Source organism: Inquilinus limosus (assembly GCF_051487185.1).
In the GTDB taxonomy this organism is placed as follows: Bacteria; Pseudomonadota; Alphaproteobacteria; order DSM-16000; family Inquilinaceae; genus Inquilinus; species Inquilinus limosus_F.
On sequence record NZ_JAHVDK010000013.1, the window covers coordinates 56131 to 111138 of the forward strand.

Annotated in this window: 56 protein-coding genes and 1 other annotated feature (2 of these 57 cut by a window edge); of the genes, 30 read left to right on the forward strand and 26 right to left on the reverse strand. The window is 67.1% G+C overall.

Annotated features, from left to right (window positions below; genetic code table 11):
- On the forward strand, nt 1-691 hold the end of the coding sequence (locus KXR53_RS16340; protein ID WP_437376289.1) for a beta strand repeat-containing protein. Its footprint begins 1343 nt before the window's first position; only the last 691 of its 2034 coding nucleotides appear in the window; its start codon lies off the left edge, out of view; its stop codon occupies nt 689-691.
- 47 nt (nt 692-738) lie between these two features.
- On the opposite strand, the gene KXR53_RS16345 is transcribed toward KXR53_RS16340, so the two are convergent.
- The 3 genes from KXR53_RS16345 to KXR53_RS16355 are packed head-to-tail and all read right to left on the reverse strand — an operon-like array spanning nt 739 to nt 4076.
- Nucleotides 739-2184, reverse strand: a complete 1446-nt coding sequence (locus KXR53_RS16345) for a xylulokinase (protein WP_437376290.1) — start codon at nt 2182-2184, stop codon at nt 739-741.
- Entirely contained in the window at nt 2181-3131 is a 951-nt protein-coding gene (locus KXR53_RS16350; protein ID WP_437376291.1) for an ABC transporter permease, read from the reverse strand. Before KXR53_RS16350 ends, KXR53_RS16345 begins: the two co-directional genes overlap by 4 nt.
- Before the next feature lie 18 nt (nt 3132-3149).
- Nucleotides 3150-4076, reverse strand: a complete 927-nt coding sequence (locus KXR53_RS16355) for a substrate-binding domain-containing protein (protein WP_437376293.1) — start codon at nt 4074-4076, stop codon at nt 3150-3152.
- A 157-nt stretch (nt 4077-4233) separates the two neighbouring features.
- On the opposite strand from KXR53_RS16355, the gene KXR53_RS16360 reads away from it, so the two are divergent.
- Nucleotides 4234-4557 carry a cupin domain-containing protein gene (locus tag KXR53_RS16360; RefSeq protein WP_437376295.1) on the forward strand — a complete coding sequence of 108 codons (324 nt, stop codon included), beginning with the start codon at nt 4234-4236 and terminating at the stop codon, nt 4555-4557.
- A 10-nt stretch (nt 4558-4567) separates the two neighbouring features.
- Complete coding sequence (gene pseG / locus KXR53_RS16365; protein WP_437376296.1) at nt 4568-5596, forward strand: UDP-2,4-diacetamido-2,4,6-trideoxy-beta-L-altropyranose hydrolase; 1029 nt, start codon at nt 4568-4570, stop codon at nt 5594-5596.
- Nucleotides 5597-5605: 9 nt separating this feature from the next.
- On the opposite strand, the gene KXR53_RS16370 is transcribed toward pseG, so the two are convergent.
- Complete coding sequence (locus tag KXR53_RS16370; RefSeq protein ID WP_437376297.1) at nt 5606-5896, reverse strand: dodecin; 291 nt, start codon at nt 5894-5896, stop codon at nt 5606-5608.
- A 60-nt stretch (nt 5897-5956) separates the two neighbouring features.
- On the reverse strand, nt 5957-6559 hold the full coding sequence (locus tag KXR53_RS16375; RefSeq protein WP_437376298.1) for a UdgX family uracil-DNA binding protein: 603 nt from the start codon (nt 6557-6559) through the stop codon (nt 5957-5959).
- Nucleotides 6560-7020: 461 nt separating this feature from the next.
- On the opposite strand from KXR53_RS16375, the gene KXR53_RS16380 reads away from it, so the two are divergent.
- Nucleotides 7021-7230 carry a cold-shock protein gene (locus tag KXR53_RS16380; RefSeq protein WP_026872308.1) on the forward strand — a complete coding sequence of 70 codons (210 nt, stop codon included), beginning with the start codon at nt 7021-7023 and terminating at the stop codon, nt 7228-7230.
- 7 nt (nt 7231-7237) lie between these two features.
- On the opposite strand, the gene KXR53_RS16385 is transcribed toward KXR53_RS16380, so the two are convergent.
- Entirely contained in the window at nt 7238-8062 is an 825-nt protein-coding gene (locus tag KXR53_RS16385) for an IclR family transcriptional regulator (protein ID WP_437376299.1), read from the reverse strand.
- Between the two features lie 176 nt (nt 8063-8238).
- Between KXR53_RS16385 and KXR53_RS16390 the strand changes: the two genes are divergently transcribed.
- From KXR53_RS16390 to KXR53_RS16415, 6 genes are all read left to right on the forward strand, one after another.
- Nucleotides 8239-10422 carry a malate synthase G gene (locus tag KXR53_RS16390; protein ID WP_437376300.1) on the forward strand — a complete coding sequence of 728 codons (2184 nt, stop codon included), beginning with the start codon at nt 8239-8241 and terminating at the stop codon, nt 10420-10422.
- Between the two features lie 320 nt (nt 10423-10742).
- Nucleotides 10743-10798, forward strand: a sequence feature (sul1 is cis-regulatory element that is thought to sense ions involved in sulfur or methionine metabolism; They are found in Alphaproteobacteria).
- Nucleotides 10799-11122: 324 nt separating this feature from the next.
- Entirely contained in the window at nt 11123-12367 is a 1245-nt protein-coding gene (locus KXR53_RS16395) for a class I SAM-dependent methyltransferase (protein ID WP_437376301.1), read from the forward strand.
- Nucleotides 12368-12429: 62 nt separating this feature from the next.
- Nucleotides 12430-13665, forward strand: a complete 1236-nt coding sequence (locus KXR53_RS16400; protein ID WP_437376302.1) for an ROK family transcriptional regulator — start codon at nt 12430-12432, stop codon at nt 13663-13665.
- The gene (locus KXR53_RS16405) at nt 13662-14447 is read left to right on the forward strand and encodes an ATP-binding cassette domain-containing protein (RefSeq protein ID WP_437376303.1); all 786 of its coding nucleotides are present in this window, start codon (nt 13662-13664) and stop codon (nt 14445-14447) included. Before KXR53_RS16400 ends, KXR53_RS16405 begins: the two co-directional genes overlap by 4 nt.
- A 27-nt stretch (nt 14448-14474) precedes the next feature.
- Nucleotides 14475-15518: a sugar ABC transporter substrate-binding protein gene (locus KXR53_RS16410; RefSeq protein ID WP_437376304.1), complete on the forward strand. Its 1044-nt coding sequence runs from the start codon at nt 14475-14477 to the stop codon at nt 15516-15518.
- A 154-nt stretch (nt 15519-15672) separates the two neighbouring features.
- A complete protein-coding gene (locus KXR53_RS16415) occupies nt 15673-16704 on the forward strand; it encodes an ABC transporter permease (RefSeq protein ID WP_437376305.1) in 1032 nt (343 codons plus the stop codon).
- A 3-nt stretch (nt 16705-16707) separates the two neighbouring features.
- Here the strand turns inward: KXR53_RS16415 and otsA are convergent, their stop codons facing one another.
- The 8 genes from otsA to KXR53_RS16455 all read right to left on the reverse strand — a co-directional run bounded on the left by otsA (nt 16708) and on the right by KXR53_RS16455 (nt 21895).
- A complete protein-coding gene (gene otsA, locus KXR53_RS16420; protein ID WP_437376306.1) occupies nt 16708-18078 on the reverse strand; it encodes an alpha,alpha-trehalose-phosphate synthase (UDP-forming) in 1371 nt (456 codons plus the stop codon).
- A gap of 15 nt (nt 18079-18093) precedes the next feature.
- Nucleotides 18094-18852, reverse strand: a complete 759-nt coding sequence (otsB, locus tag KXR53_RS16425; protein WP_437376307.1) for a trehalose-phosphatase — start codon at nt 18850-18852, stop codon at nt 18094-18096.
- Between the two features lie 336 nt (nt 18853-19188).
- Nucleotides 19189-19845, reverse strand: coding sequence for a hypothetical protein (locus KXR53_RS16430; RefSeq protein WP_437376308.1), 657 nt, complete (start codon nt 19843-19845; stop codon nt 19189-19191).
- A gap of 45 nt (nt 19846-19890) precedes the next feature.
- On the reverse strand, nt 19891-20256 hold the full coding sequence (locus KXR53_RS16435; protein WP_437376309.1) for a DUF4870 family protein: 366 nt from the start codon (nt 20254-20256) through the stop codon (nt 19891-19893).
- Nucleotides 20257-20352: 96 nt separating this feature from the next.
- Entirely contained in the window at nt 20353-20754 is a 402-nt protein-coding gene (gene pspC, locus KXR53_RS16440; RefSeq protein WP_437376310.1) for an envelope stress response membrane protein PspC, read from the reverse strand.
- Nucleotides 20751-20984: an envelope stress response membrane protein PspB gene (gene pspB / locus KXR53_RS16445; protein WP_437376311.1), complete on the reverse strand. Its 234-nt coding sequence runs from the start codon at nt 20982-20984 to the stop codon at nt 20751-20753. Before pspB ends, pspC begins: the two co-directional genes overlap by 4 nt.
- A 57-nt stretch (nt 20985-21041) precedes the next feature.
- Nucleotides 21042-21710, reverse strand: a complete 669-nt coding sequence (pspA, locus tag KXR53_RS16450) for a phage shock protein PspA (protein ID WP_437376312.1) — start codon at nt 21708-21710, stop codon at nt 21042-21044.
- 20 nt (nt 21711-21730) lie between these two features.
- Complete coding sequence (locus KXR53_RS16455) at nt 21731-21895, reverse strand: hypothetical protein (protein WP_437376313.1); 165 nt, start codon at nt 21893-21895, stop codon at nt 21731-21733.
- 157 nt (nt 21896-22052) lie between these two features.
- Between KXR53_RS16455 and pspF the strand changes: the two genes are divergently transcribed.
- From pspF to KXR53_RS16475, 4 genes are all read left to right on the forward strand, one after another.
- A complete protein-coding gene (gene pspF, locus KXR53_RS16460; RefSeq protein WP_437376314.1) occupies nt 22053-23069 on the forward strand; it encodes a phage shock protein operon transcriptional activator in 1017 nt (338 codons plus the stop codon).
- Complete coding sequence (locus KXR53_RS16465) at nt 23066-23902, forward strand: SDR family NAD(P)-dependent oxidoreductase (protein ID WP_437376315.1); 837 nt, start codon at nt 23066-23068, stop codon at nt 23900-23902. The genes pspF and KXR53_RS16465 overlap by 4 nt, the downstream gene beginning before the upstream one ends.
- A 235-nt stretch (nt 23903-24137) precedes the next feature.
- Complete coding sequence (locus KXR53_RS16470) at nt 24138-25022, forward strand: MBL fold metallo-hydrolase (RefSeq protein ID WP_437376316.1); 885 nt, start codon at nt 24138-24140, stop codon at nt 25020-25022.
- 97 nt (nt 25023-25119) lie between these two features.
- Nucleotides 25120-25731, forward strand: a complete 612-nt coding sequence (locus tag KXR53_RS16475; RefSeq protein WP_437376317.1) for a helix-turn-helix domain-containing protein — start codon at nt 25120-25122, stop codon at nt 25729-25731.
- A gap of 148 nt (nt 25732-25879) precedes the next feature.
- On the opposite strand, the gene KXR53_RS16480 is transcribed toward KXR53_RS16475, so the two are convergent.
- Entirely contained in the window at nt 25880-26086 is a 207-nt protein-coding gene (locus tag KXR53_RS16480; protein WP_437376318.1) for a hypothetical protein, read from the reverse strand.
- 141 nt (nt 26087-26227) lie between these two features.
- On the opposite strand from KXR53_RS16480, the gene KXR53_RS16485 reads away from it, so the two are divergent.
- The 6 genes from KXR53_RS16485 (at nt 26228) to KXR53_RS16510 (ending at nt 31518) form a co-directional block, all read left to right on the forward strand.
- The gene (locus tag KXR53_RS16485; protein WP_437376319.1) at nt 26228-27436 is read left to right on the forward strand and encodes an ABC transporter substrate-binding protein; all 1209 of its coding nucleotides are present in this window, start codon (nt 26228-26230) and stop codon (nt 27434-27436) included.
- 7 nt (nt 27437-27443) lie between these two features.
- Nucleotides 27444-28202, forward strand: coding sequence for an ABC transporter ATP-binding protein (locus KXR53_RS16490; protein ID WP_437376320.1), 759 nt, complete (start codon nt 27444-27446; stop codon nt 28200-28202).
- Entirely contained in the window at nt 28195-28905 is a 711-nt protein-coding gene (locus KXR53_RS16495) for an ABC transporter ATP-binding protein (protein ID WP_437376321.1), read from the forward strand. The genes KXR53_RS16490 and KXR53_RS16495 overlap by 8 nt, the downstream gene beginning before the upstream one ends.
- 15 nt (nt 28906-28920) lie before the next feature.
- The gene (locus KXR53_RS16500; RefSeq protein WP_437376322.1) at nt 28921-29808 is read left to right on the forward strand and encodes a branched-chain amino acid ABC transporter permease; all 888 of its coding nucleotides are present in this window, start codon (nt 28921-28923) and stop codon (nt 29806-29808) included.
- Between the two features lies 1 nt (nt 29809).
- The gene (locus tag KXR53_RS16505; protein WP_437376323.1) at nt 29810-30766 is read left to right on the forward strand and encodes a branched-chain amino acid ABC transporter permease; all 957 of its coding nucleotides are present in this window, start codon (nt 29810-29812) and stop codon (nt 30764-30766) included.
- 152 nt (nt 30767-30918) lie between these two features.
- A complete protein-coding gene (locus KXR53_RS16510) occupies nt 30919-31518 on the forward strand; it encodes an intradiol ring-cleavage dioxygenase (protein ID WP_437376324.1) in 600 nt (199 codons plus the stop codon).
- A 104-nt stretch (nt 31519-31622) separates the two neighbouring features.
- On the opposite strand, the gene KXR53_RS16515 is transcribed toward KXR53_RS16510, so the two are convergent.
- The 3 genes from KXR53_RS16515 to KXR53_RS16525 all read right to left on the reverse strand — a co-directional run bounded on the left by KXR53_RS16515 (nt 31623) and on the right by KXR53_RS16525 (nt 35503).
- Nucleotides 31623-32180 carry a hypothetical protein gene (locus KXR53_RS16515; RefSeq protein WP_437376325.1) on the reverse strand — a complete coding sequence of 186 codons (558 nt, stop codon included), beginning with the start codon at nt 32178-32180 and terminating at the stop codon, nt 31623-31625.
- A 174-nt stretch (nt 32181-32354) separates the two neighbouring features.
- Nucleotides 32355-33356, reverse strand: coding sequence for an SDR family oxidoreductase (locus KXR53_RS16520; RefSeq protein ID WP_437376326.1), 1002 nt, complete (start codon nt 33354-33356; stop codon nt 32355-32357).
- Between the two features lie 452 nt (nt 33357-33808).
- A complete protein-coding gene (locus KXR53_RS16525; protein WP_437376327.1) occupies nt 33809-35503 on the reverse strand; it encodes a calcium-binding protein in 1695 nt (564 codons plus the stop codon).
- 608 nt (nt 35504-36111) lie between these two features.
- Between KXR53_RS16525 and KXR53_RS16530 the strand changes: the two genes are divergently transcribed.
- Complete coding sequence (locus KXR53_RS16530; protein ID WP_437376328.1) at nt 36112-36414, forward strand: RebB family R body protein; 303 nt, start codon at nt 36112-36114, stop codon at nt 36412-36414.
- A 136-nt stretch (nt 36415-36550) separates the two neighbouring features.
- On the opposite strand, the gene KXR53_RS16535 is transcribed toward KXR53_RS16530, so the two are convergent.
- Nucleotides 36551-36907, reverse strand: a complete 357-nt coding sequence (locus KXR53_RS16535) for a hypothetical protein (RefSeq protein WP_437376329.1) — start codon at nt 36905-36907, stop codon at nt 36551-36553.
- 282 nt (nt 36908-37189) lie between these two features.
- Nucleotides 37190-37612, reverse strand: a complete 423-nt coding sequence (locus tag KXR53_RS16540; RefSeq protein ID WP_437376330.1) for a CBS domain-containing protein — start codon at nt 37610-37612, stop codon at nt 37190-37192.
- Nucleotides 37613-37943: 331 nt separating this feature from the next.
- On the opposite strand from KXR53_RS16540, the gene KXR53_RS16545 reads away from it, so the two are divergent.
- The gene (locus tag KXR53_RS16545; RefSeq protein WP_437376331.1) at nt 37944-38123 is read left to right on the forward strand and encodes a hypothetical protein; all 180 of its coding nucleotides are present in this window, start codon (nt 37944-37946) and stop codon (nt 38121-38123) included.
- 488 nt (nt 38124-38611) lie between these two features.
- Here the strand turns inward: KXR53_RS16545 and KXR53_RS16550 are convergent, their stop codons facing one another.
- The gene (locus KXR53_RS16550; protein ID WP_437376332.1) at nt 38612-39781 is read right to left on the reverse strand and encodes a calcium-binding protein; all 1170 of its coding nucleotides are present in this window, start codon (nt 39779-39781) and stop codon (nt 38612-38614) included.
- Between the two features lie 1151 nt (nt 39782-40932).
- On the opposite strand from KXR53_RS16550, the gene KXR53_RS16555 reads away from it, so the two are divergent.
- Complete coding sequence (locus KXR53_RS16555) at nt 40933-41199, forward strand: hypothetical protein (protein ID WP_437376333.1); 267 nt, start codon at nt 40933-40935, stop codon at nt 41197-41199.
- 513 nt (nt 41200-41712) lie between these two features.
- Here KXR53_RS16555 and KXR53_RS16560 read toward each other — a convergent pair.
- Nucleotides 41713-43356 carry a PBSX family phage terminase large subunit gene (locus KXR53_RS16560; protein ID WP_437376334.1) on the reverse strand — a complete coding sequence of 548 codons (1644 nt, stop codon included), beginning with the start codon at nt 43354-43356 and terminating at the stop codon, nt 41713-41715.
- A 487-nt stretch (nt 43357-43843) separates the two neighbouring features.
- Here KXR53_RS16560 and KXR53_RS16565 point away from each other — a divergent pair, with 487 nt between their 5' ends.
- The 5 genes from KXR53_RS16565 to KXR53_RS16585 all read left to right on the forward strand — a co-directional run bounded on the left by KXR53_RS16565 (nt 43844) and on the right by KXR53_RS16585 (nt 48907).
- Nucleotides 43844-44665, forward strand: a complete 822-nt coding sequence (locus KXR53_RS16565) for a hypothetical protein (RefSeq protein ID WP_437376335.1) — start codon at nt 43844-43846, stop codon at nt 44663-44665.
- Nucleotides 44666-44720: 55 nt separating this feature from the next.
- Nucleotides 44721-45017 carry a hypothetical protein gene (locus KXR53_RS16570; protein ID WP_437376336.1) on the forward strand — a complete coding sequence of 99 codons (297 nt, stop codon included), beginning with the start codon at nt 44721-44723 and terminating at the stop codon, nt 45015-45017.
- A gap of 481 nt (nt 45018-45498) precedes the next feature.
- On the forward strand, nt 45499-46203 hold the full coding sequence (locus KXR53_RS16575) for a hypothetical protein (RefSeq protein ID WP_437376337.1): 705 nt from the start codon (nt 45499-45501) through the stop codon (nt 46201-46203).
- A gap of 966 nt (nt 46204-47169) precedes the next feature.
- Nucleotides 47170-48462: an AAA family ATPase gene (locus tag KXR53_RS16580; protein ID WP_437376338.1), complete on the forward strand. Its 1293-nt coding sequence runs from the start codon at nt 47170-47172 to the stop codon at nt 48460-48462.
- Nucleotides 48446-48907, forward strand: coding sequence for a hypothetical protein (locus KXR53_RS16585; RefSeq protein ID WP_437376339.1), 462 nt, complete (start codon nt 48446-48448; stop codon nt 48905-48907). The genes KXR53_RS16580 and KXR53_RS16585 overlap by 17 nt, the downstream gene beginning before the upstream one ends.
- Before the next feature lie 44 nt (nt 48908-48951).
- On the opposite strand, the gene mutT is transcribed toward KXR53_RS16585, so the two are convergent.
- From mutT to KXR53_RS16605, 4 genes are all read right to left on the reverse strand, one after another.
- On the reverse strand, nt 48952-49344 hold the full coding sequence (gene mutT, locus KXR53_RS16590; RefSeq protein ID WP_437376340.1) for an 8-oxo-dGTP diphosphatase MutT: 393 nt from the start codon (nt 49342-49344) through the stop codon (nt 48952-48954).
- 40 nt (nt 49345-49384) lie between these two features.
- Nucleotides 49385-49945: a GNAT family N-acetyltransferase gene (locus tag KXR53_RS16595; protein ID WP_437376341.1), complete on the reverse strand. Its 561-nt coding sequence runs from the start codon at nt 49943-49945 to the stop codon at nt 49385-49387.
- A 190-nt stretch (nt 49946-50135) separates the two neighbouring features.
- The gene (gene argJ, locus KXR53_RS16600; protein ID WP_437376342.1) at nt 50136-51365 is read right to left on the reverse strand and encodes a bifunctional glutamate N-acetyltransferase/amino-acid acetyltransferase ArgJ; all 1230 of its coding nucleotides are present in this window, start codon (nt 51363-51365) and stop codon (nt 50136-50138) included.
- A gap of 27 nt (nt 51366-51392) precedes the next feature.
- Complete coding sequence (locus KXR53_RS16605; RefSeq protein ID WP_437376343.1) at nt 51393-52352, reverse strand: peptidylprolyl isomerase; 960 nt, start codon at nt 52350-52352, stop codon at nt 51393-51395.
- 341 nt (nt 52353-52693) lie between these two features.
- Between KXR53_RS16605 and KXR53_RS16610 the strand changes: the two genes are divergently transcribed.
- Together KXR53_RS16610 and secA are read left to right on the forward strand one after the other, a co-directional pair.
- A complete protein-coding gene (locus tag KXR53_RS16610; protein ID WP_437376344.1) occupies nt 52694-54001 on the forward strand; it encodes an esterase-like activity of phytase family protein in 1308 nt (435 codons plus the stop codon).
- 221 nt (nt 54002-54222) lie between these two features.
- A protein-coding gene (gene secA, locus KXR53_RS16615; protein WP_437376345.1) for a preprotein translocase subunit SecA crosses the window boundary here: on the forward strand, nt 54223-55008 show its beginning. Its footprint extends 1941 nt past the window's final position; 786 of the gene's 2727 nt are visible here — the first part of the coding sequence; it begins with the start codon at nt 54223-54225; its stop codon lies off the right edge, out of view.

Below are 55008 nucleotides of genomic sequence, written 5' to 3' on the forward strand. Positions count from 1 at the left end.
CTTCGACGACACCCTGACCGGCAACGACGGCTTCAACGACCTGCGCGGCAACGCCGGCAACGACGTGCTCAGTGGCGGCGGCGGCGCGGACGACCTGCGCGGCGGCGCCGGGGCCGACACCATCAATGGCGGCGCCGGGCAGGACACGGCCTATTACTTCGAGAGCAATGCCGGGGTGACGGTGAACCTCACCACCGGCCAGGGCCTCGGCGGCCATGCCCAGGGCGACCTGCTGATCGATGTCGAGAATGTGGGCGGCTCACAGTTCAACGACTCGCTGGTCGGCACTGCCACGAAGAACATCCTCCGCGGCTACGGCGGTGACGATGTGCTGCGCGGCGGCGGCGGCGTCGACGAGCTGATCGGCGATGCCGGGGCGGACACCTTCGTGTTCGGCTCGACGGCCGACAGCAACAGCGTCACCGGCGTCGACCTGATCCATGATTTCGGTTCGAATCAGGGCGACAAGGTCCATCTGTCGACGATCGACGCCAACACCAGCGTCGCCGGCGACCAGGCCTTCACCTTCATCGGCACGTCGGACTTCACCGGTGTGGCGGGTGAGCTGCGCTACTTCACCACCGCCGCGGGCACCATCGTCTGGGGCGACACCAACGGCGACAAGGCCGCGGATCTCATCATCAGCTTCGAGGGTTCGCTGACCCTCGCCGCGACCGACTTCGTGCTGTAAGCGAAGCCGTAGACGTGATCAGGGCCGCCCTTCGGGGCGGCCCTTTTTTATTCCGCTCTTTCGGCCGCCCGTCGCCGCGCTTCCTCGGTGGCCTGGCGAAACCGGACCAGACGATGGCCGGCCCGTGACATCCGGTCCGGCCGCGGATCATGGACCGCGCCGACCGTATCCGGCGGTGCCGGCCATCCCAGCGCCGCCGCGGCGATGCGGTAGCCGCCCATCGCCGTGGTCGCCGTCGGCAGGTCGGCGCACTCCACCGTCCGGCCGGTCGCATCGGCGATGAGCTGCGGCCAAATCCGGCTGGCGCCGCCACCGCCGGTCAGCCGGATCGGCCCTGGCGCCGCCGCCATCGCGTCGAGATTGTTGCGCAGCGCCAGCGCCACCCCTTCCAGCACCGCATAGTGCAGCGCGCCCCGCCCGTGGCTGATGTCGAGATCGAGCAGCGCGCCGCGCAGCGCCAGGTCGACGAAGGGCGAGCGCTCGCCTTTGAGATAGGGTAGGAACAGCGTTTCCGGCGGTGCCGCGTCGATCGCGGCCGCCTCGGCGTCGAGCGCAGCGAGCTCGGCCCGGGCGATCCGGCCGAACCAGCCCGCGGCGTCGCCGGCGGTGAGCAGCGGCGCGATCTCGATCGCCCAGCCGGCCCTCGGATGCGCCAGCGTGGTGAAGGGGCGCGGCAAAGCCGCAGGGTCGAGCGGCCGGCTGCGCGCGACCCAGCCGCTGGTGCCGAGATAGACGTGGAGCTGGCCATCGCCGGCGGCACCGACGGTGGAGGCCGCGGCGTCGCCGCAGCCATTCACCACCGGACAGCCGGAGGGCAGGCCGAGCGCCTGCGCCGCCGCCGGCCGCAGCGCCCCGACCACCGCGTCGGCCGGCAGGATCGGCGGCAGCAGCGCGGGGTCGAGGCCGACGGCTTCGACCAGCGGCGCCGACCAGTCGCGCCGGGCCAGGTCCATCAGCCCGACCGTGGTGCCCGCGGCAGGGTCGGTGGCGATCCGGCCGGTCAGCCGCAACGCCAGATAGTCCTTGGCGCCCGGCAGGATGGTCGCGACCCGCCGCGCCGCCTCCGGCTCGGCCTGCTGCAGCCAGCGAAACTTGCATAGCGTGTTCAACGGCCCGGGCGCGTTGCCAAGCAGGGCCGGCGCGTCCGCCGCCAGCAGCCGGTCGCGGACCGCCGGGAACACCGAGCCGCTGCGGCCGTCGCTGTACAGGAGCGCCGGCCGGACCGGGCGCCCGTCGGGGTCGAGCGGCACCAGATTCTCCATCGTGCCGACGAGGGCCACCGCACGCACCGATTCGCGCATCACCGCCGGCAGCGCGGCGCAGGCGGTCACGGCCGCCGTCCACCAATCCTCCGGATCCTGCTCCTGCCCGCCGCCGGGCGTCGACCGGGTCGGGTAGCGGGCCTCGACCTGCCGCGCCGGATGGCCATCCTCGCCGAAGGCGACGAGCTTGAGCGCCGTGGTGCCGAGATCGAAGACCAGGAGGATGCTCATCGCGATGCCGCCATGCCGAAGCGGCGCAACATCACCGCGGCGATGATGATCGCGCCGGTCACCATCTTCTGGAAGAAGGGATCGACGTTGAGGATGGTCAGCCCGTTCGCCAGCACCGCGATGATGGCGACGCCGACCGCGGTGCCGAGCATGTTCGGCCGGCCGCCGCGGAAGGCGGTCATGCCGAGGAAGACGGCGGCGTAGGCCGGCAGCAGCAGGCTCTCGCCCATGGTGTGCTGGACGCTGCCGAGCCGCGCCGCCAGCAGCGTCCCGGCCAGGCCGGACAGCGCTGCGGAGATCGCGAAGACGGCGATCACCGGCCGGCCGATCGGCACCCCCGAGAGGCGCGCCGCCTCGCGGTTGCTGCCGATCGCGATCAGCCGCCGGCCGAACACGGTCAGGGCCAGGGTGCCGCCGGCCGCAAGCAGCACCGCCAGCATCCACAGCGTCAGCACCGGCACCGGCCCGGCCAGGGCGCGGGCCAGCGCGGTGAAGCCCGGCGGAATGCCCTGGAACAGGCTGGCGCCGCCCGACAGCCAGTAGGCCAGGCCGGAGGCGATGGTGCCGAGCGCCAGGGTGGCGATGAAGGAGGGCGCCCTGAGGCCGTGCACCACCAGCCCGTTGAGCGCGCCGACCAGGGCACAGGCGAGCAGGGTCAGCAGGATCGCCGGGGCCGGACCGGCGCCGGCGGCGAGCAGCTTGACCACCAGGATGCCGGCGAGCGACGCGACGAAGCCGACCGACAGGTCGAACTCGCCGATCACCATGACGAAGGTCGCGGCGGTTGCGACGATCGCCAGGATCGCCATCTGCTGGGTGACGTTGAGCAGGTTGGCGGCGGTGGCGAAGGCGTCCGGCCGTGCCAGGCCGAAGCCCAGCACGATCGCGGCCAGCGCCGCCGGCGTGCCGAAGCGCTCGACCAGCCGCGCCGGCGCTTCAGCCGCCATGGTGTTTCCCTTGGAGACTCACGGGCAGGCCACGCCCAGGCTCTCGCGCGTGATCAGCGTGCCGGGGGCGTAGAGCTCGGCCGCATCGGGCTTGCCGCCGGCGAAGACCTTGGCCATCTGCTCGGCCGTGATCCGCGCCATGTCGGCGAAGTTCTGCCGGACCGTGGCAATGAAGGGCGTGCATTGCCGGATCAGCTCCACCGCCTGCGGATTGCCGTCGATGCCGGCGATGACGATGTCGCCGCGCCCGGCCGCCTGCAGCGCCAGCAGCGCGCCGATGCCGGGCTCGTCCCAGGCCGCCCAGACGGCATTGATCGCGCCCGGCGCCGGGTTGGCGGCGAGCATCGCCTCCATGGCGTTGCGGCTGTCGTCGATCTGGCCCGGCACCTGGACATAGTGGTCGGCCACCTGGCGGATCCCCGGCGCCGCCTGCAGCGCCTCGTCGAGCGCGATCTCGCGCTGGCGCACGCCGGGATGGGCCGAATGGAAGAAGCGGACGATCGCCCCCTTGCCGCCCAGCCGGCCGAATAGGTGGTCGGTCATGGTGCGGCCGAGGGCATGGTTGTCCGAGGTCACGTTCAGCGTCACCCCCGGGGCCGTCGCGCCGTCGATGGCGAACACCGGGATGCCGGCGGCCGCGGCCTTGCCGACCTGGTCCTGGATCTGTGCCGGGTTGATCGAGACCAGCACGATGGCGCCGGTGCGCGCGTTGATCACATCCTCGACCCGGCTGGCCAGTGCCCCGAAGTCCCCGGCGGTGTCGACCACCGACACGGTCCAGCCGCGCGCTGCGGCATCGGCCTTGAAGGTCTCGACCATCTCGCTGGTGGCGACGGCGGAGAGATAGGGGGTCAGCACCGACACCGTCTCGGCCGCCGCCGAAGCCGCCGCCCCTGCCGTGACCGCCGTCGCCGCCACCGCGACCGCCCGCATCCATCCCCGCATCGTCCGCTTCTCCCCCGCGCTTTCGTCCTGTCTAGCCCCTGCGACGGGGGCTGACAACGACCTGCCATGGCGCTTCCACATCCGCTTGCCCCCGGCCCCCCGAGCCCGCACTGTGTGCGCCGTGCGGACATACGCCGTCCGCCGGAACAGGAGAGCCATGGCCTTCGAGAACGCGCCGCGTGCGACGCCGACCGTGCAGCAGGACGACGACACCGTCCGGATCACGCGCTGGGACTTCGAGCCCGGCGCCGCGACCGGATGGCATCAGCACGGCTTCCCCTATTTCGTCATCATGCTGCGGGCCGGAACGCTGCGGATCCACAACGGCGAGACCGAAACGGCGGTGCCGCTGGCCGAGGGCCAGTCCTACATGCGCCCCGCCGGCATCCGGCATGACGTCATGAACGGCTCGCCGCACCCGATCGCATTCGTCGAGATCGAGCTCAAGCGGCCGGCTGCTCTCGACGGCTGGACCGTCTGAGACCGCTGCCGTGCCACGCATCGCTTTCCGGCTGGAGGCGTCGGCCGCGATCGGCGGCGGCCACGCCATGCGCTGCCTGTCCCTGGCCCGGGCCCTGGCCGACCGCGGCGCGGAGTGCCTGTTCCTGGTGAATGAAGAGGCCGAGGCGGTGGTGCCGGCCCTGGCCGCCGTCGCCCGCCGGACCGTCGGGCCGGAGCCGGAGGCCGCGGTGGCGGCGGTTCGCGCGGCCTGGCCGGACGGGGCCGATGCGGCGGTCTGCGACCTCTATCGGTGGACGGCGCCGCAGGAATGCGCTTTCGCCGCCGCGGCGCGCCGCCTGCTGGTGATCGACGACCTGATCGCGGCGCCGCATCACTGCGACTGGCTCCTGAACCAGAATTTCGGCGCCGATGTGGCCGGCTACGACGGATTGCTGCCGCCCGGGTGCCGGCGGCTGATCGGCCTCGACTACGCCCTGCTGCGCCCGGACTTCGCGGCGCTGCGGCCGACGGCGCTGCAGCGCCGTGGCGCGGGGCGGCCGCGGACGATCCTGGTGTCGCTCGGCCTCACCGATGTCGGCGGCATCACCGGCCGGGTCTGCGCCGCCCTGGCGACGATCCCGGACTTCGCCCGCGCCGAGGTGGTGCTGGGCCCGGCTGCGCCCAGCATCGCCCGGGTGCAGGCGATCGCCGCGACCGATCCGCGCTTCCGCTGCCATGTCGGGCTCGAGGACATGGCGCGGGCGATGCTGGAGGCGGATGCGGCGATCGGAGCCATGGGTAGCAGCAGCTGGGAACGCTGCTGTCTCGGCCTGCCGACCCTCGCCGTCACCCTGGCCGACAATCAGCGGCCGACGGCCCAGGCCCTGGCGGCGGCCGGCATCGTCGCCCTGGCGGGGGATGCCGCGGCGCTGGACGACGCCGCGCTGCGGACCGCGATCACGGGCTTCCTTGCGGATGGGGACCGGTTGAACCGGCTGTCACGCGCCTCCGCCGCGCTGTGCGACGGGCTGGGCGCCGGCCGGGCGGCGGCGGCGATCCTTGAAGCGGTCGACGGCTAGCCTGCCGGGCTAGGTCACGGGCCGGGCTTCGGAGACGGGAAGCTCGCCTTCGTCCGCCGTCCGGCCCTCCCGTTCCGCCACCACCTGGGCGTGGGACTGCTCGTAGCGGAAGCCGATGCGCAGCACGACCTGGTAATGGCCGACCCTGTCGCCCTCGACATGGCCGCGGATCTCCTTCACCTCGAACCAGTCGAGGTGGCGCAGCGTCTTCGAGGCGGTGGCGATGGCGCCCGCGATTGCGTCCTCGAGGCTGCGCTCGGACGAGCCGGCGAGCTCGGTGATGGCATAGGTGTGGCCCATGGTCCGTCTCCCCTGTTGCCTATCCGGGGGAATGGCGGGCGTGCCGGTCCGGTTCCGGCCTCACGCCGCGGCGGCCCCGGCCACCTCTCCGGCCACCACCGTGAGATCCTTGACGAACTCGGCATAGGCGCGATGCCGGGCCTCCTGGTCGGGCACGCGCAACAGGGAGGAGGGATGGACGGTGACCAGCCCTCGCAGGCCGTTCGGAAAGGCCAGGACCCTGCCGCGATTCTGGAGGATTGGGAACGGCCGTCCGGCCAGCGCCCGCGCCGCGGTGGCGCCGAGGGCCACGGTCAGTCGCGGCTGGATCAGCGCCAGCTCGCGGTCGAGCCACCATTTGCAGCGGTCGATCTCATAGGCGTTGGGGCTCTTGTGCAGCCGGCGCTTGCCGCGCGGCGCGAATTTGAAGTGCTTGACCGCGTTGGTGACGTAGGTCCGGTCGCGCGGGATGCCAGCCTCGGCCAGGGCCTTGTCGAAGAGCCGTCCGGCCGGGCCGACGAAGGGCCGGCCCTGCTGGTCTTCCTGGTCGCCCGGCTGCTCGCCGACAAAGACGACGAGCGCATCCGCCGGGCCTTCGCCGAACACGGTCTGCGTCGCCGCCTGATAAAGCGGGCAGCGCGTGCAGCCACGCGCCTCCGCCGCCACGGACTCCAGGGTTTCCATGCCTGGAGAATGGCCGCGGCGGAGCGCCGGTTCCAAGGGCCAGCCGGGGGCGGCCTGCTGACCAGCCCGGCGGCCGCTCAGCTGAGCGTCGACCGAATGCCGGCGGGGTCGGCAGATTTTCCCATCAGAGCATAAATGCTCATGAGGATGCCTCGGCGCCGATACAGAATTCGGCCGCCATCAACAAATCCATATCGCCTCGACGTTGAAGATCTCCACATGATCCGGACCATACGGCGAAGCCATCCGATCCGAAGCGGCGTCGCCGAGCACCCGGGCCGGTTGTCGAGATCACGTCATCTTCTTCTTGCCATTGCGGCAAACCGGGCTCCATCATGACTGGTCACTCCGGTTCGGATGGCCGGCCAACCGCGACTGCGGCCACGGATCGCTGCCTACCCGGTGACCGACTGACGCGTCGCGCACTCTCGCACGGCGCCAACTTTCTTCGGAGGCGAGCGATGCCGATCGGCACCGTGAAATGGTTCAACAGCACCAAGGGCTTCGGCTTCATCCAGCCGGACGGCGGCGGGCCGGACGTGTTCGTCCACATCTCCGCTGTCGAGCGCGCCGGGCTGCGCGGCCTGACCGAAGGCCAGAAGATCTCCTATGAGGAGCAGATGGACCCGCGGCGCAACAAGTCCTCGGCCGAGAACCTGAAGCCGGTATAGCGCCGGCTCAGCCCTCCGCCGGGTCGGGCGGCCGCCCGCCCAGGGCGCGGGTCAGCTCGCGCGCGGTGTCGCGCAGGAGCGGGCCCAGCGCCGCCGCCCGCTCCGCGGTCAGGCGGCTGGCGAGGCCGGAGACCGAGATCGCGCACAGCGCCTCGCCCTGCGCGTCGTGGACCACGGCGGCGACGCAGCGCAGCCCGGTGACGAACTCCTCGTCGTCGATGGCGTAGCCCTGGCGGCGGACCTGGGCGAGCTCCGCTGCCAGGTCGGCGGCGCGGGTCAGAGACCGCGGCGTCAGCCGCGGCAGGCCGTGACGGGCGACCACCGCCGCCACATCGGCCTCGGAATAGGTCGACAGGATCGCCTTGCCCATGCCGGAGGAGGCCATCGGCGCCCGCCCGCCGACGCGGGTGATGGCACGCATGATCTCGCGGCTTTCGACCTGGGTCAGGCACACCATCTCGCCGTCGTCGGCCACGCCGAGATTGGCGGTCTCCCGCGTCTGGTCGCGCAGCCGCCGCAGGAACGGCAGGGCCGGGGCCACGAAGTTGCGCTGGCGGACGAAGGCCGAGCCGATGGCGAAGGCCTGCCGGCCCATATGCCACATCCCGTCCGACGGATCGAACTGCACGAAGCGCCGCTGCTCCAGCGTGGTCAGCAGGCGATGGGCGGTCGAGGGCGACAGGCCGGTGCGGGCGGCGAGGTCGGTCAGCCGCGTGCCCTCCTCATCCTCGCCCAGGGCCTCGAGCAGCGAGAGCGCCCGCTCCACCGACTGCACGCTGCCCGATCTCGGGGCGCCCTCCGCTTTGGCCGGCGCCGATCGTCTCTCTCTCATTCACCCGATCCGACCTGAGGCCGTGTCCGGCGGGACCAAACCCCGCCGATGGCTGTAGACTGCTTCATAGCATCGGACCGGTTTTCCGCATCGCGGGAAACTTACCGCAGCGCGCTGGACCGGCCGCGGCCGTTGGACTAGCCGGAAGACATGGCCTCTCAACCACGGCGTTGGACATGACCTCCTACGTATCCCGGCACACCTTAAAGGTGGCCCCGCCCCTGGCGGACCTGGTCGAAGGCGAGATCGTCCCCGGCACCGGTGTCGCCCCCGATGCCTTCTGGCGGCATCTCGCCGCCATCGTGACGGATCTCGGCCCCGTCAACCGGGCGCTGCTGGAGGAGCGCGACCGGCTGCAGAAGCAGATCGACGCCTGGCACGAGGGCCGGCGGGGCCAGGCCTTCGACCCGGCCGAATACCGCGCCTTCCTGACCGGGATCGGCTATCTGCGCGAGGAAGGGCCGGATTTCACCATCGACACCGCGAATGTCGACCCGGAGATCGCGACGATCGCCGGGCCGCAGCTGGTGGTGCCGGTGATGAACGGGCGCTTCGCCCTGAACGCGGCCAATGCCCGCTGGGGCAGCCTGTACGACGCGCTCTACGGCACCGACGCGATCCCGCAGACCGGTGACCTGGCGCCCGGCACCGGCTACAACCGCAAGCGCGGCCAGACGGTGATCGCCGAGGCGGCAAAGGTCCTGGACACCGCGATCCCGCTGGCCGCCGGGACCCATGGCAGCGTCACGGAGTACCGGCTGACCACCGGCGGGACGGCGGCGCTGGAGGTCGCGCTGGCCGACGGGTCGACCACCACCCTCGCCCGGCCGGAGCAGTTCGTCGGCTATGCCGGCGAGGACGGCAAGCGGACCCTGCTGTTCCGCAACCACGGGCTGCATGTCGAGCTGCAGATCGACCGGTCGCACCCGATCGGCGCCGACAACCCGTCGGGCGTCAAGGACGTGGTGCTGGAGGCCGCGGTCACCACCATCCAGGACTGCGAGGATTCGGTCGCGGCGGTCGACGCCGAAGACAAAGTCGCGGTCTACCGCAACTGGCTGGGGCTGATGAAGGGCGACCTGGCCGAGACCTTCGAGAAGAACGGCCGGACCATGACCCGCCGGCTGGCGCCCGACCGGACCTACACCGCGGTCGACGGCGGCACGCTGACCCTGCCCGGCCGCAGCCTGATGCTGGTGCGCAATGTCGGCCATCTGATGACGACCGACGCGGTGCTGGACGAGAACGGACGCGAGGTGCCTGAAGGCTTCCTCGACGCCATGGTCACCTCGCTCTGCGCCCTGCATGACCTGAAGAAGGCCGAGGGGCCGCGCAACAGCCGGACCGGCAGCGTCTACATCGTCAAGCCGAAGATGCACGGGGCCGAGGAGGCGGCGCTGACCGACGCGCTGTTCGGCCGGGTCGAGGATGCGCTGGGCCTGCCGCGCCACACCCTGAAGGTCGGGGTGATGGACGAGGAGCGGCGGACCACGGTCAACCTGAAGGAATGCATCCGCGCGGTGCGGCACCGCCTGGTCTTCATCAACACCGGCTTCCTCGACCGCACCGGCGACGAGATCCACACCAGCATGCTGGCCGGGCCGGCGCTGCCGAAGGGCGACATCAAGGATGCCGCCTGGCTCTCCGCCTATGAGGACAACAATGTCGACCAGGGGTTGGCAGCCGGGCTGAAGGGCCGGGCGCAGATCGGCAAGGGCATGTGGGCCAAGCCCGACGCCATGGCCGAGATGCTGACGGCCAAGATCGGCCATCCGCGCGCCGGGGCCAACACCGCCTGGGTGCCGTCGCCGACCGCGGCGGTGCTGCACGCCACCCACTACCACGCGGTCGACGTGGCGGCACGGCAGGAGGAGCTGCGCTCGCGGCCAAAGGCGAAGCTCGAGGCGATCCTGACCCCGCCGCTGCTGGGCGGCCGCAATCTGTCGGCGGAAGAGATCCAGCGCGAGCTGGACAACAACGCCCAGGGCATCCTGGGCTATGTGGTGCGCTGGATCGACCAGGGCATCGGCTGCTCCAAGGTGCCGGACATCCACAATGTCGGCCTGATGGAGGACCGCGCCACCCTGCGCATCTCCTCCCAGCACATCGCCAACTGGCTGAAGCACGGGCTGTGCACGGAAGAGCAGGTGCGGGAGACGATGCGGCGCATGGCGGCGGTGGTCGACCGCCAGAACGCCGGCGACCCGGCCTACCGGCCGATGGCGCCCGACTTCGACCGCAGCGTCGCCTTCCAGGCGGCCCTGGACCTGGTGCTGCAGGGCATCGACCAGCCCAACGGCTATACCGAACCGATCCTGCACCGCCGCCGCCGCGAGGCGAAGGCGACCACGGCGGCGTAGGCGCGCGGCCGCGCGCAGCCCTCCCCCTCTCGCAGGGGGAGGGGAGAAATTCGGGTCCCGAAGGTCTCAGAGCACGGCTCCAGAATCTCTGCGACAAGCGGTTGAAAATAGATAAAAGAAAATCTCGCAGCAGTTGCGATGCTCAACAAGCCGGAGCCTAGAGATCTCCAGCCGATATCAGGCACGACGAGCCCGTTCTTCAGCCGCGACCCTTTTGACCGGCCAAGATCGTCCTTTCAGGTGACGTCCGAATTGATGGTGCCGGGCGAGGCGGACAGCGGTTGCCGGTCTGCCGGAGATGGTTATCGTAGACGCACTCGCTCGGACCCGGTGAAATTCCGGGTGGCTCTTCCGGCCGCCGATCCGCCGGACAACGCTAGCGATATCGACACAGTGGCGACGGTCAAACCGATACCTCTCTTCACAAAGAGCGCGTCGAGAAGAGAGCTGTTCACGCGGGCTTTGCCCGCCTGACAGAGGTCTTCCCTCGCTGAGTCGGCAGCGTCGCCGCTGTTCTCGATGGAATCGTCGAGGACGGCAAATGCACCAGAGATCCTGATGCCTGGAGGCCGATATCCGCTCCCCGGATATTGGGCCGACCGCACTCCCCAAACGCTCCAGTCCTCTCGTCGCGCCGATTGATCGCGGCTGTCCGGCCGTCGGCGAGGGACTCCGTCCTTTTCTGATCCTCGGAGGAGAGATGCCGGATCGCCTGGACGTCCCATGCATCGTCTGCGGCTCGTCGGATCTGACGGATCTGGTCGAGCTCGCCAATGTCCCCGTCGTCGGCAACCAGCTGCACCGCAGCAGCGAGGAGGCCCGGCAGGTGGCCCTGGCCGACATCAGGCTCGTCGGCTGCCGCTGCTGCGGCCATGTGTTCAATGCCGCCTTCGACCCCGCGCGGGTCGTCTACGATGCGCGCTACGAGAACTCGCTGATGGGCTCGCCGCGCTACCGCCGGTTCTCGGAGGACCTCATCGATCGGCTCCTCTCGGCCTACGATCTGGAAGGCGGCACCGCGGTCGAGATCGGATGCGGCCGCGGCGAGTTCCTGCGCCTGCTGTGCAGCCGGGGATTCCGAAGGGGAATCGGGTTCGATCCCAGCCGTCCCGGCAAGCAGGATTCAGCCGAGGAAGCGGCGATCACCATCATCGGCGATGTCTTCACGCCGTCCTCGGCGCCGCATGCCGACATCGTCTGCTCCCGTCATGTGCTCGAGCATCTGCCCCGCCCGGTGGATCTGCTCCGCGCCATCCGCGAAGCCTATGCGTCACGCCCCGCCCAGGTGGTGTTCATCGAGGTGCCGAACGGCGGCTTCATGCTCGACGAGCTCGGGGTCTGGGATCCTCTCTACGAGCACGCCTCCTATTTCACCCTCTCGTCTTTCTCGCGGGCGCTGCGGCTGGCTGGCCTTGGTCCCCGTTCGGTCGACACCGCGTTCGGGAACCAGTTCCTGGTGGCCGAGGCGACGTTCCCCGTATCCGAGGAGGATCAGCCGGCTTCGCCATTGCCCGACACGCATAGCTTCAGCGGCTTCGGCGACCGGTTCACGGAGACGGTGCAGGCCTGGCGGGACTGGCTGGATCGCGCCCGATGGGAGGGCCGGCGTCTGGCGCTCTGGGGCGGCGGGGCCAAAGGGGTCACCTTCCTGAACGTCCTCGACCGGTCCGGCGAGAGGGCCATCGACCGGGTGGTCGACATCAATCCGCTCAAGGCCGGTGCCTTCACCGCCGGCACCGGGCACCCGATCGTGCCGCCTGCGGCGCTGCGGGAGCAACCACCCGACATGGTCCTGGTGATGAACCCGGAATACGAGGCGGAAATCCGGCAGACGCTCGACGGGCTCGGGCTGGATGTCGAGCTGACCGTGGTCTCGGGCCGGTTGCCGCCCATGGCGGCGGATGTGCGGCGGCGGATCTCGGGCAGGCGCTCGCGCATCCCCTAATTCATAAAACGATTTGACGAATTCGCCGCCCAGGATCACGCTTCCGGTCGGGAGGCGCTGCCATGGCTGCGCGGCTGAAGGGCACGAACCAGGATCTCGGGCGGCCGTACAACCGGCGCATCGTGCTGGAAGCGGTGCGCCTGCACGGGCCGATCTCGCGCGCCGAAATCGCCCGGCTGGTGGCGCTGAGCCCACAGACCATCAGCAACATCATCCGCGAATTCGAGGAGATGGGCCTGCTGACCGCCCGGCGCGAGACGCCGAAGCGGCCGGGCCAGCCGGCGATCGAGCTGGCGATCGACCCGGATGGCGGCTTCGCCATCGGGCTGCAGCTGACGCGCGACCGCCTGGGCGGCGTGCTCTTGGATCTGACCGGGGCCGTCCGCGGCCGGGCGCAGACGGCGCTCTCCGCCGCCACCCCGGAGACGGCGCTGCCGGCGATGGGCGCGATGGTGGCGCGGCTGCGCCAGGCGGCGCCCGGCCGGGTGCTGGGCGTCGGCCTGGCCATGCCCGGCCCCTTCGACGTCGAGGCGATGAGCTTCGTCGGCCCCACCACCCTGTCCGGCTGGGCCGGCGTGCCGCCGGCGGAGCGGCTGCGCGACCTGACCGGCCTGGCCGCCTTCGTCGGCGGCGACGCCCCGGCCGCGGCGCTGAGCGAGGCGATGTTCGGCCTGGGCCGCAGCCTGCGCGACTTCTTCTACATCCATTTCGGCCTGGGCCTGGGCGCCGGGCTGGTGGTCGACGGCCAGGTGCATCAGGGCGCCTGGGGCAATGCCGGCGAGTTCGGCCATATGCCGATCGTGCCCGGCGGCCGCGCCTGCAGCTGCGGCAATGAGGGCTGCCTCGAGACCTATGTCTCGGTGCATGCGCTGCGGACCGCGCTGGCCGAGGCCGGGGTGGCGCTGGACCCGGCCGATCCGGACGCCGCCGGCCACCCCGCCGTCGCGGCCTGGATCGAGGCCGCGGTGCCGCCGCTGCGCCGCGCCATCTGCAGCATCGAGAACCTGCTGGACCCGGCTTCCGTCGTGCTGGGCGGCGAGATGCCGGAGCCGATCCTGCGCCGCCTGGCCGGTCGGCTGGAGCCGCTGCTGCCGTCGGTCAGCCGGCGCAGCGACCGTACCCATCCGCGCCTGGCGCTGTCCGCGATCGGTGCCGACAACGCGCTGGTCGGGGCGGCCGTTCTGGCCATCTCCGGCCTGTTGTCGCCGCGCTCCGGCCTTCTCTTCGTTGAGCCGGAGCCGGCCCCAGCGCCGCCGCCACGCCGCGCCGCCGCCATCGCCACGGAGGGACGAGCATGACCGCCGACACCGCGACACGAGGCCGCGAGCTGCTGCGGCTGGAGCACATCCAGATGCGCTTCGGCGCGGTCACGGCGCTGGCCGACGCCAGCTTCACCGTCCGGGCCGGCGAGGTTCTGGCGCTCCTGGGCGACAACGGCGCCGGCAAGTCGACCCTGATCAAGATCATCTCCGGCGGGCTGCAGCAGACCGCGGGCCGGGTGATCTTCGAGGGCGAGGAATGCCATTTCGCCAGCCCGGCCGACGCCAAGGCGCGCGGCATCGAGACGGTCTATCAGGACCTGTCGCTGTGCATGAATGTCGACGTCGTCGCCAATTTCTTCATGGGCCGCGAGCTGACCCGCAGGATCCTGGGCGTGCCGGTGCTGCGCGAGCGCGAGATGCAGGCGGTGACCGAACGCGCCCTGAGCGCGGCCGGCACCCACATCCCGTCGGTCCGGATCAATGTCGAGCACCTGTCGGGCGGCCAGCGCCAGGCGATCGAGCTGAACCGCTTCGTCCATTGGGGCGGCAAGATGGTGATGCTGGACGAGCCCTTCGCGGCGCTGGGTGTCGAGCAGACGCGGCGCGGCCTTGAGATGATCGCGCGGGTGCGCGACCAGGGCGTCGCCGTGATCCTGATCACCCACAACATGACGCACGCCTTCCAGGTGGCCGACCGGATCGTCGTGCTGCGGCACGGCCGCGTCTCCGGCGACGTGGCCACGGCCGAGACCAGCCCCGAGGAGGTGGTGCGGATGATCACCGGCGACGTCGGGCAACGTGTCGCCGCCGGTCCCTGAGAGAACCAAAACAGAGGAGGCGAGATCATGCGGATAGCAAGACGGACCCTGGGGGCGGCCGCGATCGCGCTGGCGGCGCTGGCGGCGGGCGGCGCCTTCGCCCAGGACAAGGGCAGGATCTACTACCTGGTGCCGACCCTGCTGGACGAGTTCCAGACCGAATCGGTGAAGGTGATCACCGACAGCTTCAAGCAGGTCGGCTACGAGACCGTGTCGCTGGACGCGCAGAACCGGACCGACCTGCAGCTGAACCAGTTCGACGATGTGATCCGGCTGAAGCCGAAGGCGATCGTGCTGGCCGCGGTCGATTTCGATTCGGTCGTGCCCGGCATCCAGAAGGCGCGCGAGGCCGGCATTCCGGTGCTGATCTTCGACCGGCAGATCACCTCGACCCCGGTCGACTTCACCTCGGTTGCCGGCACGGTGCAGATCGGCGAGATCGCGGCCGAGCAGATCCAGGGCCTGCTGAAGGCCCGCTACGGATCGGTCAAGGGCAAGGTGCTGCAGATCCTGGGCGACCCGGGCGACAGCTACACCCTCGACATCCAGAAGGGCTTCGAGGCCAAGATGAAGGCCTTCCCGGACGTCGAGCTGATCACCCAGGCGGCGCTGCAGTGGTCGGCGACCAACGCCGGCGACATCGCCTCGGACCGGCTGCTGACCAACCCGGACATCGACCTGATCTTCGTCCACGCCGCGCATCTGGCGGTGCCGGTGGCCGCCATCCTCGAGGCCAAGGGCAAGAAGCCGGGCGACGTCATGCTGGTCAGCTCCAACGGCGCGCCGGTCGGCCTCGACCTGATCCGCAAGGGCTGGGAGCAGGTGGAGGTGGAGCAGCCGCTCTACGCCCAGGCCGTGGCGCTGGCGATGTTCATCGACAAGATCGTGGCCAAGGAAAAGCTGAAGCCCGGGACCTACGAGGTGCTGGGGCTGAAGGCCGAGCTGACCGAGGAGAGCTGGGGCCCGAACCTGAAGATCCCCGGCGCCGCGATCACCAAGGCCAATGTCGACGACCCGCGCTTCTGGGGCAACCTGAAGCCGCCCAGCACGCCGGTGCAGCCGGTCAAGTGACACGCGCGAGACCTTCATACGCCTTTCCCTCGCCGTCATTGCGAGGAGGCGAGGCCGACGAAGCAATCCAGGGGCCGGTGCCGCTGGATTGCTTCGCTGCGCTCGCAATGACGATTAAGGGAGTTGCCGCAGCCGTTTGCCCAGGGGACCGATGATGGACCGCATCGTGGCGCAGCCTGCTTCCCCGACCGCCGGCCGGCGCGCCCGCGCCTGGATCGAGCCGGCTCTCGACCACATCGTCTGGCTGATCCTGCTGGTCGTGCTGGCGGTGTTCTCGCTGACCATCCCGGACTTCTTCCAGACCGGCATCTTCCTCAACATCCTCGAGCAGTCCTGCTTCGTCGGCATCCTCGCGGTCGGGCTGTCGCTGGTCATCATCGCCGGGCAGATGGACCTGTCGATCGAATCCGTGCTGGCGCTGGCGGCCATGGTGACGGCCCTGTTCTTCGGCACCAGCGGCGCCGGGCTGGCCTGGACGCTCGACCCGCCCTGGCTGGTGCTGCCGGTCACGCTGATCGGCGCCATCCTGCTGGGCTGCGTCGCCGGCCTGGTCAATGCGACGCTGGTGGTGCGGTTCCGGATCAACGCCTTCATCGTCACCCTCGCCGCCTATATCGCGCTGCGCGGGACGGTGGTGGCGTCCTCCAGCGGCCGCTCGGTCTACGGCCTGCCGGCGGAGCTGCGCGCGGTCGCCATCGGCACCTTTCTGGGCATCCCGGTCCTGGCCTGGATCCTGATCTCGGTGTTCCTGGTCTTCGGCTTCATCCTGACCAGGACGCCGTTCGGCCGGCATCTCTACATGATCGGCGGCAACCCGCAGGCGCCGTTCCGGGCCGGGATCAAGGTCGACCGGCTGGTGACGATCGCCTTCATGCTGTCCGGCGGCCTCGCCGCCTTCGCCGGCTGGCTGCTGGCCGCCCGCACCGCCGGCGCCACCGCCAATCTCGGCATCGGCATGCTGTTCGAGACCTTCGCCGCCGTCGTGATCGGCGGCGTCAGCCTGAAGGGCGGCGCCGGCCGCCTGTCCGGCGTCTTCGCCGGGGTGCTGCTGTTGAGCGCGATCCGCACCGCGATCAACGTCATGGGCATGCCGCCGCACTACACCCAGGTGATCCAGGGCACGCTGGTTCTGGCCGCGGTGCTGCTGGACACGCTGAAGACCGCGATCCGGAAGCGGTATTTGTAAGCTTCAGCCCGCAGCCCCCTCCAGCGCCGCCAGGAAGCGGCGGCGCCAATGGCCGATGTCGTTGCGGCGCAGCACCCGCATCATCGCGGCATGGCGCTTCCGCCGCTCCTCCAGCGGCATGGTCAGGGCCCGCTCCAGCGCCTCGGCCACGCTTTCGACGTCGAACGGATTGACGATCAGCGCCGCCTCCAGCTCTTCCGCCGCACCGGCGAATTCCGACAGCACCAGCACGCCCGGATCCTCTGGGTCCTGGGCCGCGACATATTCCTTGGCCACCAGGTTCATGCCGTCGCGCATCGGCGTCACCAGCCCGACCCTGGCCGAGCGGTAGAAGCCGAGCAGCGTCTTGCGCGGCACGCTCTTGTTCAGATAGCGCAGCGGCACCCAGTCGATATCGGCGAAGGCGCCGTTGATCGACCCGGCCAGACTCTCCAGCTCGTGCCGGATCTCCTGGTATTCGGCGACATCGCTGCGGGTCGGCGGTGCGATCTGCATGAAGCTGACCCGGCCGCGCCGGTCGGGCCAGCGCTCGAGCAGCGTGCGGAACGCCTCGAAGCGGCGCGGCAGGCCCTTGGAGTAGTCGAGCCGGTCGACGCCGATGATCAGGTCGCGCCCGACCAGGCTGTCGCGCAGCCGGTGCGCCGCCCGCATGTTCCAGGCGGCCGGGGCGTCGGCCGCGATCTCCTCGGTTTCGATCGAGATCGGGAAGGCCTCGACCACGATCCGGCGGCCGTCGATCTCGACCCGCCCGTCCGTCGTCTCGCGCCAGCTGCGGTGCCAGGCCGCGAGCAGCGCGTCACGGTCGCGCGCGGTGTGCAGCCCGACCACGTCATAGGCGGCGAGGTCCTGCAGCAGCGCCCGGTGCGTCGGCAGGGTGCGCAGCACCTCCGGCGTCGGAAAGGGCGTATGCAGGAAGAAGCCGATCGGCGCCGTGACGCCGCGGTCGCGCAGCAGCCGGCCGAGCGGGATGAGCTGATAGTCGTGCACCCAGATCCGGTCGCCCGGGCGCAGCAGCGGCAGGAGCGCGTCGGCGAACTGGGCGTTGACCCGGCGATAGCCGTCCTCCGCCGCGCGGCTGTAATGGACCAGCTGGCTGCGATAATGGAACACCGGCCAAAGCGTCGAATTGGCGTGGCCGTTGTAGTAGAGGTCGAAATCGGCCTGGGTCAGGTCGAGCATGGCGTAGGTGAGAGGACCGGCGCGCTTCAGCCTGGGAAGCGCCGACGCCTCGGCCACCAGCCGGCCGCTCCAGCCCAGCCAGATGCCGCCCGCCTCCTTCAGCGCCGCCAGCACCGCCACGGCCAAGCCGCCCTGCGGCGCCTTGCCCTCCTCCACCGGGGCGATGCGGTTCGAGACCACGATCAGGCGGCTCATGTCCTGGCCTTCTCTTCAGCGGAGCGCGGCCAGATGCGCGATCCAGGCGCGCACGGCCGCGGGATCAGGCAAACGCCGGTTCGCCCGGGTCGGTTCCCGCTCGCCGACCAGGACCGCGACGCCGCCGTGACGCAGCGCTGCGGCGAAGGCGTCCTCATCGGTGACGTCGTCGCCCATCGCCAGCGGCCGGCGGCCGGCGAAGGGGGGCAGCGCCAGGAAGCGGTCGACCGCCGCCCCCTTGTCGACGCCGTCGGGCTTCAGCTCGACCACCATCTTGCCGGCCAGCGCGTGCCAGCCCGGCACATCCGCCAGCAGGCCGCGGGCGAAGGCGGCGACATCGGCGCCGAGATGCGGCGCCTGGCGATAGTGGATCGCCACTGCGGCGCCCTTGGGCTCGACCCTCAGGCCGGGGCGGGGGGCGGCGAAATCGGCCAGGGATGCGGTCAGACGGTCGAGCACCGCGCGGTCGACCGGGACGCGCTCGACCGCCGCCGCTGGCGCAGGGCGCCATTCGAGCCCGTGCTGGCCGGCGGCCGCCGGGCGCAGCGGGGCGAACAGCCGGTCGAGATCGGCGATGGCGCGGCCGGAGACGAGGGCGAGGGCGCCACCGAGCCGGGTGGAGAGCCGGTCGAGATCGGCGACCAGGCCGGGCGGCACCACCACGTCCTCGGGCCGCGGGGCCAAGTCGATCAGGCAGCCATCGACGTCGAGGAACAGTGCCATGCCAGAAATGGCGTCGGCGAATTCTGTCGAGTCGATGATCTGCGGTGCCATGCGCCCGGAAATCTCCCCGTCAATTTTCCGTAAGGATTGCCGGTCCGGAGCGAATCCGGACACGACGACAGACGCACCGATTGCCGGATCTGGCCGGCAGAGCGGAGCGTCTGCTGTCCGTTTTAGGGGCGGTGGCCCGCTATTGCAAGGGAAGGGGCGGGAATTTCGGTTCACGCGGGGACGGTGACCGAGCCCATCCCCCATCATCGTCATTGCGAGCGCAGCGAAGCAATCCATGGCGCAGCTCGTGCGAGCCGATGGATTGCTTCGTCGGCTTCGCCTCCTCGCAATGACGATTCCAAGGGTCGCGCGGATCGCTCTCGACGAGGCTTGGCCTCAATCGACGTAGCCGAGGCGGGCCCGGACGAAATCGCCCTTGATCGACACCAAAGGCCGATCGCCGGCGCTGGCCGGCAGGGTGCTGTCGACGACCGAGACCTTGGCGTCGACAGCGTAGCTGACCGGAGTGCCGCGGCGGAAGCCGAGGTCGAGGTCGGCGGCGTCGGCCGCGATGCGGATCGACCGGCCGGGATCGGGGCTGGTGCTGCGGACCGTCGCCTGCAGCGCCCGGGCCGAGAGGTCGAGCGTCCGGGCCTGGCCGGACAGCGACAGCTCCGCCGCCTGGACCCGGACAGCGACGGCGCCGAAGCGGCCGTCAAGCGTGGCCGAGACCGCGGCCGGCCGCAGCGTGATATCGCTGCCGGGCTTGAGGTTGACCGACAGCGATGGCCGGCACTCGCGCGGCCAGACCGACGCCTTCTCGCGGACGTCGACCGTCAGGGTGCGGCCTTCGACCTGCAGGGTCGCGGCGCAGCCCTCCGACTGCTCGAGGGTCGCTTGCAGCGGCCGACCGGCATCGGTGGTGGCGGCGACGGACAGGCGGCCGCCCGTCACCACCACCGCGTCGACCTGGGTCAGGCCGACCGGCTCCATCGCGGAGGGGTCGGCGGCGCCGAACCCTGCCAGGAAGGCCAAAGTCTTGAACGCTCCCATGACAATCCCTCCTTCAGGCAGCCGGCCGGTTCGGCGCGGCTACGGTTAGCGGTAGAGCGGCATGCGGTTTGCGACGGCCATCCAGCCGCGGACGATGCGGTAGACGGTCCACAGCCACAGCAGGCCGAGCAGCGGCCAGCCGACCAGCACCCAGGTCAGGGCGCCGAACAGGAGGCCGAGCAGCAGCGCCGCCCAGAAGGTGCGGATCGCCCAGGTGAAATGGTCCCAGGCGACGGTGCCGCGGGCGTCGCCGCGCGCCAGATAGGCGATCACCACGCCGATCAGCATCGGCAGGGCGGTGAACAGCGACACGGCGTAGATCGCATAGACCACATGGCCGACCGTGCTCAGCCCGTCGCGCGAACGGCGCGGCGACATGATCTCGATATCCGGTCGGTAGGAAGCGGCCATTGCTGGCTCCTTTCTTCGAGGTGGAGACCCGGCCCGTGGATCAAACAAGGTTTGATCCACGGACCTGTAAAGTTGTGGTTCGACTTGGTCGAACCACTAGCGGCCTTCGAGGTCGCGGAAATCCCGGTTCAGCTTGAACTCGCTGGAGGTGACGTAGCGCTCGAGCCCGGCCAGGCGCTGCTCCAGCTCGCGGAAGTTGTGGCGGATGGCGGAGAAGGTGTCGGCCGGCTGGACCGAGACCGACCGCCAGAACGCCTCTTCGTCCGGGTTGCGGTAGAGCAGGGTCGGCCGGCGCTTCAGGAACACCGCCGCCGCCAGATAGGCGATCAGGATGTGCGGGAAGAAGATCAGCCCCAGGATCACGGCGCCGAGGCGGACCTTGCCGGCGGAGATTCCGAAATAGGCGGCGATCCCGGCGCAGACGCCAAGGAACACCCCGTTCTCCGGATCGCGGTAGAGGCGATGCGGGTTCGGCGATTCGGCGAAGCGGCCGGTCATAGCGACGGCCTCCGCCACTGCGGCGCCTCGGCATCGAGGATCTTCTCGAGCGTCGCGATCCGGAGCTCCATCCGCTTGGCGCTCTCCCACAGGTCGACCAGCATGCGCTCGTCCTCACGCGACAGCGTGCGTGCCGACCGCCAGCGGGTGACGTAGTGCAGCACCAGCCAGATCGGCGCCACGATCACCAGGAAGACGATGACCGGGACGAAGAAGAAGGCGTGAAACATGTTCGTCCTTGCGTCTGCGGCCCGGCGGGAACCGCCGGGCCGGATTGACGAAGCCGATCAACCGCCGGTGCGGCCGAGACGGGCCTTGATCGCCTGCAGCTCCTGCTCGACGCCGCCCTCGGCCTCGAGCTCGGCGAATTCGTCGCTCAGCGTCTTGCGCCGGCCGAGGTCGAAGGATTCGACCTGGCCCTCGAGCGTGTCGATTTTGCGCTCGATCTGCTCGTAGCGGGCCAGCGCCTCGTCGATCCGGCCGTCATGCAGCTGGGTGCGGATGCGGATCTGGTCGCGCGCCGCCTCGTGCCGGATGGCGAAGGACTTCTGCTTGTTCTTCGCCTCGGTCAGCTTGGCCTCGAGCCGGCCGAGATCCTCGTTGGTCTTGGCCAGCGCCGCCTCGATCGTCTCCAGCTCGCGGCGCAGCAGGTCGGCCGCGGTCGCGGCCTGCGACTTGGCCACCAGCGCGCCCTTGGCCAGGTCCTCGCGGCCCTTCTCGACCGCCAGCTCGGCCTTGCGCTGCCACTCGGCCTGCGCCGCATCGAGCTGGTCGATCTTGCGCAGGATCTCCTTCTTCTCGGCGATCGAGCGGGCGGCCGCGGCGCGCACCTCGACCAGCGTGTCCTCCATCTCCTGCACGATCAGCCGGACGATCTTCTCGGGATCCTCGGCGCGGTCGAGCATGGCGTTGATGTTGGAGTTGATGATGTCGCCAAGGCGGGAAAAGATACCCATCACACGATCCTCTTTCGATCCTACAGGAACAGGGAAGCGATCAGCATGCCGGCGCCGAAGAACACCCAGTTCTCGGTCGGCCGGCTGGCGATCCAGGCCAAGAGGCGCTCGCCCGTGCGGCGCCAGTCGGCGGCCCCGGCGCTGCGCCGGATGCGGGTGCCGGTCGGGTCGAAGCCGTAGCTCATATGGTCCTCCTCAAGCCCGATGCGTTCGGGTCGTCCCCTAGGTTGCAAGGCCCGTGCCAGAGACGGATCCGGCCGATTTCCGCTCTTCCGCCGGATCCGCCCTTGATCCTTCGGCGAAAATTTCCAATTCTTCGGTAAAATTCACCGACCCGGACCCATGGCCGACGGATTGCCGCATCTGCTGGGCGAGGCGCCCGCCTTCGCCGACCTGCTGGACCGGGTCTCGGCCGCGGCGCCGCTGGACCGGCCGGTGCTGGTGATCGGCGAGCGCGGCACCGGCAAGGAGCTGATCGCGGCGCGGCTGCACTTCCTGTCGCCGCGCTGGGACCGGCCCTTCGTCAAGCTGGACTGCGCCGCGCTGTCGCCGGAGCTGCTGGAGAGCGAGCTGTTCGGCCATGAGGTCGGCGCCTTCACCGGGGCGGTGCGGCGCCATGTCGGCCGGTTCGAGCGCGCCGACGGCGGCACCCTGTTCCTGGACGAGCTGGCCAATGCCAGCCTGCGGGTGCAGGAGAAGCTGCTGCGGGTGATCGAATACGGCGAGATCGAGCGGGTCGGCGGCACCCAGACCATGACGGTCGATGTCCGCGTCATCGCCGCCACCAATGTCGACCTGCCGGGGGAGGTCGCGGCCGGCCGTTTCCGCGGCGACCTGCTGGACCGGCTGGCCTTCGACGTGCTGACCGTACCGCCCCTGCGCGCCCGGCCGGAGGACATCCCGCTTCTGGCCGCGCATTTCGCGCAAGGCATGGCCCATGCGCTCGACCGGCCAGGCTTTCCCGGTTTCGCGCCGGCGGCAATGGCGGCGCTGTGCGCACATCCCTGGCCCGGCAACATCCGCGAGCTGAAGAACGTGGTCGAGCGCGCGGTCTACCGCACCCCGCCGGACAAGAAGGTGACGGAGATCGTGCTAGACCCCTTCGCCTCGCCCTGGCGGCCGAATGGGCGGCAGACCGGCGCCCAACCACCCGCGCCCTCCGCCGCCCCGGCACCACCCCTGCCCTGCGACTTCCGGGCGGAAATCGCGGCGGTGGAGAAACGCTGGCTGGAGGCGGCCCTGGCGGCTCATGGCGGCCATCAGGGCCGCACCGCCACGGCACTCGGCCTCGGCTACGACCAGCTGCGCCACCTGCTGCGCAAGCACGGCATCACAGCACGGCAAGGAGAGGACGCATGAGCGGGAAGACCGTGCTGATCACTGGCTGCAGCTCCGGCTTCGGCTTCGCCGCGGCGCAGCGCTTCGCCGCCGCCGGCTGGTCGGTGCTGGCGACGCTGCGCGGCCCCGCGGACCGGCCGGAGGCTGCGGCGCTGACCGCGATCCCCGGCATCGCGGTGCTGACGCTCGACATCACCGACCCGGCGCAGCGGGCGGCGGTGGCGGCTGCCGTTGGGGACGGCCTGGATTGCCTGATCAACAATGCCGGCTACGGCCTGTACGGCCCGGTCGAGGCGCTGGACGACGGCCAGATCCGGCGCCAGATCGCGACCAACCTCGAAGCGCCGATCCTGCTGACCCGCGACCTGCTGCCGGCGCTGCGCCTGAGGCGCGGCCGGGTGATCAACATCTCCTCGGTGCTCGGCTTCATCGGCACGCCCTTCATGGCGGTCTACTGCGCCAGCAAGCACGGCCTGTCCGGCTTCAGCGAGGCGCTGCGCCTGGAGCTGGCGCCGCACGGCGTGCAGGTCTGCGCGGTCGAGCCCGGGCGCCACGACACCGGCTTCAATGCCCGGCTGGACGCACCGGCGGCGGCGGTGGATCTGCCCTATCGCCGCAAATACGACCGGTCCCTGGCCCGCCGGGCGGCGCTCGGCAAGGTGGCGCCGGAGCGGGCGGCCGCGATCAGCGACCGGGCGGCGGGGCGGCTGCTGCGCCTGGCCGAGGCCCGGCGGATGCCGGCGCGGCTGCGCCTGGGCACCGATTCCAAGGCGGTGTTCTGGGTGAAGCGGCTGCTGCCGGCGGCGCTGTTCGACCGGCTGATGATCTTCGCCACGGGGCGCGGGGTGAACTGAGGGCGGCGGGAGGTCCTCCTGGCTCCTCGGAAGCGGACGATCCCAATGATTCCCATCCGCGCCAAACGCGCCCAGCGGTCCAAGATACCCTACAACGCACCGTCGCCACGGTTCTTCTATAGGAGATCAGATTCTGCTATAGAAGACGCCCCGTCGGGATGGCCAGGTTGGATCCGGCCTCAGCACAGCCGTCACCATGGAGTGAACTGTGCCGCTATCTGAGGGCTTTGGTGCCATGACACGTCGCAACGTTCCGGGAGCGGCCGGTACGGTCGCTTCGCAGAAAGATGCCCCCGCCGGTGAGCGGCGTCTGAAAAGGACGGCTTCCGGCACAAACTTCGCGCGCTACGAATTCGGCGATCTCACCGTGGTCGCTCTCCGCGACGGCTATGTGGACATGCCGCCCAGCCGACTGCGTCAAGCGGGTGACCGTCCTTTTGGATCGGACATGCCGGCCCAGGTGAAACTGGTCGACGGGCACCTCCGTCTATCGGTCAACGCCTTTCTGGTGATCGATCGCGACCAGTACGTGCTGATCGATACGGGAGCGGCGAATGCGTGGCTGCCAACGATGGGCTCGCTGCTCGATGCACTGGCCGAGGCGGGTGTGGCGCGCGAGAGCATCGGGACCGTCGCCGTCACGCACACCCATGCGGATCACGTCCACGGCCTGGTGGCCGCCGACGGCTCGGACGCTTTTCCCAGCCTCCAGCGGCTGCTTGTTCCGCAAGAGGAAGTGCCGATGTTCGATGGGTATGAGCGGCTTTCCCGGTTTCGCCGGTCGCGTTTGCCGTTCGGGGATGGCTTCAAGCTGAGCGACAGCATCACCGCCGTTCAGGCGCATGGTCATGAAGCCGGACACACCGCATTCGACGTGTCGGGCGGAGGCGAGACTCTGCTGATCTGGGGGGATCTCATCCATGTGCCCTCGATCCAGTTCGAAAGGCCGGAGCTGACTTGGGAGTTCGATGCCGATCAGGTTCAAGCGCGTTCAACTCGACGAAGGTTGCTGGAGCGCACGGCACGGCGCGGTGTGTTCGTCGCCGGTGCGCACCTCGATTTCCCGGGCGTCGGGTCTGTCGAGCGTGGCGGGCAGGCCTATCGGTTCCTGCCGCTCTGATCCCGTTGGCGCCTTGGCGCCGGCCGCCCGAGAGTGACATGCGCCCGCCCTGTACCTAGGATGGCCGCTGAAGCACGCGAGCGGAAAGCGGAGCCACTTGAGGAACTCTGGACAATCCCGGCCTGGAGCACGCGATGCCGTCAGCGCTTTCGGCGAGCGTGTCCGAACCATCCGCGAGCAGAAGAATCTCACGCTTGAACAGCTCTCCAGATTGTCCGGGGTGAGCCGGGCGATGCTGTCCAAGATCGAACGTGGAGAGAAGAGCCCGACCATCGGCATCGCCAAGCAGATCGCGCACGCTCTCGGCGCTTCATTCTCTTCCCTTGTCGGTGACGAGGCGCCGACGCGTCGCGCCTTCGCGCTCGTGACGAAGGATCAGCGTCAGGTGTTTCGGGATCCGGAAACGGGGTTCGAGCGCTCCCTGCTTTCGCCGAACATGCCCGGCATGACCGTCGAAGTCGTTCTTCACCATCTGCCGGCGAACACGTCGACCGGCCGTTCGCCGCCACACCCGTCGGGGACCGGCAAGCACATCGTGGCCTCCCAGGGTCACGTGGTCGTAGCGACCCCGGACAATGAGACGGTGCTGAACGAGGGTGATTGCCTGTATTTCGAGGCGGACGTCGAACACTGGTTCGAGAACCGCACATCCAAGCTGGCCGAATACTATCTGATCATCTCGGCGCCGCCCGCGAACCGCTCGTCCTAGGGCTTCCGTCCAGTCATTCGCTTCCGGAGCGAGGGTTCGAGGCAGCGGGCCAAGTCGTCGGCGCGCCGCCCGGATCATCGCTTCAGGATGGAACGGATCGCCCGTTTGCCGACCGTGAGGCCTGCAACTCCGGCAAGATCGCTCGCCCTCACCCGGACATCCCTCGGATTGTGCAACCGGAGAGATCGTTGACGCTACAGACCAGGTCCTGCCAGCCGCCGTCGTCCGGGCCGGCCGCGGCGACCGTCGCGCAATCCCGCTCCAGATCGAGATCGGTATAGGCGCTGGCGATCTCGCCGGCGGCCGCCGGGCCGAGGCCGGCGAGAAAGGCCGGGCCGATCAGGGCGTTTCGCATCGGAGTCCTCCGGTCGAACCGGAAAACAGTGACGGATTTCCTCCCGCACTGCGAAAAGGCGATTGCGCCGCCGCCCCCGATTCAGGCAGGGTTTCGAAAATCCTAAAATCCTGGCGAATGAACCGTCCTCGGGGAGGTACCATGAAGGGGAACGCTGTCGTTGTCGGACTGCTGGTCGCAGGTTTCGCCCTGCCGGCCGCGGCCCAGGTCTCGGGCAATGTGGTCAAGATCGGCGTCCTGAACGACCAGTCCGGCGTCTACGCCGATTTCGGCGGCAAATGGTCGGTCGAGGCCGCGAAGATGGCGGTCGAGGATTTCGGCGGCAAGGTGCTGGGCGCCCCGATCGAGGTCGTCTCCGCCGACCACCAGAACAAGCCGGATATCGGCTCGAACATCGCCCGGCAGTGGTTCGACGTCGACGGCGTCGACACCATCACCGAGCTGACCACCTCCTCGGTCGCGCTGGCGGTGCAGGCGCTGGCGGCGGAGAAGCACAAGGTCACCATCACCAACGGCGCCGCCACCACCGACCTGACCGGCAAGGCCTGCTCGCCGACCGGCTTCCACTGGACCTACGACACCCATGCGCTGGCGGTCGGCACCGGCGGCGCCATGGTCGGCCAGGGCGGCGACAGCTGGTTCTTCCTGACCGCCGATTACGCCTTCGGCTATTCGCTGGAGGAGCAGACGACGAAGTTCGTCACCTCCAAGGGCGGCAAGGTGCTGGGCAGCGTGCGGCACCCGCTGAACACCACCGACTTCTCCTCCTTCCTGCTGCAGGCCCAGGCCTCGGGCGCCAAGGTGGTGGGCCTGGCCAATGCCGGCCTCGATACCGCCAACGCCATCAAGCAGGCGGCGGAGTTCGGCATCGTGGCCGGCGGCCAGAAGCTGGCCGGCCTCCTGTTCACCCTGGCCGAGGTGCACGGCCTCGGCCTCGAGGCGTCGCAGGGGCTGGTGCTGACCGAAGGCTTCTACTGGGACCTGAACGACGAGACCCGCGCCTGGGCGCAGCGCTATTTCGAGCGCACCCAGCGCATGCCGAACATGGTCCAGGCGGGCGAGTACTCCTCGGTGCTGCACTATCTGAAAGCGGTCCAGGCCGCGGGCACCGACGACGGCGAGAAGGTCGCGGCGAAGATGAAGGAGCTGCCGGTCGACGACGTCTTCGCCCATGGCGGCAAGGTGCAGCCCAACGGCCGCATGGTGCACGACATGTACCTGGCGGAGGTCAAGAAGCCGTCCGAGAGCAGCAAGCCCTGGGACTACTACAAGATCCTGGCCACCATCCCCGGCGACCAGGCCTATCTGTCGCCGGAGGAGAGCGGCTGCCCGCTGACGGCGAAGAAGTAGCGGGCCAATGGCAGATTCACAGCCGATCCTGGTGGCGGAGGGCCTGACCAAGGCCTTCCGCGGCTTCATGGCCGTCAAGGGCGTGGACCTGGCCGTGCGCGAGGGCACGATCCACGCCCTGATCGGGCCGAACGGCGCCGGCAAGACCACCGTCTTCAACCTGCTGACCAAGTTCCACCAGCCGACCTCCGGCCGCATCGCCTTCCGCGGCGAGGACATCACCGGGCTGAAGCCGGCCGAGGTGGCGCGGCGCGGGATGGTGCGGTCGTTCCAGATCTCGGCCGTGTTCCCGCATCTGACGGTGCTGGAGAACGTGCGGGTGGCGCTGCAGCGGCCGGAGGGGCTGGCGCGCCAGTTCTGGCGCTCGACCCGGGTGCTGCGCCGACTGGACGACCGCGCCCTGGCGCTGATCGAGGCGGTCAATCTGAAGGACTTCGCGCATATCGCCGCCGTCGACCTGTCCTACGGCCGCAAGCGGGCGCTGGAGATCGCCACCACCCTGGCGCTCGACCCGCCGATGCTGCTGCTGGACGAGCCGATGGCCGGGATGGGGCATGAGGAGATCGGCCGCATCGCCGACCTGATCCGCAAGGTCGGGGCCGACCGCACGGTGCTGATGGTGGAGCACAACCTCAACGTCGTCGCCGATCTCTGCCACCGGGTCACGGTGCTGCAGCGCGGCGAGATCCTGGCCGAGGGCAGCTATGCCGAGGTCTCGGCCGACCCGCGGGTGCGCGAGGCCTATATGGGGTCCGAGCATGGCTGAACCGGCCCCTCTCCTGCACGTTCGCGGGCTGCAGGCCTTCTACGGCGAGAGCCATGTGCTGCACGGCGTCGACCTGGACGTGTTTCCGGGCGAGACCGTGACCCTGCTGGGCCGCAACGGCGTCGGCAAGACCACGACCTTGCGCGCCATCATGGGCATCCTGCGCCGGCGCCAGGGCACGATCCGGATGGACGGGATCGACCTGATGGCGACGCCGCCGCACCGCGTCGCCCGCGCCGGCATCGGCTATGTGCCGGAGGAGCGCGGCATCTTCGCCTCGCTGTCGGTCTCCGAGAACCTGACGCTGCCGCCGAGGGTGGCCGAGGGCGGCATGAGCCTGGCCGAGATCCACCGCCTGTTCCCGAACCTGCAGGAGCGGGCGTCGAGCCAGGGCACCCGGCTTTCGGGCGGCGAGCAGCAGATGCTGGCAATCGCCCGGGTGCTGCGCACCGGCGTGCGCCTCCTGCTGCTGGACGAGCCGACCGAGGGTCTGGCGCCGGTGATCGTGCAGCGCATCGGCGAGGTGCTGCGCACCCTGAAGGCCCAGGGCATGACCATCCTCTTGGTCGAGCAGAACTTCCGCTTCGCCAGCACGCTGGCCGACCGGCACTACCTGATGGAGAACGGCCGCGTCGTGGCCGAGATCCGGCGCGAGGAGATGGACGCGAAGATGGACCTGCTGCATGAGACGCTGGGGGTCTGAGATGGGAACCGCGCCATGATCCCGCTGCTCGGCATCCCGGTTCAGGTGCTGTTCGGGCAGCTGCTGCTGGGGCTGATCAACGGCTCCTTCTACGCCCTGCTCAGCCTCGGCCTCGCCGTCATCTTCGGCCTGCTCAACGTCATCAACTTCGCCCATGGCGCGCAGTACATGCTGGGCGCCTTCGCCGCCTGGATGCTGCTGACCTTCCTCGGCGTCGGCTACTGGCCGGCGCTGGTGCTGGCGCCGATCGCCGTCGCCGTCACCGGCGTGATCCTGGAAAAGCTGTTCCTGTCGCGGCTCTACCGGCTCGACCCGCTCTACGGCCTGTTGCTGACCTTCGGCGTGACGCTGATCCTGGAGGGGCTGTTCCGCAGCTGGTACGGCACCTCGGGCCAGCCCTACGCCGCGCCGGCGGCGCTGACCGGGGCGGTCAATCTCGGCTTCATGGTGCTGCCGATCTATCGCGGCTGGGTGGTGCTGGCCTCGCTGGTGATCTGCTTTCTCACCTGGTTCGTGATCGAGAAGACGCCGCTGGGCGCCACCCTCCGGGCCGCGACCGAGAACCCGGTCCTGGTCCAGGCCTTCGGCATCAACGTGCCGCGCATGATCACCCTGACCTACGCCTTCGGCGTCGGCCTGGCCGGCCTGGCTGGGGTGCTGGCGGCGCCGGTCTACCAGGTCAGCCCGCTGATGGGGTCGAATCTGATCATCGTCGTCTTCGCGGTGGTGGTGATCGGCGGCATGGGCTCGATCCTGGGCGCCATCGTCACCGGTTTCGCGCTGGGGATCTTCGAGGGGCTGACCAAGGTGTTCTACCCGGAGGCCTCGAACATCGTGGTCTTCGTCATCATGGCGGTGGTGCTGCTGGTCCGCCCCGCCGGCCTGTTCGGGCGGGAGCGCTGAGATGGCGGCGATCGAGCGCAGCGGGGCGGAGGGGGTGAGCGGCGGGCGGATCGCGATCGCACTGGCGGTCGCGGTGGTCGCCCTCGGCGCGCCCTACGTGCTGTACCCCGTCTTCCTGATGAAGCTGCTGTGCTTCGCCCTCTTCGCCTGTGCCTTCAACCTCTTGATCGGCTATGTCGGCCTGCTGTCCTTCGGCCACGCCGCCTTCTTCGGCGGCGCCGCTTATGTCAGCGCCCATGCCGCCAAGATCTGGGGCTGGCCGCCTGAGCTGGCGATCCTGGCCGGCACCGCGGCTGCCGCGGCGATGGGGCTGGTGATGGGCTTCCTCGCCATCCGCCGCCAGGGCATCTACTTCGCGATGATCACCCTGGCGCTCTCGCAGATGGTGTTCTTCGTGGCGCTGCAGGCGCCCTTCACCGGCGGCGAGGACGGCATCCAGTCGGTGCCGCGCGGCGTGCTGTTCGGGTTGTTCGACCTGTCGGACGGGCTGACCTTCTACTACGTCGTGCTGGCGATCTTCGGCCTCGGCTTCTTCGTCATCTGGCGCATCGTGCATTCGCCCTTCGGCCAGATCCTGAAGGCGATCCGCGAGAACGAGCCGCGGGCGATCTCGCTGGGATATCGGGTCGACGCCTACAAGCTGACCGCCTTCGTCATGTCGGCGGCGCTGGCCGGCCTGGCCGGCGGCACCAAGGCGCTGGTGTTCCAGCTGGCCTCGCTGACCGACATCCAGTGGCAGATGTCGGGTGAGGTGATCCTGATGACGCTGCTCGGCGGCATCGGCACCATGGTCGGCCCGGTGGTCGGCGCCGGCCTCGTGGTGACGCTGCAGAACTACCTCGCCGAATCCGCCTTGCCGGTGACGGTGGTGACCGGCGCGATCTTCGTCGTCGTCGTCCTGCTGTTCCGCCGCGGTATCGTCGGCGAGATCGCCCATTGGCTGCGGAAAAGGGGGTAGGACCGTTCCGGCGCGACGAGTCGCCTCTCCCACTGCGGGACTTGCATGGAGGGAGCGGTTTGCTCCCTGCCGCTTTGTCTTGCCGTTTGGTCCGGCAGCGCGATGATGAGCGGACGCCGACTGGTCAGCCCTCGAGGGCACAGGAGGATACGATGGTCACGCGAGCCGAACCGCCGACGCGGCGCGCCGTCATCGCCGCATGTCTCGCCGCGCCAGCCTTACAGGTCACCGGGCTCGACTTCGCCGCAGCCCAACCGGTGGAGCTGGCGCCCACGCCGTCTTGCGACGACGGCGATCATCCGACCCCGGCCCAGACGGAAGGCCCCTTTTTCAAGCCGAATGCGCCGCTGCGGCGGGACCTCGCCGCCGACGCGCCGAATGGGGACAGGATCATCATCGCCGGCTTCGTGCTGGACACACTCTGCCGTCCAATTCCGGGGGCGATCGTGCAGATCTGGCACGCCGACGACACCGGCCGGTACGACACGGCGGGCTATCGCCTGCGTGGCCATCAATTCGCCGATCAGAGCGGCCGGTGGTGGTTCACGACAATTGTCCCGGCGCTCTACTCCGGCCGGACCCGGCACTATCACCTGAAGGCCCAGAAGCCGTCGGGGCCGATCCTCACCACCCAGCTCTATTTTCCCGGCGAGCCGCGCAACGCCCGCGATCGCCTGTTCGACGAGCGCCTGCTTCTGCGCATCGGCGAGACGGCCGATGGACGGTTCGGGCGGTTCGACATCGTGCTGTAAGCTGCGAATTGAATTCGGTGACAGTGCACTGAATAGTGGCCGGCCTCTCGCTCCTGCCAGGCGCGGCGGAAGCCGCTAAAAGTGCACTGTCACCGTGTTTTATTCTACTCCACCGGCACCATCAGGTGCTCGTAGGGGGTCCCGGCCCACATCACATAAGGCGCCTTGGTGTCGGGCTTGTCACCCTGCTTCGGATAGTTTGCCGCCGCGGCGCCGGCGTTGAAGATCATGATGTGCGGGCCCGTATCAACCCATTGTCCACCTGCCGTGGGAGTGCTCGCAAACGGATCGGTATTGGACGCGTCGGAGCCGCCCGCCAGCATGTAGCCCAGGCCGATCATGTCCTTCGGGGGATCTTTGCGCGCCATCCACGCCTGAGCCCATGCCAGCCCGCCCTGGTCCAGGCACATCGGGTCCTTTCCGGGCGACCGTGGGTTGTCAGGCATGCAGGTGAAGCCGTTCGTGCCTTGGCGCACAGTCTTGCTCTTCATCTGGTCGTCGAACGCGATGATCGTGGCATTCTTCGCCACCGCTTCCGGTGCGGCGCTCTCCGCACTGGAGATGATCTCCTCGTCGGTCATCATCCCTGCGGCGGAAACCGCCGGCACTGCCCCGATCAGGGCTGCACACGCAAGCAGCGCGAGCTCGCACTTTGCGCGCATGACGTCCTCCCTCGGGCGGCGGGATCGGCGCGTCAACAGCGAGCCGCAGGCCGCCCGTCTCCGGTCCACGCTGGGTCGACGAGGCGCGCCGTGAACAGGATATTCTCGTTATCGGAGCCGATCCACGAGCATTTGACTCATGTGCAAGGGCCCGGCGAAAGGCACGGATTCAGGTCAATCCCGCCATCGTCCGCGTGCCGGAGGAGCGATCATGAGCAGAGGCAGCAGAAGCGGCAGCGCAGCCAGGGTCAGTCCGGTCATGAGGACCGGCCGCAGCGAAGGCCGCCTCGGTGGCTCGATCCAGCCGCCGCTCTCGCTGATCCAATCCATGACAGGCTCGAATACATTGCCCGATGCGTGCGGCGCCGCGGCGTCCTGGAAGTGCTCTTGTTCGACGCGACGGGACAGCACCTGCTCCATCAGTGCCGGGGCGATGGCCTTCGCCAGAGGCAGAAGCTCCGCACCGCTATCGATGAAGAGTTCCCGGCGCGGCCTGGTGGCCAGACGGACGATGGCGTTCGCGACCACGTCCGGCGCGGCGATGGGCGGCATCGGCTTGACGGCCCGCCCCGTGAAGTTGGCGGCGTGCTGGAAAATCGGCGTGTCCGTCGAGCCGGGGAGAACCGTGCACACATGGATAAGAGGGGCGTCGAGAAGCTCCTGCCGGAGCGATTCGCCAAGTCCGCGGATGGCGAACTTGCTGGCCGTGTAGGCGCTGGTATAGGGCTGCCCGACATAGGCGACGAGCGAAGCCACATTGATCAGCACGCCGTACCCCTGTGCCCGGAAGCGCCGGATCGCCGACCGGGCGCCATAGGCATAGCCGAGGATGTTGGTCTCGATGACGCGACGGAACGCTTCGGGCGGTGCCTCCTCGATCCTGCCGAACATCGATACGGCGGCGTTGTTCACCCAGACATCCAGCCGCTCGAATCTGTCCTCCGCGCTCCTCGCAAGCCGCTCGACAGCCTCCGGATCGGTCACGTCCGTCTCGACGGCGAGCGCTCGGCCTCCAAGCGCCTGGCATTCCTCGGCCAGCTGCCTGAGCGCAGCGCCCCGCCGCGCTGCCAGCACCACCGACGCGCCGTGTCCGGCGAAGCGCTTGGCGGCAGCGCGGCCGATGCCGCTCGACGCCCCTGTGATGACCACGACACGGCTGCGGGATCTGACGGACATCGATTCGGTTCCGAGCGGATGCTCCTGACCGTGAAAATCGATGGAGGTGACGCCGAGTTCCGGGCCGGAGGTGAGCCGCAGGAATCACGATGACAGCGCGCAATTGACGTGGCTCGGGTAAGTGAAGCAGATCGGCGAGCCGACTGTGCATCCGCTGTCGGGCCCGAATGCGCAACCGCACCGGGTCCGCCAAACGGGATTCGGTGACAGTGCATGAACTGGGTGCGATGGCGGCGCGACGCGGCACCACGTCGAGAATAAACAAGGAACAAAAGCTGTTGCCCACCCCGACCCGTCATGGCGAGCCCCGAAGGGGCGTGGCCATCCAGCGGCTCCGGCCCGGATCGCAGCACCGCCTTCGCCAACTATCGCCGGTCGCGCTTTACATGACCGGGCAGACGAGAAATTCGGTGACAGCGCTCGGGCGCGCGACGCGCCCGAGCCGCCCGGGTTCACAGCACAAAATCCGCTGCGGTGAGCGCGTGGTCGGATTGGACGTTGATGATCGACTCCGGGGTCGTATCGGCATTGATGTAGAGGTAAACGCCCTGGACGCCATTGCCGAAATTCACGATCGCGATCTCCGCGCCATTGCCGGCGGGCTGGCTGCCGGCGAAGGTGAAGGTGGTGTCGCCATTGCCCGAATTGCCATCGGCGTCGATCGCCGACAGGTCGACCTTGTCGCCGGTGCTGAAGTCTGTGATCACGTCCTTGCCGGACGCCGCAACGGTGCTGTCGGCGACGGCGCTGTAGACGAAGGTGTCGTTGCCGGCTCCGCCTTTCAGGGTGTCGGCCCCAAGCCCGCCGGTGAGACTGTCGCTTCCCCCGTCGCCCCAGAACGCATTGTTCCCCGCGTCGCCGGTCAGGACGTCCGCGGCGTTCGACCCGACCACCTGCTCGATCCCGGCCAGCGTGTCTCCTGCCGCATGGCCGCCGCTGCCAGTACCGGTCGCGAGATTGACCGTAACCCCGGTTGCGCTGCCGCTGTAGTAAGCGGTGTCGATGCCGCCCCCGCCGGCCATGGCGTCGGGCCCGGCGCCCCCCTGAAGGAGATCGTTGCCCTCACCTCCATCGATCTCGTCGTCCGACGTGCCGCCGTAGATCTTGTCATCCCCATTGCCGCCGTCGAGCGTGTCCCCGAAGAATGTGCCTCCGGCTCCACCGTCTAGGACGTCGTTCCCATCACCGCCATACAGGTAATCGTAGCCCGCACCAGCGGAGAGGACATCGTCGCCGTCCTGTCCGTCTAGGACATTCGTATTGGCATCGCCCGTCAGGTTGTCCGCCCAACTGGTCCCCTCGATACTTTGGAAATTGGTGAAGACGTCGCCTTGCGCATCTCCTCCGCTTGCCGTCCCGGTCGCCAGGTTGACCGTGACGCCGACGCCTGCGGCTGAGTCGCGGTAGCTGAGCATATTCCGGCCCTGCGCATCCTGGACACCGCCGTCCAGGATATCCGCCCCGGCGCCCCCTTCGATGGAGTCGGCGCCAGCACCGCCATATAGAGTGTCGCTCCCGGCGTCACCCGCCAGGCGGTCGCCTCCGGCTTCGCCGTACAGGATGTCGTTCCCATCCTGGCCATACAGGTAGTCGTAACCTGCACCGCCGGAGAGGACATCGTCGCCGCCTTTTCCGTATAGAACATTCGTATCGGCATCGCCCGTCAGGTTGTCCGCCCAACTGGTCCCATCGATACTTTTGAAATTGGTGAAGACGTCGCCTTGCGCATCTCCTCCGCTTGCCGTCCCGGTCGCCAGGTTGACGGTGACGCCGACGCCTGCGGCTGAGTCGCGGTAGCTGAGGATATTCCGGCCCTGCGCATCCTGGACACCGCCGTCCAGGATGTCCGCCCCGGCGCCCCCCTCGATGTAATCGGCGCCAGCACCGCCATATAGAGTGTCGCTCCCGGCGTCACCCATCAGGTGGTCCCCGCCAGCGTCGCCATAGATCGTGTCGTCACCGCCTTGGCCCTTGATCCAGTCGTTCTGATCGCCTCCGTAGATCAGGTCGGCATCGCCGGTGTTGCCTTCGAAGTCGGCGTAGTCGTCACCCCAGATATGGTCTTGTCCGGCGAGGCCATAGATCGTATCGACCCCGAAAGTGCCTTCCAGGGTGTCGTCGCCAGTGGTTCCGGTTATAGTGGCCACGGCTTCCTCCTATATTGATGTTGAAGAATACAGGATCAAAGATTCTCTAACGCCCAACACAAAAGACGCTGCGCCTCGCCGTGAGCTCACGCATGCATTTGCGGGCGGAATCACACGCCGAGGCCGCAGTCAAACTGTAGCTCGTGGATTACGCCTTTCCGCTTCATCCATAGTTATACGCATTCTAACCAAAATGGATTACATCGACGGAGCAAGGATTTTGTGACATTTGCAATTTGCAGGCACAAAATGTATTGGATACACAAATGTTGCTCTTATATCTCACTCCTCCTCTGTCGTGCAGGTGGGGAGAGTAAGCTTAGCCTTCCGTCACACAACTGATATTTCGAAGAGGCTTTGTCACGAGACTATCGAATGGAAGGGCGAAAAATCAGATAAACGAAGCTGTTGCCTGGATCACAACATCTGCTCGCTCCGGGCGAGCGCGGCCGGGTCGGTTGAGCCGGGCCCGGCGAATGGCTGGTCTCCCAACGACTCAGTCTAGATTCACGAAAGCGAACCGAGCAAACATATAATTCGCTTGAGCGATGCTCGATAGTCGAGATCGGTACTTTTGGTTTGCATGAAGCATTTGAAGGAGCACGGACATGGCCGATCCCACCGCCGATAAGCCCGAGGTCACGGACGCCGAGATCCAGTCCAACGTCAGGGTCGTGGGTGATGCCCCTGCGATACTGATGGGCACGCTGTACCAGGCCATGGCGCATTCGACCGGCATCCTGTTCGAGAATGCGGCCGCCCAGCAGCAGACGGCCCGCACTCTGATGCATGCGGCCACGAACGAGGGCGTCACGCAGATCTACGCCCTGGACACGTTGCCCGGCTTGTACGGTGCCGGCGACATCGAATCGAGCGTGCTGCAGGCGCTGCGCGGCACCGGCCGCCGCTGACCGGCAGCCACGCCCGCACTGTCACCGCAATCTCGTCACGCGCAAGCCGTGCCTCTCGGCCTCGGATCGCACAGCCTCGGCGACGAGCGGCCCCCGCTCGGCTCCGGTTAACAGTCCCGGATCCGAGCGCTTGGGCTCACCGCAGCAGTCGCCGAAGGATCTCGGCGGGATCGTCGTTGCGGTCACGATAGCGGTCCCGATCCCGACGGCTGTATCGATACCGGTCGTCGTCATCGTATCGGCGATCGCGATCGCGGTAGGAGCGCCGCTCGTAGTACCGGTCGTCATCGCGCCGATCATAGTACCGATCGTCGTGACGTCGGTCGTAGTACCGGTCGTCGTCTCCCCAGCGCTCTTCGGGCGGGATCCAACGGCGTGGCTGGTTCAACTCCCAGCCCGACTGGGCGTGAGCCGGCGGCACGGCGATCGGAGCCGTGACGGCGAGGGCCGTGGCGACGAAGACGGCCCTGATCGATCGGATCTGGAGCGTCATCCTTTGCCTCCATTGGTGGCTCATAAGATCCACGCGCGGGAGGCGGCGGTGGTTCCGGCCTCGCAATGAAAAGCCGGAAGGGCAGGCCGGGCGAGCTCCGCTTCAGATGCATTCCAGCCGGAGTTCGGTAACGGAATTCGGTGGAGTTCGGTGGCAGCGCACGAATGGGACGGCGGAGCAGATCGACCGGCCGCTCGCTCCTGCCAGGCGCGGGCGGAAGCCCGCCAAAAGTGCACTGTCACCGTAATTCTGTCGGTATCCGCCCCGAGCGGCCGGTCGCGCTCATTCCTCTTTCCCGCTCTTGTCGGGCGCGGGTGGGGTCGAGACCTCCTCCAGCGTCTCGGCGGCACCTGGCGCGTGCTTGGTCGCGAGATCGCCCAGCGAAACCATGCCAATCAGCTGCTTGTCGGCGTCGAGCACGGGCATGCGCCGGATCTGGGCCTCGCCCATCAATTCCGACACCTCCTGGGCATCGTCATCCTCCCAGCACCAGCATACATCTCCCGACATGGCGTCCGCGACGATCGTGTTGTCGGGGTCTCGACCCGCAGCGACGGCGCGAACGGTGATGTCACGGTCGGTGATCATGCCGACCAGGCGCTTGCCGTCGCACACCGGCAGCGAGCCGACGTCCAGCTTCTCCATCATCTGCGCCGCGCGGCGGATGCTGTCTTGCGGGCCCACCACCGCGACGTCGCTGGTCATCACCTCGGCTATCTTCRTGATGCCCTCCTTCGGCCCATGGGTCGCTCATTCGCGACACGTGGCGGGTCGACGGATACGGGGAGGCATCCTGCGGGACGCTCCCGGCGCGACCCGCTTGCGATGTCAACATCGGCGCTCCCGCGGCCAGTTCCCCTGGCTCTCACACATCGTGCCGAACCCGTGATAACCTCGGCTGAATGGCTGCGCACCGTTGAAGGAGCAGCCAAGAGCTGAGCCGCTGCAAGCTCAAGCTCGGGCGCACAGAATGACCCACGCTGTGCCATCACTTCGGCAACTGTTCGGGCCAGCCGCTATGGGCCGAGGAGGGACGATGGCCGACACGCTTGACGAGAAGGAGGTCTGGGAGCTGCTGAGGCGTATCCGGGAGGCCCTCCATGAGTTTCTGCCGGAGGACACCCTTCCTGAGCAGGCCCAGACGCCCGACGAGGAGGTGGACGAAATCATCAAAGAGATACGAATTCTGGGTCAGGGCGTAGCCGACAAGATCTAGTCGGAGCCGGCCGCTCGGCGGCCGCGACGTCCTGGACCGACTCGAACGCGAGAGCGACCGGCCTCTCACCCCTGCCCGGCGCGGGCGGAAGCCCCGCTGAAATTGCGCTGTCACCGCAATTCCGACTTACCCGGACCGGTCTTCCACCGCCTGGATCGCGCCGGCTTCCCTGGCGCACCACTGTCACTGCAATTTCATCACGACAGAGGCGGGCGCTGCCAGGGGCGATGTGAGGCCCCTGGCGGCGCCCGAAAGAAGAGCAACGAGTGATGCCACGCCTGCTGTCAACGGCCTCTATTTGATGGATCCAACATTGGTGCACTCGGCCGCCGGCGGCGACGACCCTGTCCGGGTCCCTGATTCAGCGACAAGGGGCCCGGGCCGGTGGTGACCTCTGCGACCAGGCGGGTGATGACCGCCTGGTCGCAGAGGTCAGTGGAACCCGTCACGGACTGCAGATGCCCGTAATGTCCCGTGTGGTGGCCGGCTCACACGAAATTGATATCGTTCTCCATCCCAATAGCACCGACCAGCCCGATGTTCAGGGTCATTGCGCCAATTTCGGTGAGGGTGTTCCCCCCTCCGAAATTCATGCGCAAGCCGCCGGGGACCGCGACCACGTTAGGATTATTCGGTTCGACGATGCCGTTGCCGTCGGGGTCGACCCTGGCCGCCGTGGCGAACGGGTTCACCGAGTCCACGAAGATAAAATCGTCGTCAGCTCTCGAAAAATCGGTGATACGATCTCTGTTGTTCCCGACGCCAGGTTCAATAACGTAGAGAAAGTCGTCAAAGCCAGAGCCGCCGGTGAGCTGATCGTTGCCGCGGCCACCGAAGAGCTCATCGAAGCCCGCGCCACCGAACACCTGATCGTTGCCATCCCCTCCGAAAGCCACATCGTTGCCGGCGCCGCCCCTGAGAGTGTCGTTGCCGTTGTCACCGAACAGGTGATCGTTTCCGGCTTGGCCGTTAACCATATCCGCGCCGGCGCCGCCGCTGAGGCTATCGTTGCCGACACCGCCATTCAGGGTATCGTTGCCGGCCTCGCCAAGAAGATGATCGTTGCCGGCGTCGCCGTTGAGGGTATCGCGGCCGGCGCCGCCGCGGACCAGATCATTCCCGGTTCCGCCGTCAAGTCTGTCATTGCCGGCACCCCCGTCGAGAGTATCCCGGCCATCGCCGCCGTTGAGGGTATCGGCGCCGGCTTCACCGAACAGATCATCGTCGCCGGCGTCGCCGTTGAGGGTATCGGTGCCGGCGCCGCCGCGGAGTAGATCATTCCCGGTCCCGCCGTTAAGTCTGTCATTGCCGGCACCCCCGTCGAGAGTATCCCGGCCATCGCCGCCGTTGAGGGTATCGGCGCCGGCTTCACCGAACAGATCATCGTCGCCGGCGTCGCCGTTGAGGGTATCTGCGCCATTGCCGCCGTGGACGCGATCGTCGCCGGCGTCGCCGTTGACGGTATCGTTGCCGGCTTCACCGAACAGGTCATCGTCGCCGGTGCCGCCGGAAATGCGATCTGCCCCGGTGCCGCCCAAGATTACGTCGTCCCCTCCGAGGCCAGAGAGGGTATCGTCTGCACCAAATCCCCAGATTTTGTCGGTTTGCGCCGTGCCTGTGAGGACATCAGGGTTGGGTGTGCCAAATATATTGGCCATGACTTCCTCCTTGAATGGACACGGAGAGCGCCGGCAGCCCTTGCGCAGCGCGTCACCGTGCGCGTCAGCCCGGGCCTGCCATGCGGCGCCGCTCACGCAAAGCTAGCGAACAAGCTTCCGTGATGGGCCTTTGGACGTCAGCCCGTCGATCGAGTTTTTCTGCTCCAGTCCGTGGCCCGCTGTCGGCAAGCTGCCGATATAAGGAGTTCCACGACAGTGCGGCCAGCTGGTCTCGGCGGCCGGAGAGCCACCCGGCATTCCACCGGGTGCATGCGTTTGCTCTATAGCGCTTGCTTTAAAGCGCATGCTCTATGATGCGCGTACCCTATAATAAGCGTACTCACCTAACCCGCAACCCCCGTTCGCCTCGCCGGATCTCATCCATTCGGATGTCATCCAAAAGGGCGATACTATATGGAGACACTCCGGCACTTCCTCGAGATCCCGCGAGGTGCGGTTGGAGGACGGCTGAGAACCGAATCAGGAACGGCTATGTGCCGCAATGGCACCCAGCGGGAATTCGCTACCGACCCCCAGGGGTATTCCCGCGGATCTTGCCATATTCACTTCCGCAGAAAGATTAGGCAAACCGCGGATGGCCGCGAGCGGCTTCCCGACTCAGAAGATGAAGTCGGTCGGGTCGAGCAAAGCGCGATTGAACCCGAGCAGCCTCAGAGACTCTCTTCCTGAGGCACCCCCAGGTGCCGCGGGGTCGATTACCAGGTCGTCACCGCTCTGCCTCGTGAACAGGTGGACCCGGGCGAAGTCAGGGCGGCGGGCTGCCCGGGTGGGACAACGTCGAGCATGTCCTCACCATCCCTGAAGTCAAGGATGCCATCCAGTCCGCAGTCGCCGTTTCCTCCGACCTTGAAGCAGAAAACCTCGCTGTCGGTCCTTTCGCGCATAGTATACTATGACTGACGACGCCGTTGCCCTGCTCCTGGAAGACGGCTGCTAGACGCCCCGGCTGGTACGTGTTCGAGGGCTTCTACGGCCGGTACAGCAAGGACTGGCATAGCGGCGAGGTCGACTGCGAGCTCGAGTGCACGCCATCCACCTCGCCCGCTAGTCCGACATCGAGCACTTCGACGTGACGCGGGCGCTCTGGTACGTGCGGATCGCCAGACTGCTCGGGCGGGACATGATCTGCAGTGCTGGAGAAGGCCGACGAAGTGAAGGTCTGGATCACGAAATATGCTCTGAGCGCCGGTATCCAGGAGGTCGAGGGCGAGCTCAGCGGCGCACCGGCCGACATGATCGTCGTACAGAGCCAGATGGGCACCGTCTACTATCACGGGGAGGGGCGGGACTGGCATCGGACCCGAGAGGAGGCGGTGGCCCGGGCCGAGGAGATGCGCAAGAAGAGAGTCGCCTCGCTCAAGAAGCAGATTACGAAGCTTAAGAAGCTGAAGTTCTGACATGATCACGACGGGATCGCGCTCGGAATGATCGTCGGCTGGATCGCAGCGGGATTACCTGTCGGCCTTCGTCAACGGCCTGGGATCGACCATCGTCTGGATCGACTCCAGGTGGTCCTGATCCTCCAGCGCAGTTTCAGGAACCGGGCTGAACTTCGGCGGCGGCTCGGAATTCGCGGCCGCAGCGGCGAGATCACCGATCCCTGTCCCGTCCCCTTGTCACCGACCGTCACGACCCAGTCTTCGAGGACATAGGGCCGGGCTTGCTCAGCGGCGCGGTCCGAATCCCCCTCACCCTCCCATTCGCTGCCGCGAATGGGCCCCTCCCTCTCCCCGAGGAGAGGGCAGTTTCACCTCTCCTCGGGGAGAGAGCCTGCCCCGGGCTTGACCCGGGGTCGAAATCGCGTCAGCGATTTCGGGTGAGGAGGCGGCACCAGCCCATCCATTGTCTTAGCGCCATGGGACTTGATCCGGGGATCACGGGAGAGGCTACGCAAACATGAGCACCCGCCCTCACCCCACCCAGCGCAGGCTGCTGTCATAGGTGCCGTACTGCTTCCTCTGGCCTTCGAGGGCATAGCGCAGGGCGTCGATGGCGTGGTTCTCGCGGTCCTCCAGCTCGGGCAGGATCTCGCCGGTCTTCGGATCGGTGCGGTAGGAGAACAGCGCCAGCTCGTCGATCAGGTGCCGGCAGCGCGGATGCACCAGGATGTCGCAGCTCTTCAGGAACTCGATGCCCTCCTTGACCGAGCCGCCACCCTTCACCGCCGGCTTCAGCTTGGGGAAGCCGTGGCGCTGCATGTAGCTGATCGTCTCCGGCCGGGCGCCGTCGGCGACGATCGGCCAGCGCCGCGCCTCCGGCACCGTGTCGAACAGCGCCGGCGTGCGGTCGATCTCGCACCCCACCCGATAGGCCTCGTGGTCGACGAACAGCGTCCGGCCACTGAGAAAACACCGCACCAGCACCGTCGGGTCGCGGGCGAAGCCCCAGTCGGCGCCGAACAGGAACTGGGCGTTCGCCGGGGTCGCGAACGCCTCGACCCGCCAGTTGGTGAACACCCGCGCCTCGCTGACCCGCCGATAGCCACCCAGCCAGACATGCTGGTACTTGTCCGGGTCGCGCTCGCGGTCCCATTCCATCTCGGCCTGCAGCACCTTCGGGAAATGCGGGTTGGCCGTCCAGTTGGCCTCGATCAGCACGGAATTGGGCGGCGGCGGGCCGCCGCGGAACAGCTGGTCGACCGGGTCGTCCGGCCGGGTCGGGTTCCAGGAGAACCACAGCTCCGACCCCTTCTTGCGGAGGGTCGGGCGCAGCAGCTCCAGGCTCCGCTGCGACAGCGACTGTGCCTCCTCGACCCAGGCGATGTCGTAGCCCTCCAGCGACTTGATCGACTCCGCCGTATGATTCTGCATGCCCTGGAAGATGATCCGGCCGTCCCCCGGCCCCAGAATCCGGTCGGCCTGGACGGTGAAGGCGGGGCCGAGGCCCAGCGCCTGGATCTTGTCCTCGAGCAGCCGCTTGACCGACTGGTCGAGCGAGCGCTGCACCTCGCGGATGCACACCGCCCGGATCGGCCGCTCGACGCAGCGGCGCACCAAGAGCTCGGCGAAGACATGCGACTTGCCCGAGCCGCGCCCGCCATGGACGGCCTTGTAGCGCGACGCCTTCCTGAGGCCCCGGAAGGCCGGCGGCAGTCTCAGCCGCGGCGGGGCGAACGGCGCCGGCCTGGTTGCTTTCGCCGGTGCGGCTTCCGCCCCGTCCGGCGCCGTCCCGGTCCCGTCCGGCCGCGGCATCGGCTTCCGCCTCGTCCTGCGTTCGTCGAGCCTCACGGCGAGGCGGAACTGCCGGTACGCCTCCTCGACCGGCGGCAGGCCCTCGACCCCATGCTCGTTCAGGCCCCTCGCCAGGCAGTCCGGGGCCACCTTGCGCAGCCGGCGCACCACCCGGCCTTCCGGCCACTGTCCCCCGGCCACCATCTCGACCACCTTCATGAGGCAGGCGGCCAGGACCTGCGGCTCGTGCAGCTTGCGGTAGCCGAGGACCTTGGCGCTTCTGGGTGAGAGGCCCGTCTCCCGGGCCGCCCGGGATGCATCGCCGTGGCTGACCCAGCACTCGGCGAAATCCTCGTCGCACTCGTCCAGCGTCTTCAGCTCCATCCCGCCCTCGCACGAAAAAGCCCGCCGCGGCGGGGCCGGGCGGGCGCAACTGTTCGACTGTGCCTGAATTATGCGGCGCGACGCGGCATCATGTCAAGAACAAATAGGGAACACCAGATATCGCCCAGCTCCAATCCGTCATGGCGAGCCCCGCAGGGGCGTGGCCATCCAGTGGTCCGGGCCCGGATCGCCGCGCCGGCTCGAACGTCAAAGCGGCCGGCCTCTCGCTCCCGCCAGGCACGGGGAAGCCCGCTAAGGTGCACTGCCGCCGTAACTGCGCCATCCGTCATGGCGAGCCCCGAAGGGGCGTGGCCATCCAGGAGCTCCGACCCGGATCGTCCCTTCCAAACTCAATGGGCCGGCCTCGCCGGCTCTGAGCCTCCCTCCGTGTCGGAGAGGCCATTGACCGCCGTACGCCTGAATGGAATACAGTCCTGACCGAAGCAGCCTAGCCGGGAATAAGGCGGTGTGAGGGGGCGACCCGGATATGGTCGACGATGAGATCCGGATCGTTCCCCGAATAGAGCAACGGCCGTCGATCGGCCCGATCCGGGTTTCGGTCCTGGCCGACGTCGAGCAAGCCGTTGGTGAACGGGCTGCTTGGCCGGGCGCGCGGCTGCGTCCGTTATCCTTCGCGACAAATTACAGCGGTCGTGAGCTGGTCGCTTTCTCTGAGGAAGGGCTTCCACGCTTGCGGCTCCTGCCACATGTCTGCGCCAACTATCGCATCCGCGTCCTTGCGCCTGGGTTCCAGGCCGAATCCGTATCCGACCTGACCTTGCCCACGATCGCGCCCGGCGGGCAGATGCCGACCAACACCCGGTTCGATCTCTGGGGCAGCGAGTTGCAGGTGCGGATGCGGCGCACGGTCTGGCTGCGCTTCACCGGGCGGGAACTGGCGTGGCTGCGCAACGGCCGCGTCGAGAAGAGCTGGTCTGCCGTGTCCGGCGCTGCGGGGCATCAGGACCCGGCCAATCAGGGCCTGCGCGACAAAGGCCCGCTGCCGGTCGGAACCTATCTTGCGGACCTGACCGATCTGCAGGATCGCAACCAGGATGTGATCGACTGGGGCAAAGGATTGGTCGGTCGCGGAAGATGGCCCGGCAATGACTTCAGCTGGGGTGATCACCGACTCTGGCTGCGGCCGCTGCGGGGCACGAATACCCTCGGACGGGAGGGTTTCAGCATCCACGGCGGCTTGATTCCCGGGTCGGCGGGATGCATCGATTTGACCGGCAGCATGAACGACTTCGTCGGACACCTCAGAGCATACGGCCAAAGCGTGACGGTTGATGTCGCCTACAGCTAGCGGATCCAGAATCGCTGTTTGGGCCGGCTGGGCTGTGGTTGCCCTGGCCGCGCTGATGACCGCGGTCATGGTGGCCGATGCGGTCGACGTGGCCCTCGGTCTCGCCGAAGGGTATCCCTGGGGCTGGGAAGGTGGCGGATGGGCCTATCGGTCCCCTCGCAACTACCTGATCAGCGCCGCCGGAAGCATTGCCATCTGGGCCGCTCTCACGGTCGGAATGGCGCTCGCCCTGTCGCATCGCCGCCCGCGCTGGTTCGCGCTGATCTTCGCCCTGTTCGTCGTCCTCCTGCTGAGTCTGTCGCCGGTGACATCCGAAGTCCTGGCCTGGGGCTGGGCCGGCCTCGTCTCCTGATCGCCGATCAACCCATGTCACCCTAATTCTCGTGTCTCATCCCAGGGGTGCAGTCCAGCGGGACTCGATTGTCTGGCGTCGTCGGCTGGCCTGATTTAGGCTCGACCGATTAGTCCAATCCATTCTGTCGAGCGATTTCGTCATGGCGACTTGTTACAATTGCGGGCGCTCCGTGGGGCCCGGAGAAGCCACCCGAACCAGGGTCTTGAAAGGCCATAATGGTCGACAGAGGAGCGGCTACGTGCTGATGTGCCCTAGTTGCAGCTCGTCGACGGTCGACCATAACAAGACAGTCGCGATCATGGTTCTAATCGCTATGGCCTTCATCCTACTTCTATTTTGGGCTCTCGGGATTCCGCTTGGCAAGCATAGATAAACGGTAATTCGAATGAATTACGGAATGAATTGCGTTGACAATGTACAATTTTGACGTGGCTCTGGTGAGCGGAGCAGATCAGTGAGCCAGCCGCGAGAGAATCCCATGAAGAAAAGAAAATCGAGAGCGCTCATGTCCAACATCTCTCCATCGCAGGCAGATTTTTGGCATCAGATTTCAAATCTAGTACTAATAGTTTCTTCCGTGTTCGTGTTGCTTGGCACTGTCGGTTCTTACATGTTTGGCGTGATCAAGGAGCGCTTCTCCGACGAGCGAATCCGTGCCAACGAGTTGGAGACAGCATCCGCGAATAAAGCCGCAGCACTCGCTAATGAGAACACAGAGAAGTTACGGGAATCTAATTTAATCCTGCAGGCTAGTGCGGAGCGAGAACGAGCCGCACGATTGGCGCTCGAAGCCAAGATAGCACCACGTCGCCTACTGCCTGATCAACATGCAGCATTGGCAAATGCACTCTCGCCATTTCAGGGTCGCAAAGTCACTATCATCTGCATAATGGGGGACGCCGAGGGAAAGCGGTTCGCCGAGGACTTCGTATCCGCTTTTCGTGCGGCTGGTTGGAATGCCGGTCGAGACGCTGGTGTTGATCAGGCCGTTTTCTCGCAGGATCCTGTCGGAATCATCTTCCGTATCAATGATGAGGATGCGGAAAATCGTCGCGCATCACCAGAACTTCAAGTGTTAATAAATAGTTTGCTTGACATGGCAATTATCAAAGAGGCAACTGTTTTTGGAAACGCGAACCTTCAAAAGAGTGAAATTGAACTTATAGTTGGTAGAAAGCCATGACAGTAATCCGTCAATATGCTTTGGTGGATCGTACGAACTTTCAGCTCAACGTAACTAGGTCTTCGTGCGCGGAATTAAGGAATTCGGTGACAGTGCGCGAATTGGGGGGCGGGCCGAGCAGATAGGTAGGCCGCTCGGCGGCCGCGACTTCCTGGACCGGCTCGAACGCGAGAGCGGCCGGCCTCTCGCTCCCGGCAGGCGAGGGCGGAAGCCCGCTAAAGGTGCACTGTCACCGCAATTGCACCCAGGTCCGCGCTAGCCAAATGCGCAATTTTGCATTAAAAGTAACATAATTTGAGCTTCGGGAGGTGAGGCGGGTTCGAGTCCCGCAACTATGCTAGCTCTCGTGGTCGCCCTCGTCATCTTCCGAATGTTTGGAAGACAATCGAAGGAGAATGCCATGAGAACAGGACGAGAGAAATTAAAAACTCTATCTTGTGCCAGTATAGTAAGGAAAGCCAAGGCGTATCTGACTGAGTTCCGTAACCACTTTGTAGAAACAATTTGGGCGACGGGAGTTGGTATAGTTGCGACGATGGTGACCTCAGCTCTCACCCTTCGGGCGGAGCGTCGCTGGGCGCTCCGCCCTTGATTTATGGGCCAACCTAAGCTGCGCGCAACTCGACTTCTCTCTCCTCATCGGAGCAGATCAGCGAGCCGGCCGCACACGCTCACTAGTCGACCCGAATGCGCAACCGCGCTCTTTCCCCAAAGGTGCGCTGTCACTGCAATCCTAGAGTAGGATCTTCGAGCGAGTCGGAGTTCACCGCACGCGAGGCCGTTGACGCGATGCCGTCGCTGATGGATTTTCGATAAGGGGGTGATGGCCGCAGTCGGGGGGCGGGACCAAACGGAAGCGAACTCGGAGTGAATTCCGTGGCCGCCATCTCAGATCGCCGGGTTATGCTGGGACAAACTTTGAGAGTGGTAACAGATGAAGGACCATAGAGATATGGATTCCCGACAATGATAACCTTAAGGATCGAGAAATTTGCCGGGATATGGGAAGCAAAAATACAAATTGCTCCGATGACTGTTATAATAGGACCACAAGGCAGTGGAAAAAGCCTTGCGGCAAAATTACTGTATTTCTTTTGTGATATAATGAATAGGCAGTATCGTTTTGCTGAAGAAGGCGTAAAGTATGAGGAAATGTCAGGTGAGCTGGTCTCTCAGTTCAAGACATGGTTCCCCGCTAGTGCCTGGGGGCAAGAGAGATTTACAATCGATTTGGTTGCCGGGAACTTTGAAGCTCGGATTAAAAGGCGAACAAGAAAAAACGAGGTAACGGATGATATTTCGATATCTTTTTCGGCGTTCTATAAAAAATACTACAACATACTACTTAATGAATATTCAAATCTTTCTCCATCCGACGACGACGAATTCGAGTCCGGTCTGAGCAAACGATTCGAGAGAGCGTGGAGCTTGCGTAATCGAATGGAGGATATATTTCTCAATTTCCTCGGCTCGGATTATATTGGGTTCCAGACGTTTGTTCCGGCTAGTCGTTCGTTTTTTACCAGTGCCGGTAAATTTCTTGCAGCTATTGATGATACGCCAACATTTGATCCGCTGACTACCAGATTTGCAAAACTCTTTGGCGCCTTGCGTGAACAGGCCCTGGAGCTTGACGTCTATCGTGGGCGGCGTACTAGCAATATGGATGCCGAGCAACGAGAGGTGATGAGAAGGATTCTTGGCGGTGAGGTGATATTTCAGAGAAGCGGAATATTTCTTCAGACCGAGGATGGTCGGAAAGTACCATTTAACACTTTGTCGAGCGGGCAGCAGGAGGTCTTTCCTATATGGTTGCTCATTAAATATTTCTCTGAAGACGGGAGATCTTCGAGAAAGTACAGATCGATGTTTTACATCGAAGAACCAGAAGCTCATCTATTTCCAACAGCCCAGAGCGAACTTCTCGATTATTTAATGATAAATTTGGTTAGCGTCAAAGAAAGAAACCTTCTATTGACTACACACAGTCCATACGTTCTATCCAAAATCAATACGTATCTAAAAGCCGGAATATTGGCCAGACGAAAGAACATAAGACAGGACATCGAAAATATAATTCCCAGAAAATGTTGGCTAACGCCTATGAACGTGCGAGCGTATGCCATAGAGCACGGACATTTCCTGGATTTGATCGATGAAGGTGGTCTAATTGATTCGTCATATATAGACGGAGCTTCGGATCGCGTTGCTCGAATCTTCGACAGGCTGTTGGATGTGGAATATGGCGACTCCAAGTAAGAAGCCAACGACATCAAAGAAGGCATGTAATGGCTGTGTGGAAGAAATAAGGCATAAGAAGATATCAATCGAGGAACGCGGGAGGAAAGTCGATTTCACAAATGCTAAGGAAGATCTATTTCGCCGAATCCAGGTCGACAATTGCCTGATAAAAGAAGGGCATAGGGCGGACTGGATTGTCACGAAAGTTAATGTAGGAAGCGTGATCGTTGAGTTGAAGGGAAAAGATGTGCGTCATGCATGCAAACAATTATTTGCCACGCTGGAAAGTGAGAACTGCAAAGAGTGGCTAGAAAACAAAATTGCGATGCTAATAATCTGTTCACGCGCACCTGCATTCGACTCTTTTGTAATAGATAGCAAAACGAGAGCCCGAAAGCTTGGCATAAGATTGACTGTAAAAACCAACCGAGCCGAATATGATATTGAAGAATTAATGCTATAGCTTTCCTCCGCCCCTACCACCCCTCAGCACTCTGGCCACCGGCGTCACACCACATCCCTCAACATCGCCACCAGCGGCTTATCCGCCGGCGGCATCGGATAGTCGCGCAGGGCCTTGGGCGCCACCCAGGCCAGGGTCTGGCCTTCGCGCGGCTGCGGCGTGCCCTGCCAGCGGCGGCAGAGATAGAGCGGCATCAGGAGGTGGAAGCGCTCGTAGCGGTGGCTGGCGAAGGTGAAGGGGGCGAGGCAGCTCTCCTCCGTGTCGATCGCCAGCTCCTCGCGCAGCTCGCGGATCAGCGCCGCCTCCGGCGTCTCGCCGGCATCGACCTTGCCGCCCGGGAACTCCCAGAGGCCGGCCATCGGCTTGCCCTCCGGCCGCTGCGCGATCAGCACGCGGCCGTCGGCGTCGATCAGCGCGACGGCGACCACCAGCACCATTGGCAGCGCGGGCGGAACGGCGGGAGCGGCGGCAGGGGAATCAGGCGGCATAGATCTTCAGATAATCCTGGCGGCTGAGGGCGAAGAGCGGGCAGGGCACCGCCTGCCCCAGCGCCTTGAACTCGATGGTCTTGAACCCGTCGGTCATCAGCCCGGCCTTGACCAGGACATGGCCCGACGGGGCGTTGTCGGGGTGGTAGGCGGCCTGGATCCGCTCCAGTCGCAGGTCGAGGAAGCCGAAGGCGATCACCGCTTGCGCCGCCTCCGTCGCATAGCCCTGACCCCAATAGCGCCGGCCGAACCAGTAGCCGAAGCTGCCGACCCGGCCGTTGGTCGCGATCGCCAGCCCCATATGGCCGATCACGGCGCCGCTGTCGGCCAGCATCACCACGAACTGGTACTCGCGCCCCGCGATCCAGCGCTTCTCTGCCGTCCGGATCCAGTCCTCGGCATCGGCGAAGCTGTAGGGGAAGGGCACGTCGGACAGCCAGCGCACCACCTCCCAATCGTCGAGCAGATGCGCGATCTCCCCGGCATCGGAGGGGCGGTGCCGGCGCAGCCTCAGGCGCTCGGTCTCCAGCTCCTCCGGCAGCTCGGTCACGGGGCCACGGGCCCTCGGCTGGGCACCGCAGGAGACTTGGCGCTCCGGCCCCCCTTTTTGTCATCGCCGGGCTTGACCCGGCGATCCAGAGGGCGTCGAGACCTTCTGGATGCCCGGGTCAAGCCCGGGCATGACAATGTGAGTCTGACCTGCGCTTGACCCATCGATCCGATAACCCTGGAACGGGCAGCTAACTACGGTAATCCGCGTTGATCGAGATATAGCCGTGGGTGAGGTCGCAGGTCCAGACCGTGGCGCGGCCGCGGCCGATGCCGATATCGACCTCGATCTCGATCGACCGGGTCTTCATATGCGCCGCCACCGGCGCCTCGTCATAGCCGTCCACCACCATGCCGTCGCGCGCCACCTGGACGCCGCCGATGGCGATGCCGAGGCGGTCGCGGTCCGCCGGCTCGCCCGACTTGCCGACCGCCATGACGATGCGGCCCCAATTCGCGTCCTCGCCCGCCACCGCGGTCTTCAGCAGCGGCGAATTGGCGATGGCGAGGCCGATGCGGCGGGCCGAACGGTCCGAGATCGCGCCCGTCACCGTGATGGTGATCAGCTTCTGCGCGCCTTCGCCGTCGCACACCACCTGGCGCGCCAGATCGGCGGTCAGGTCCTCCAGCGCCCGCTGGAAATCGGCCAGGTCGCCGTCCCCGGCCGGCGGCGGGTTGCCGGCCTGGCCGGTGGCGAACAGCATCAGCGTGTCGCTGGTCGAGGTGTCGCCGTCCACCGTGATGGCGTTGAACGACTTGTCGACCGCAGCGTTCAGCGCCCGCTGCAGCAGCGGCGCCGGGATGGCGGCGTCTGTGAAGACGAAGGACAGCATCGTCGCCATGTCCGGCGCGATCATGCCCGAGCCCTTGGCGATGCCGGTGATGGTCACCGCGGTGCCGCCGATCACGGCGGTGCGGCTGGCGCCCTTGGCGAAGGTGTCGGTGGTGCGGATCGCCTCCGCCGCCGCGGCCCAGTCTTCACCCAGCGCCTGGGCGAGATCCGGCAGGTGCTTGGCGATGCGGTCCTCCGGCAGCGGCTGGCCGATCACGCCGGTAGAGGCGACGAACACCTCCTCCCACTCGCAGCCCACCAGCTTGGCGGCGGCGACCACGGTCGACGCCACCGTCTTCACCCCGGCCTGGCCGGTGAAGGCGTTGGCGTTGCCGGCATTCACCACCACCGCCCGGGCCGACCCCTGGGGCAGCGCCCGGCGGCACCAGTCCACCGGGGCGGAGGGGCAGCGGGAGCGGGTGAACACCCCCGCCGCCGTGGTGCCGGGGTCGAGGGCGACGAACAGCACGTCCGGCGCCCCCGTCTTCTTCAGGCCGCAGGCGGCGGCGGCCAGCCGCACGCCGGCGACAGGATCCAGATCCGGCAGCCGCTCCGGCGCGAGCGGCGAACGCGGCAATGCTCCGGCCATGGTCCCCTCCCCGTCTCGGCGCGCCGGTTACTTGCTCGGCGCCGGCTGCTGTTCCGGCTGCTGCCCCGGCTGCGGCTGGTCGCCGCCGGCCGGCGCCTCGGTGCTGGGCGGCGGCAGCGGCTTGCCGTCCGCGCCCATGACCACGATGTTGGCGCCCTGCTTCACCTCGGCGATGATCTGCGGCACCAGCGCCTGGGACAGCTGCTCCTCCAGCTGCGGCTTGACCTCGTCGAGCGTCGGCTGCGGCAGGGTGCGCTTGTCCTCGACCAGGATGACGTGCCAGCCGAACTGGGTCTTCACCGGGGCGGTGCTGAACTTGCCCTTGTCCAGCTTGAAGGCGGCGTCGGCGAATTCCGGCACCATCTGGTCCTTGGAGAACCAGCCGAGATCGCCGCCCGAATCCTTGCCCGACGGATCGGTGGTGTTGGCGTTGGCCAGGTCCGCGAACTTGGCGCCGCCCTCGAGCTGCTTGATCAGGTCCTTGGCCTTCTCCTCGCTGTCGACCAGGATGTGGCGGGCCTTGACCTGGTCCTGCGGCGGATTGTCGGCCAGGTACTTCTTGTAGGCGTCCTCGATCGCCGCGTCGGTGACCTTGGCCTTGATCTGGCGCTGCAGCCAGACGTCCTGGATGATCCGGCGCTCGGCGGTCGACAGGCGCTCCTTGACCTCAGGATCGTTCTGCAGCCCGGCGTCGATGCCCTTCTGGGCCACCAGGCGGGCGGTCGCCACCTGCTCGGCCATCAGCGGCACCAGCATCTCGACCGGCATCTGCCGGTACTGCTGGGGCAGGCTGTTGATCGCCTCCAGCACCTCGGAGCGGTAGATCGGCTGGCCGTTGACCGTGGCCGCGACCGGATCGTCCGGCTTCGCGGCCTGATCCGCAGCCGGGGCCTCGGCGGGCTTCGCCGCATCCTGGGCCATGACCGGACCGGCCAGGAGCGTGAGGGCAGCCGCGCCGACGAGCAGGCGGAGGGCGAGGGAAGACATCAAACGCGTCCTTTCAGAACTGTGGGACGAGCGGCGCCTCGGCGGAGGAGTGCCGGCATCCGGTCATGGGATCGCGGCGGCGCCAACTGCGCGACGTGGCGCACAGGTAAAGCACAGGCCGGAACCAGGCACAAGCGGACCAGAAGCCGCTGTCATGGAGCGGGATCGCTGTCATCAAAGCTTAACACGACCGTCACCGGCGCGACACGCGGCAAATCCTAGAAGTCGGGCGGTCCCGGGTCGACAGCGTGCCGGCCCCGGGTGACAAAGAATTAAGGGACCGTTTGGAAATGCGCTGGCCGCGCCAGGTGCCTTTGCAGGCGGTCTCTGAGGAGGGGTTCATGCTGTTCCGTTCCTTCGCTGCCGCCCTGCTGCTCTCGGCCGCGATCCTTCCGGCCGCGCAGGGCGCCGAGACCCTGACCAGCTACACCAGCGCCGACCCGAAGCTGGCGCTCGGCACCATCTCGGTGCCCGGCGGCAAGACCCGGGAGCTGAATGTCGGCATCGGCAGCGGCGCCGCCCGCCGGGCCGACGACCCGCCGATGACCTTCTGGACCATCTCCGACCGCGGCCCGAACTTCACCTGCGGCGATGTCGAGGACGTCTTCGGCGTCGACGGCAAGACCATCTGCGGCGACGGCAAGGGCCGCATCTATCCGCTGCCGGACTATTCGCCCTCGATCTACCGGATCACGCTGAAGGACGACCGGACCTTCACCGTCGACGCCGTGCTGCCGCTGCGCGACGGCGACGGCAAGCCGGTCAACGGCCTCCTGAACCCGCTGACCCATGCCTCGACCGAGCAGCCGCTGGATCTGTCCGGCAAGAAGCTGCAGCAGAACCCGGACGCGGTCGACGCCGAGGCGATCGTGCCGATGGCCGATGGCAGCTTCTGGGTGTCGGAGGAGAACGGCCCGTCGCTGCTGCATGTCGCGGCGGACGGCAAGATCCTGCGCCGGGTGGTGCCGCAGGGCACCGAGGGCGACTACAAGGGCGCGCACTACCCGGTCGATGGCGGCCTGCCGGCGGTCCTGGCCAAGCGCTTCCTGAACCGCGGCCTGGAATCGCTCGCCATCACCCCGGACGGCAAGCGCCTGGCCACCATCATCCAGAACCCGCTGGCCAACCCCGACGCCGACACCTACCGGGCCTCGAAGAACGCCCGGCTGTGGACCCTCGACCCGGCGACGCTCGCGGTCACCGGCGAATATGTCTACACGCTCGACGACCCGCAGAGCTTCCGGCTGGACCCGTCGAAGAAGCAGAGCGATCCGCGCATCAGCGAGATCATGGGCCTCGGGCCCGACCGCTTCCTGGTGCTGGAGCGCACCGACGGCACCACCAAGCTGTACGAGGTGTCGCTGGCCGGCGCCACCGACATCCACGGCACCGCCTGGGACGACCTCAAGACATCGCCGAGCCTGGAGCAGAGCCAGGATCTGGCCGCCGCGAAGATCGTGCCGGTGACGAAGACGCTGCGCTTCGACAGCGCCGACCATCCGGAGGTGCCGGTCAAGATCGAGGGGCTGGCGCTGGCCGGCGACGGGTCGCTGCTGCTGCTCAACGACAGCGATTTCGGCATCACCGGCGAGACCACCCGCCCGGTCATCCTGAAGGGCAGCGCCATCGCCGCCGACCCGGCGAGCTAGGGCGGCCAAGCGGAACGGGGCGGAACGGCATGGCCGCTCCGTCCCTCCGGCCATTGGCAGGGCGGGGTCCATCCGCTATGGTGCCGCGCCCGCGGGTCCGGGCGCTTTCCACCGCAGCGCCGGAACGACGCCGGACGGCTGCGCGTTGAAAGCCGGCTGGCGCGGCCCCAATTTCCTGGGGGAGTGCCGTCGCGTGCTCTCCCGCCCAAGTCGAGGTTTCGATGTTCGGTGCGTTCGCCCGAAAGCTGTTCGGTTCGTCCAACGATCGCTTCGTCAAGCAGCTGATCACCGGCCCGGTGGTCGAGGTCAATGCCCTGGAACCCCAGTTCCAGGCGCTGAGCGACGCCGAGCTGCAGGCCAGGACCCAGGAGTTCCGGGCCCGGCTGGACAAGGGCGAAACGCTGGACGACCTGCTGCCGGAGGCCTTCGCCACCGTGCGCGAGGCGGCGCGGCGGACGCTGGGCCAGCGCCACTACGACGTGCAGCTGGTCGGCGGCATCGTGCTGCACCAGGGCAAGATCGCCGAGATGAAGACCGGCGAAGGCAAGACCCTGGTCGCGACCCTCGCCGTCTATCTCAACGCCCTGCCCGGCAAGGGCGTGCATGTGGTCACCGTCAACGACTACCTGGCCCGGCGCGACAGCGAATGGATGGGGCGGATTTACCGCTTCCTCGGCCTTTCGGTCGGCTGCATCGTCCACGGCCTGTCGGACGAGGAGCGGCGCGAGGCCTATGGCGCCGACATCACCTACGGCACCAACAACGAGTTCGGCTTCGACTACCTCCGCGACAACATGAAGTTCCGGCTGGAGGACATGGTCCAGCGGCCGTTCAGCTTCGCCATCGTCGACGAGGTCGACTCGATCCTGATCGACGAGGCGCGCACGCCGCTGATCATTTCCGGCCCGGCGCAGGATTCGTCGGAGATGTACATCCGGGTCGACCGGCTGATCCCGAGCCTGGCCGCGGTCGAGGATTACGAGCACGACGAGAAGCAGAAGACCGTC

Excerpts from the sequence above, each read along its gene's own strand:
- KXR53_RS16345 (WP_437376290.1), bottom strand. The coding sequence starts at position 2,184 with ATGAGCATCCTCCTGGTCTTCGATCTCGGCACCACGGCGCTCAAGCTC.
- KXR53_RS16350 (WP_437376291.1), bottom strand. The coding sequence starts at position 3,131 with ATGGCGGCTGAAGCGCCGGCGCGGCTGGTCGAGCGCTTCGGCACGCCG.
- KXR53_RS16355 (WP_437376293.1), bottom strand. The coding sequence starts at position 4,076 with ATGCGGGGATGGATGCGGGCGGTCGCGGTGGCGGCGACGGCGGTCACG.
- KXR53_RS16360 (WP_437376295.1), top strand. The coding sequence starts at position 4,234 with ATGGCCTTCGAGAACGCGCCGCGTGCGACGCCGACCGTGCAGCAGGAC.
- KXR53_RS16370 (WP_437376297.1), bottom strand. The coding sequence starts at position 5,896 with ATGGGCCACACCTATGCCATCACCGAGCTCGCCGGCTCGTCCGAGCGC.
- KXR53_RS16375 (WP_437376298.1), bottom strand. The coding sequence starts at position 6,559 with ATGGAAACCCTGGAGTCCGTGGCGGCGGAGGCGCGTGGCTGCACGCGC.
- KXR53_RS16380 (WP_026872308.1), top strand. The coding sequence starts at position 7,021 with ATGCCGATCGGCACCGTGAAATGGTTCAACAGCACCAAGGGCTTCGGC.
- KXR53_RS16385 (WP_437376299.1), bottom strand. The coding sequence starts at position 8,062 with ATGAGAGAGAGACGATCGGCGCCGGCCAAAGCGGAGGGCGCCCCGAGA.
- KXR53_RS16390 (WP_437376300.1), top strand. The coding sequence starts at position 8,239 with ATGACCTCCTACGTATCCCGGCACACCTTAAAGGTGGCCCCGCCCCTG.
- KXR53_RS16395 (WP_437376301.1), top strand. The coding sequence starts at position 11,123 with ATGCCGGATCGCCTGGACGTCCCATGCATCGTCTGCGGCTCGTCGGAT.
- KXR53_RS16400 (WP_437376302.1), top strand. The coding sequence starts at position 12,430 with ATGGCTGCGCGGCTGAAGGGCACGAACCAGGATCTCGGGCGGCCGTAC.
- KXR53_RS16405 (WP_437376303.1), top strand. The coding sequence starts at position 13,662 with ATGACCGCCGACACCGCGACACGAGGCCGCGAGCTGCTGCGGCTGGAG.
- KXR53_RS16410 (WP_437376304.1), top strand. The coding sequence starts at position 14,475 with ATGCGGATAGCAAGACGGACCCTGGGGGCGGCCGCGATCGCGCTGGCG.
- KXR53_RS16415 (WP_437376305.1), top strand. The coding sequence starts at position 15,673 with ATGGACCGCATCGTGGCGCAGCCTGCTTCCCCGACCGCCGGCCGGCGC.
- otsA (WP_437376306.1), bottom strand. The coding sequence starts at position 18,078 with ATGAGCCGCCTGATCGTGGTCTCGAACCGCATCGCCCCGGTGGAGGAG.
- otsB (WP_437376307.1), bottom strand. The coding sequence starts at position 18,852 with ATGGCACCGCAGATCATCGACTCGACAGAATTCGCCGACGCCATTTCT.
- KXR53_RS16430 (WP_437376308.1), bottom strand. The coding sequence starts at position 19,845 with ATGGGAGCGTTCAAGACTTTGGCCTTCCTGGCAGGGTTCGGCGCCGCC.
- KXR53_RS16435 (WP_437376309.1), bottom strand. The coding sequence starts at position 20,256 with ATGGCCGCTTCCTACCGACCGGATATCGAGATCATGTCGCCGCGCCGT.
- pspC (WP_437376310.1), bottom strand. The coding sequence starts at position 20,754 with ATGACCGGCCGCTTCGCCGAATCGCCGAACCCGCATCGCCTCTACCGC.
- pspB (WP_437376311.1), bottom strand. The coding sequence starts at position 20,984 with ATGTTTCACGCCTTCTTCTTCGTCCCGGTCATCGTCTTCCTGGTGATC.
- pspA (WP_437376312.1), bottom strand. The coding sequence starts at position 21,710 with ATGGGTATCTTTTCCCGCCTTGGCGACATCATCAACTCCAACATCAAC.
- KXR53_RS16455 (WP_437376313.1), bottom strand. The coding sequence starts at position 21,895 with ATGAGCTACGGCTTCGACCCGACCGGCACCCGCATCCGGCGCAGCGCC.
- pspF (WP_437376314.1), top strand. The coding sequence starts at position 22,053 with ATGGCCGACGGATTGCCGCATCTGCTGGGCGAGGCGCCCGCCTTCGCC.
- KXR53_RS16465 (WP_437376315.1), top strand. The coding sequence starts at position 23,066 with ATGAGCGGGAAGACCGTGCTGATCACTGGCTGCAGCTCCGGCTTCGGC.
- KXR53_RS16470 (WP_437376316.1), top strand. The coding sequence starts at position 24,138 with ATGACACGTCGCAACGTTCCGGGAGCGGCCGGTACGGTCGCTTCGCAG.
- KXR53_RS16480 (WP_437376318.1), bottom strand. The coding sequence starts at position 26,086 with ATGCGAAACGCCCTGATCGGCCCGGCCTTTCTCGCCGGCCTCGGCCCG.
- KXR53_RS16485 (WP_437376319.1), top strand. The coding sequence starts at position 26,228 with ATGAAGGGGAACGCTGTCGTTGTCGGACTGCTGGTCGCAGGTTTCGCC.
- KXR53_RS16490 (WP_437376320.1), top strand. The coding sequence starts at position 27,444 with ATGGCAGATTCACAGCCGATCCTGGTGGCGGAGGGCCTGACCAAGGCC.
- KXR53_RS16495 (WP_437376321.1), top strand. The coding sequence starts at position 28,195 with ATGGCTGAACCGGCCCCTCTCCTGCACGTTCGCGGGCTGCAGGCCTTC.
- KXR53_RS16500 (WP_437376322.1), top strand. The coding sequence starts at position 28,921 with ATGATCCCGCTGCTCGGCATCCCGGTTCAGGTGCTGTTCGGGCAGCTG.
- KXR53_RS16505 (WP_437376323.1), top strand. The coding sequence starts at position 29,810 with ATGGCGGCGATCGAGCGCAGCGGGGCGGAGGGGGTGAGCGGCGGGCGG.
- KXR53_RS16510 (WP_437376324.1), top strand. The coding sequence starts at position 30,919 with ATGGTCACGCGAGCCGAACCGCCGACGCGGCGCGCCGTCATCGCCGCA.
- KXR53_RS16515 (WP_437376325.1), bottom strand. The coding sequence starts at position 32,180 with ATGCGCGCAAAGTGCGAGCTCGCGCTGCTTGCGTGTGCAGCCCTGATC.
- KXR53_RS16520 (WP_437376326.1), bottom strand. The coding sequence starts at position 33,356 with ATGTCCGTCAGATCCCGCAGCCGTGTCGTGGTCATCACAGGGGCGTCG.
- KXR53_RS16530 (WP_437376328.1), top strand. The coding sequence starts at position 36,112 with ATGGCCGATCCCACCGCCGATAAGCCCGAGGTCACGGACGCCGAGATC.
- KXR53_RS16535 (WP_437376329.1), bottom strand. The coding sequence starts at position 36,907 with ATGACGCTCCAGATCCGATCGATCAGGGCCGTCTTCGTCGCCACGGCC.
- KXR53_RS16540 (WP_437376330.1), bottom strand. The coding sequence starts at position 37,612 with ATGACCAGCGACGTCGCGGTGGTGGGCCCGCAAGACAGCATCCGCCGC.
- KXR53_RS16545 (WP_437376331.1), top strand. The coding sequence starts at position 37,944 with ATGGCCGACACGCTTGACGAGAAGGAGGTCTGGGAGCTGCTGAGGCGT.
- KXR53_RS16550 (WP_437376332.1), bottom strand. The coding sequence starts at position 39,781 with ATGGCCAATATATTTGGCACACCCAACCCTGATGTCCTCACAGGCACG.
- KXR53_RS16560 (WP_437376334.1), bottom strand. The coding sequence starts at position 43,356 with ATGGAGCTGAAGACGCTGGACGAGTGCGACGAGGATTTCGCCGAGTGC.
- KXR53_RS16565 (WP_437376335.1), top strand. The coding sequence starts at position 43,844 with ATGGTCGACGATGAGATCCGGATCGTTCCCCGAATAGAGCAACGGCCG.
- KXR53_RS16570 (WP_437376336.1), top strand. The coding sequence starts at position 44,721 with ATGACCGCGGTCATGGTGGCCGATGCGGTCGACGTGGCCCTCGGTCTC.
- KXR53_RS16575 (WP_437376337.1), top strand. The coding sequence starts at position 45,499 with ATGAAGAAAAGAAAATCGAGAGCGCTCATGTCCAACATCTCTCCATCG.
- KXR53_RS16580 (WP_437376338.1), top strand. The coding sequence starts at position 47,170 with ATGATAACCTTAAGGATCGAGAAATTTGCCGGGATATGGGAAGCAAAA.
- KXR53_RS16585 (WP_437376339.1), top strand. The coding sequence starts at position 48,446 with ATGGCGACTCCAAGTAAGAAGCCAACGACATCAAAGAAGGCATGTAAT.
- mutT (WP_437376340.1), bottom strand. The coding sequence starts at position 49,344 with ATGGTGCTGGTGGTCGCCGTCGCGCTGATCGACGCCGACGGCCGCGTG.
- argJ (WP_437376342.1), bottom strand. The coding sequence starts at position 51,365 with ATGGCCGGAGCATTGCCGCGTTCGCCGCTCGCGCCGGAGCGGCTGCCG.
- KXR53_RS16605 (WP_437376343.1), bottom strand. The coding sequence starts at position 52,352 with ATGTCTTCCCTCGCCCTCCGCCTGCTCGTCGGCGCGGCTGCCCTCACG.
- KXR53_RS16610 (WP_437376344.1), top strand. The coding sequence starts at position 52,694 with ATGCTGTTCCGTTCCTTCGCTGCCGCCCTGCTGCTCTCGGCCGCGATC.